Annotated in this window: 39 protein-coding genes; 17 read left to right on the top strand and 22 right to left on the bottom strand. The window is 27.6% G+C overall.

Going from position 1 to position 52,348, the window contains the following annotated elements:
- Positions 1 to 107: 107 nt before the first annotated feature.
- The 10 genes from CJJ23_RS02980 to CJJ23_RS02935 form a co-directional block, all read right to left on the bottom strand.
- Complete coding sequence (locus CJJ23_RS02980) at positions 108 to 1,349, bottom strand: hemolysin family protein (RefSeq protein ID WP_095334882.1); 1,242 nt, start codon at positions 1,347 to 1,349, stop codon at positions 108 to 110.
- Positions 1,349 to 2,785 carry a replicative DNA helicase gene (locus CJJ23_RS02975; RefSeq protein WP_180738015.1) on the bottom strand — a complete coding sequence of 479 codons (1,437 nt, stop codon included), beginning with the start codon at positions 2,783 to 2,785 and terminating at the stop codon, positions 1,349 to 1,351. The genes CJJ23_RS02980 and CJJ23_RS02975 overlap by 1 nt, the downstream gene beginning before the upstream one ends.
- Entirely contained in the window at positions 2,775 to 3,230 is a 456-nt protein-coding gene (rplI, locus tag CJJ23_RS02970; RefSeq protein ID WP_095334880.1) for a 50S ribosomal protein L9, read from the bottom strand. The genes CJJ23_RS02975 and rplI overlap by 11 nt, the downstream gene beginning before the upstream one ends.
- Positions 3,211 to 5,208, bottom strand: coding sequence for a DHH family phosphoesterase (locus CJJ23_RS02965; RefSeq protein WP_143823622.1), 1,998 nt, complete (start codon positions 5,206 to 5,208; stop codon positions 3,211 to 3,213). Before CJJ23_RS02965 ends, rplI begins: the two co-directional genes overlap by 20 nt.
- A 135-nt stretch (positions 5,209 to 5,343) precedes the next feature.
- A complete protein-coding gene (mgtE, locus tag CJJ23_RS02960) occupies positions 5,344 to 6,891 on the bottom strand; it encodes a magnesium transporter (protein ID WP_095334878.1) in 1,548 nt (515 codons plus the stop codon).
- 12 nt (positions 6,892 to 6,903) lie between these two features.
- Positions 6,904 to 8,448: a magnesium transporter gene (mgtE, locus tag CJJ23_RS02955; protein ID WP_095334877.1), complete on the bottom strand. Its 1,545-nt coding sequence runs from the start codon at positions 8,446 to 8,448 to the stop codon at positions 6,904 to 6,906.
- Positions 8,449 to 8,458: 10 nt separating this feature from the next.
- Positions 8,459 to 9,046, bottom strand: a complete 588-nt coding sequence (locus CJJ23_RS02950) for a diadenylate cyclase (protein ID WP_095334876.1) — start codon at positions 9,044 to 9,046, stop codon at positions 8,459 to 8,461.
- A gap of 3 nt (positions 9,047 to 9,049) precedes the next feature.
- The gene (locus CJJ23_RS02945; RefSeq protein WP_095334875.1) at positions 9,050 to 10,432 is read right to left on the bottom strand and encodes a hypothetical protein; all 1,383 of its coding nucleotides are present in this window, start codon (positions 10,430 to 10,432) and stop codon (positions 9,050 to 9,052) included.
- 221 nt (positions 10,433 to 10,653) lie between these two features.
- On the bottom strand, positions 10,654 to 11,853 hold the full coding sequence (locus tag CJJ23_RS02940; protein ID WP_095334874.1) for a YitT family protein: 1,200 nt from the start codon (positions 11,851 to 11,853) through the stop codon (positions 10,654 to 10,656).
- Positions 11,854 to 11,888: 35 nt separating this feature from the next.
- On the bottom strand, positions 11,889 to 13,082 hold the full coding sequence (locus CJJ23_RS02935) for a YitT family protein (RefSeq protein ID WP_095334873.1): 1,194 nt from the start codon (positions 13,080 to 13,082) through the stop codon (positions 11,889 to 11,891).
- An 88-nt stretch (positions 13,083 to 13,170) separates the two neighbouring features.
- On the opposite strand from CJJ23_RS02935, the gene CJJ23_RS02930 reads away from it, so the two are divergent.
- Positions 13,171 to 14,043: a hypothetical protein gene (locus CJJ23_RS02930; protein ID WP_143823621.1), complete on the top strand. Its 873-nt coding sequence runs from the start codon at positions 13,171 to 13,173 to the stop codon at positions 14,041 to 14,043.
- 167 nt (positions 14,044 to 14,210) lie between these two features.
- The gene (locus tag CJJ23_RS02925; protein ID WP_095334871.1) at positions 14,211 to 15,587 is read left to right on the top strand and encodes a dihydrolipoyl dehydrogenase family protein; all 1,377 of its coding nucleotides are present in this window, start codon (positions 14,211 to 14,213) and stop codon (positions 15,585 to 15,587) included.
- A 46-nt stretch (positions 15,588 to 15,633) separates the two neighbouring features.
- Here CJJ23_RS02925 and CJJ23_RS02920 read toward each other — a convergent pair whose 3' ends face one another.
- The 4 genes from CJJ23_RS02920 to CJJ23_RS02905 all read right to left on the bottom strand — a co-directional run bounded on the left by CJJ23_RS02920 (position 15,634) and on the right by CJJ23_RS02905 (position 19,670).
- Positions 15,634 to 16,716: a hypothetical protein gene (locus tag CJJ23_RS02920; protein ID WP_095334870.1), complete on the bottom strand. Its 1,083-nt coding sequence runs from the start codon at positions 16,714 to 16,716 to the stop codon at positions 15,634 to 15,636.
- Positions 16,688 to 17,563, bottom strand: coding sequence for a S8 family serine peptidase (locus CJJ23_RS02915; protein WP_095334869.1), 876 nt, complete (start codon positions 17,561 to 17,563; stop codon positions 16,688 to 16,690). The genes CJJ23_RS02920 and CJJ23_RS02915 overlap by 29 nt, the downstream gene beginning before the upstream one ends.
- A 210-nt stretch (positions 17,564 to 17,773) precedes the next feature.
- Positions 17,774 to 18,733 carry a hypothetical protein gene (locus tag CJJ23_RS02910; protein ID WP_095334868.1) on the bottom strand — a complete coding sequence of 320 codons (960 nt, stop codon included), beginning with the start codon at positions 18,731 to 18,733 and terminating at the stop codon, positions 17,774 to 17,776.
- Between the two features lie 325 nt (positions 18,734 to 19,058).
- Complete coding sequence (locus CJJ23_RS02905) at positions 19,059 to 19,670, bottom strand: NAD(P)H-dependent oxidoreductase (RefSeq protein ID WP_095334867.1); 612 nt, start codon at positions 19,668 to 19,670, stop codon at positions 19,059 to 19,061.
- 168 nt (positions 19,671 to 19,838) lie between these two features.
- Here CJJ23_RS02905 and CJJ23_RS02900 point away from each other — a divergent pair, with 168 nt between their 5' ends.
- A complete protein-coding gene (locus CJJ23_RS02900; RefSeq protein WP_095334866.1) occupies positions 19,839 to 21,434 on the top strand; it encodes an APC family permease in 1,596 nt (531 codons plus the stop codon).
- Here the strand turns inward: CJJ23_RS02900 and CJJ23_RS02895 are convergent.
- Together CJJ23_RS02895 and CJJ23_RS02890 are read right to left on the bottom strand one after the other, a co-directional pair.
- On the bottom strand, positions 21,424 to 21,921 hold the full coding sequence (locus CJJ23_RS02895) for an MPN499 family protein (protein WP_095334865.1): 498 nt from the start codon (positions 21,919 to 21,921) through the stop codon (positions 21,424 to 21,426). The genes CJJ23_RS02900 and CJJ23_RS02895 overlap by 11 nt on opposite strands.
- A gap of 49 nt (positions 21,922 to 21,970) precedes the next feature.
- A complete protein-coding gene (locus CJJ23_RS02890; RefSeq protein WP_143823620.1) occupies positions 21,971 to 22,693 on the bottom strand; it encodes a nuclease-related domain-containing protein in 723 nt (240 codons plus the stop codon).
- Positions 22,694 to 22,972: 279 nt separating this feature from the next.
- Between CJJ23_RS02890 and CJJ23_RS02885 the strand changes: the two genes are divergently transcribed.
- From CJJ23_RS02885 to CJJ23_RS05185, 4 genes are all read left to right on the top strand, one after another.
- Positions 22,973 to 23,872 carry an ECF transporter S component gene (locus tag CJJ23_RS02885; RefSeq protein WP_095334863.1) on the top strand — a complete coding sequence of 300 codons (900 nt, stop codon included), beginning with the start codon at positions 22,973 to 22,975 and terminating at the stop codon, positions 23,870 to 23,872.
- A 152-nt stretch (positions 23,873 to 24,024) separates the two neighbouring features.
- The gene (locus tag CJJ23_RS05195) at positions 24,025 to 24,444 is read left to right on the top strand and encodes a DNA cytosine methyltransferase (RefSeq protein WP_214608192.1); all 420 of its coding nucleotides are present in this window, start codon (positions 24,025 to 24,027) and stop codon (positions 24,442 to 24,444) included.
- A gap of 86 nt (positions 24,445 to 24,530) precedes the next feature.
- Positions 24,531 to 24,677, top strand: a complete 147-nt coding sequence (locus CJJ23_RS05190; RefSeq protein ID WP_234805550.1) for a hypothetical protein — start codon at positions 24,531 to 24,533, stop codon at positions 24,675 to 24,677.
- 9 nt (positions 24,678 to 24,686) lie between these two features.
- Positions 24,687 to 24,866: a DNA cytosine methyltransferase gene (locus tag CJJ23_RS05185; RefSeq protein WP_095334860.1), complete on the top strand. Its 180-nt coding sequence runs from the start codon at positions 24,687 to 24,689 to the stop codon at positions 24,864 to 24,866.
- A 156-nt stretch (positions 24,867 to 25,022) separates the two neighbouring features.
- Here CJJ23_RS05185 and CJJ23_RS02865 read toward each other — a convergent pair whose 3' ends face one another.
- The 5 genes from CJJ23_RS02865 to nrdF all read right to left on the bottom strand — a co-directional run bounded on the left by CJJ23_RS02865 (position 25,023) and on the right by nrdF (position 34,148).
- Entirely contained in the window at positions 25,023 to 29,063 is a 4,041-nt protein-coding gene (locus CJJ23_RS02865; protein ID WP_095334859.1) for an Eco57I restriction-modification methylase domain-containing protein, read from the bottom strand.
- Positions 29,064 to 29,084: 21 nt separating this feature from the next.
- Positions 29,085 to 30,077, bottom strand: a complete 993-nt coding sequence (locus CJJ23_RS02860; protein ID WP_214608191.1) for a hypothetical protein — start codon at positions 30,075 to 30,077, stop codon at positions 29,085 to 29,087.
- A 323-nt stretch (positions 30,078 to 30,400) separates the two neighbouring features.
- Positions 30,401 to 32,563, bottom strand: a complete 2,163-nt coding sequence (nrdE, locus tag CJJ23_RS02855; protein ID WP_095334858.1) for a class 1b ribonucleoside-diphosphate reductase subunit alpha — start codon at positions 32,561 to 32,563, stop codon at positions 30,401 to 30,403.
- A gap of 58 nt (positions 32,564 to 32,621) precedes the next feature.
- Positions 32,622 to 33,080, bottom strand: coding sequence for a class Ib ribonucleoside-diphosphate reductase assembly flavoprotein NrdI (nrdI, locus tag CJJ23_RS02850; protein ID WP_408633937.1), 459 nt, complete (start codon positions 33,078 to 33,080; stop codon positions 32,622 to 32,624).
- Positions 33,081 to 33,095: 15 nt separating this feature from the next.
- A complete protein-coding gene (gene nrdF, locus CJJ23_RS02845; RefSeq protein WP_095334857.1) occupies positions 33,096 to 34,148 on the bottom strand; it encodes a class 1b ribonucleoside-diphosphate reductase subunit beta in 1,053 nt (350 codons plus the stop codon).
- A 632-nt stretch (positions 34,149 to 34,780) separates the two neighbouring features.
- On the opposite strand from nrdF, the gene CJJ23_RS02840 reads away from it, so the two are divergent.
- From CJJ23_RS02840 to CJJ23_RS02795, 10 genes are all read left to right on the top strand, one after another.
- Positions 34,781 to 38,686: a pullulanase-associated domain-containing protein gene (locus CJJ23_RS02840; RefSeq protein ID WP_095334856.1), complete on the top strand. Its 3,906-nt coding sequence runs from the start codon at positions 34,781 to 34,783 to the stop codon at positions 38,684 to 38,686.
- A gap of 199 nt (positions 38,687 to 38,885) precedes the next feature.
- The gene (locus tag CJJ23_RS02835) at positions 38,886 to 40,376 is read left to right on the top strand and encodes a hypothetical protein (RefSeq protein WP_095334855.1); all 1,491 of its coding nucleotides are present in this window, start codon (positions 38,886 to 38,888) and stop codon (positions 40,374 to 40,376) included.
- Positions 40,377 to 40,380: 4 nt separating this feature from the next.
- Positions 40,381 to 40,866, top strand: a complete 486-nt coding sequence (locus CJJ23_RS02830; RefSeq protein ID WP_095334854.1) for a hypothetical protein — start codon at positions 40,381 to 40,383, stop codon at positions 40,864 to 40,866.
- Complete coding sequence (locus CJJ23_RS02825; protein ID WP_095334853.1) at positions 40,866 to 41,432, top strand: hypothetical protein; 567 nt, start codon at positions 40,866 to 40,868, stop codon at positions 41,430 to 41,432. The genes CJJ23_RS02830 and CJJ23_RS02825 overlap by 1 nt, the downstream gene beginning before the upstream one ends.
- Positions 41,433 to 41,434: 2 nt before the next feature.
- Positions 41,435 to 44,047 (top strand): ABC transporter permease subunit, encoded by a 2,613-nt coding sequence (locus tag CJJ23_RS02820; RefSeq protein WP_095334852.1) that lies wholly within the window; start codon positions 41,435 to 41,437, stop codon positions 44,045 to 44,047.
- 2 nt (positions 44,048 to 44,049) lie between these two features.
- Positions 44,050 to 45,729, top strand: a complete 1,680-nt coding sequence (locus tag CJJ23_RS02815) for a sugar ABC transporter permease (RefSeq protein WP_095334851.1) — start codon at positions 44,050 to 44,052, stop codon at positions 45,727 to 45,729.
- A complete protein-coding gene (locus CJJ23_RS02810; RefSeq protein ID WP_095334850.1) occupies positions 45,729 to 46,817 on the top strand; it encodes an ABC transporter ATP-binding protein in 1,089 nt (362 codons plus the stop codon). The genes CJJ23_RS02815 and CJJ23_RS02810 overlap by 1 nt, the downstream gene beginning before the upstream one ends.
- A gap of 59 nt (positions 46,818 to 46,876) precedes the next feature.
- Entirely contained in the window at positions 46,877 to 48,511 is a 1,635-nt protein-coding gene (locus CJJ23_RS02805; protein WP_095334849.1) for an alpha-amylase family glycosyl hydrolase, read from the top strand.
- Positions 48,498 to 49,193, top strand: coding sequence for a beta-phosphoglucomutase (gene pgmB / locus CJJ23_RS02800; protein WP_180738014.1), 696 nt, complete (start codon positions 48,498 to 48,500; stop codon positions 49,191 to 49,193). The genes CJJ23_RS02805 and pgmB overlap by 14 nt, the downstream gene beginning before the upstream one ends.
- A gap of 4 nt (positions 49,194 to 49,197) precedes the next feature.
- Positions 49,198 to 51,540, top strand: a complete 2,343-nt coding sequence (locus tag CJJ23_RS02795; RefSeq protein WP_095334847.1) for a glycosyl hydrolase family 65 protein — start codon at positions 49,198 to 49,200, stop codon at positions 51,538 to 51,540.
- A 382-nt stretch (positions 51,541 to 51,922) separates the two neighbouring features.
- Here the strand turns inward: CJJ23_RS02795 and CJJ23_RS02790 are convergent, their stop codons facing one another.
- Complete coding sequence (locus CJJ23_RS02790) at positions 51,923 to 52,180, bottom strand: hypothetical protein (RefSeq protein WP_095334846.1); 258 nt, start codon at positions 52,178 to 52,180, stop codon at positions 51,923 to 51,925.
- Positions 52,181 to 52,348: the final 168 nt, after the last annotated feature.

The raw sequence follows: 52,348 nt of genomic DNA, 5'->3' as shown, positions 1-52,348 counted from the left end.
AATAATAAAAATGAACTTTCGAATGAAAGTCCATTAAAATAAAAATGTAAGAGTTGCAGTTATTAGAACACTCTAGGCTCCTATTTTATAAAAAATAGGAGTTTGTCTTATTTAATAATTAATTCAAAGTAAAAATCTTTTTTTTCTTCGCTATATTCTAGCACCTCAAAACTATAATTTTCTTCAATCACCATGATGTCACCTACTTCAATAGTTTCTTTATCTCAATACTTTTTAATTAAACTTAAAACTGTTTGATCTTCAGAATGTTCAATCTCCATACCACTAGCTTCAATTAAATCAACTACCTTGCTATTACCTCAAACACAATATTTTTCTAAAGAAACTTCCATGATCTGTTCATCTTCATCATGTTCATCATAGATTTCACCAACTAGTTCTTCAATAATATCTTCCATAGTTAAGATACCAACTATTTCATCATTTAGCCTACCTCTAGTAACTGCAGCCATATGTGACTTTTTACTTCTTAAAATTTCTAAGGCATTGTTTAAGGAAATGTTTAAAGGAATTAAAGGCATTACTCTCATAAAACGAGAAATAACTTCTTCATTTTCTTCACCTAAAATATCGCTGACATGAATCATACCAACAATATTTTTGTGTTCATTAATTAAAGGAATTCTTGAATAAGATGTTTCTTTAAAAACTTTAATTGCATCTTTTACTTTGGTATTAATTTCTAAAGTATAAACATCTTTTAATCTAACATAATGCGATAACACTTTTTCTTTATCTAAGTCAAAAGCGTTTTTAACTAGCTCAGTTTCAGCGTGTGTTATAACACCTTCTTGATTAGCTAATTCAACATAGTTTTTTAAATCTATTTCCTTATTAGTAATATTTTTTTTCTTTTTAAATAACTTAGAAATACCTGTAAATGGATAGAAAATATAAATTACTATATCTATCAAATAGACGACTGTTTTTAAATAAATTAAGGAGTGTTTTTTAGCAGTTATTTTAGGAACTATCTCACCAAAAATAACTATTAAGGGGGTTAAAACAATCAATGAAATTAAAGTTGAATAAAATTCAACGCTTTCGTTCGATATATAAGTTCTAATGAATTCACCAAAGAAAATACCTGTTACTAAGGTCGTTAAAATATTGACAATATTATTTGCAATTAATAATGTCATTAATAATTGATCAAAATGAGCAAGTTGTCTTTTTACCACTTTTGCTCATTTTTTATTTCTTTTTATTTCACCTTCTAAAGCAGCAATATTGACTGAAGAATAAGCCATTTCTGAACCAGAAAAAAATGCTGATAAAATAATTAAGACAACAGTTATTGGAATTAAAACTCAAATTAATACTGACATTATCTTGTCTCGTATTTCTTGTAATTATCGCCGTAACTATCGTTAGCAGTTAAAAAATTACTATGTGATAAATCAAATAATAAATTAATAGTTCCTGTAGCTCCTGAACGGTTTTTTACAACTGATAATTCAACAACTGAATAGTTGCTATTATGCATCTCTTCTTTATCAGATGGTTTGCGATTATAGTAATCATCACGATACATCATCATGATAATGTCAGCATCTTGTTCAATGGCTCCTGAATCTCTTAAGTCAGACATAACTGGTCTTTTATCAGCACGCGATTCTACGTTACGAGAAAGTTGTGCTAGAGCAATAATTGGGATTGATAATTCTCTTGCTAGCGACTTTAACATGTTTGAAATTTTAGAAACTTCAAGTTGGCGATTATCACCACCATAATTTTTTAATGACATCAATTGAAGATAGTCAATCATTACTAAATCAACAGTATTTTTATAGTATTCTTGGCGAATAATTGACTGAATATTTATAAAATCAGAACTGTGATTAGAAGCGATATTTAGTTTATATTTTCTAAAATTATTAACTGCAATTGAAATTTTAGTCAGATTTTCTGAAGATAGATCCTTAGGATTTCTTAGCAATTTAGGGTTAATAGTAGTTTGTTTTGAAATTAATCTTTCTACAAGTTGGGAACTATCCATTTCAAGTGAAAAGTACAGAACAGTTTTGTTTTCTTTAGCTGCATTTAAAGCAAAATTCAAGCTAAGAGCAGTCTTTCCCATAGAAGGTCTTGCAGCTAAAATAATTAGGTTTCCTTTTTGCCATCCATCAGTTAAATTATCTAATTCTTCATAACCAGTTGCAATTCCTGCAATATCATCATAACTGTTTCTACGATGATGAATTGACTCTAAATAATCAGCAGCTAAATCTTCTAGTTGATCAAATTCATTAAAAGAATTTAAGTCTGAAATATTAGTCAAATCATGGTTGATTCGACTAATAATTAAATTAGAATTATCTTCAATTATTGTTTCCCTAATAAGACGTGAATTTTTATCTAAAGATAAAAGAATTTTTCTGATATTACTTTTTTCAATGACGGTTTTAAAGTCTTCAAAAAAACGATCTGAACCGTTATATTTGATTAATAATTCATTGACATATTCTTCATTAAAATCTTTAACATTTCTAATTCTAGGGTTTTGGTTTAAAAGATTTCTTACTTCGCTTTTTAAAACATCAAATGTTAAATTTTTAACATTATCTAGTTGTTCATCAAATTTTGTTATTTGTAAATAAGAGTCTATGATAGTAAAAAAGATGCGATGATTTTCAAGATAAAAATCATCTGCTTTTAAACGATGTCTGATATTTTTAGCTAGGTCGTTTTTGAAAACTAAAGAAGCAATTATATTCAACTCGGATATAGGATCACTAATGTTTTTTTCTAAATTACTTTCCATCATCTTCTTTAATCACAACTTCTAAACGAGCTTCAACATCACCAAATAATTTAGCTTGTACATAGTGGGGTCCGACTGTTTTTAAAAATACTTTTTCAAAAGTATGTTTTTCTAAATGGAAACCATGATCTGCTAAAGATTTCATGATTTGTTTTGCTGTTATTGAATGATGTGTTTCACCTGTTTCAACATGAGCAACTTTTAATTTATAAACTAATTCAACTTTTTCAAGTTCTGCTTTTAGCTTTTGAGAATCAAGAACTTTTTGTTTATGATCTTCAATTTCTTTAATTAGTTGTTGCTCTAATTTTCTTTGATTTTCTTTTGTGTAAGGAACTGCTAATTTATTTTTAAATAAAAAATTTTGAGCATATCCAGGACTAACCTCGACAATACTTTTTGCTTTTCCTAAATCTTTATGGTCTTTAGTTAATATTACTTTCATTGTATTTCACACTCACAATCGCTTGAACGATATTATCGACAAACTTTTCTATTTCTTCGTTACTTACAGCTGCTGCAGCTGCATAATGTCCACCACCACCGACTGCTTCGGCAATGATTTGGACATTAGTTTTAATACCTCGGGCACTCATTTTATAAAGTGCAGGGTTAGAATGAGGAATTTTAGCAATTACAAAAACTGCTTTTCTTCCTGAAATTCTTAGCATCTCATCGGCAGCAATTGAGACGATATCTTCAGGCACTTCATTAGAAGTATAACTGATAAAAAATCCTGTTTTAATTTCTTTAATATCATCAACAAGTTTTTTAATAATTTTATTATTTTCTTCACTAACTTTTAATAATTCAACAGCTTCAATGGCTGAGGCACCTCTAAATTCTAATAAAGCAGCGGCATTAAAAGTAGGTCCTGAAGTTGATTTTTGGAATTGATTTGTATCCATATAAATTCCATTTAATAACATTTGCGAAACAACTGCATCGTGTTTTAATTCGTGTTTAATAAAACTAATAACTTCAGTTGTAATTTCACTAGCACTTGAGGCTGTTGTTTCAATGTATTGGTTTTGTAGTGGACAAAACTGTACATTTTCACTAACTCGGTGATGATCTAGAACAAAAATGTTTTCTGGTTTTACCTTATTAAAGGCATTTTCGTTTTCAATTCTTTTTGCTTCTGCAGTATCAACTATTATTACTAAAGTATTTTCATCACTCATTTGTGAAGCTGTTGAAGGCTTAATAAATAGGTTTTCAGGTTTACCTAAATATTTAGCAATTGCTTTTTTGGTTGTGTTATCAAAAGTTACATTTTGAATATAAGCTTCTTTACCAAATTGTTTTGCTAGCCAAACCATGGCATAGGCAGAACCAAAAGCATCTAAGTCGGCTAATTTATGTCCATAAACAATTACTTTATTAATACTTTTTGAAGTTAATTTATGTTCTAATAAGCGAGCAACTTCTTTAATCATAGTTCGTGAATAATTAACTGAAATTTCACTTTTTGATCCAAAAAAAATTGGTTTTTGATCTTTTTGATAGATAGTTACTTGATCCCCACCACGACTTTGACTTTGGCGCAACGCTGATTTAGAAACTTCAAAAAGTTCACTAATTTTGTACATCCCACGGGCAATCCCCATTGAGATTGTTAAACGTACATTACTTTTTAACTTTGAATTATTTTCAAGTTGTTCAATAAAATTAAATTCACTTTTAATCAGTTTTTCAATAGTTTCATTATTAGTTATAATAATGAATTTACCTTTTACATATTGGCGATAGGCAATATTATATTCTTTAACAAGGTTTTCTAATAAATCAACAATTGTTGCTTCAATATTAAAAATTTCTTCTTCAGAAAGTACTGATTGATAAAGTTGATAGTTATCAATTTCAATTTCACCAACTGCGATTTTTTCATCACGGTAATTAGTAATAATTGATTCTCTAACTGTAACATCTTCAATCGTAACCATGTTGTAATTATTATATCTTTTTAATAAATAAATAACTGTTACACCATTTTTTTCACGCTTGATTAAGATATCATCTTCATCATCATATACTAGCTGATCTTTAACTTCAGGAAAAACCTGAGCAAGTTTACGATCGATTAAATTTGAACCTAGTTCGTTATTTAAATATTCTGATGATCAAACAATCTTGGATAAAGGATTTAAGATTAATACTCCGATTTTATGTTGAGCAATCACTTTATCTAAATATTGGTAAAAACTACGGTTAATAAAGTAATTCTTTTTAGTTAGATAACGAATTAAAAAATATGAAAAAGCCATTACTGAAACTGCTGTTAAAATCAATGCTAAAGCACCAATTGCCACCAAGTTTGGTTGTAATTGGTCTTTAGTTATTTCAATAATTAGCCAAGCAATGAATGCTCCGAGCATCGCTGTTGCAAAGACTGAAAACCCGATAATGTAGAATTTTTTCATTTTTTTATTATATAAAATAATTTGCTTTAAGCCACTAAATTTTCCATTAAAGTCGAAAAAAATCTGAGTTTTGCTAACTTTTAAAATAAAAAAATCTAAATTAGCGACTAATTTAGATTTAATAATCAATTTTATTTAAATTAAAGGCAGAATTACTAAAGAATTTATAATTAAAAATAATGAAATTGTAATTCCAAAAAAGATTGCTGTTGATAGTCCATCACTTAAAGTTGCAAGAATTGGTGAAGAAGCAGCAGCTGGATCTCTTTTTAGTTTCAACATTAATAAAGGAATAAATGTTCCCAAAAATTTAGCCATAATTAAAACTAAAAATAAAGCAGTTGAACTAGCAAAAATTAAAATTAATGCTGAAGCAGGATTAGTTAATAAAAATTGGCTTGCTAGAAAATAAATAGATAAACGCACAGCGTTAATAACAAAGACTATTGCCCCAATAATGACAGCGACGAAAAATTCTTTTTTATAAATTTTTCAGAGTTTGACCTTTTTAAATTCACCTAAAGCATAAGCTCTAGTGATGGTTGCAATTGATTGACTTCCTGCATTTCCTGCAGCATCAGTTAAAACTGGAACAAGACCTGATAAGATTAATGAACTAACTCATAAGTTAATTGTTTGTGAAGAAATATCGACAAAAACTTGAATTAGAATTTGTGAAAATGTTGAACCAATCAATAATAATGCTAATCAAAAAAATCGGCTTTTGACAATATCAATAATTTTAGTTTTTAAATAAGGTTTTGAAGCATCTTCAACTTTAATCCCTACTGCTTGATAAATATCTTCAGTTGCTAATTCACGAGCAACGTCAAACATATTTTCACTATCGATAATTCCTACCAGTTGTTTTTCTTTATTAATAACAGGCAAAGCAGACATATTTTGTTGTCCATATAATTGCACTGCTTTTTCTAAACTATCAGTATCATAAACACCTTCAACAACAAATAATAAATCACTGATTAAAGTATTTTTATTATTGTCTTCATCAAAGATCATATCTTCTAAAGTAACTGCACCAACTAGTTCTTTATTTTCATTAACAACGAAAAAATAATGTCCAATTTCTTTATCGCCTATATAATCTTTTTTAATTTTATCTAGGGCGTTTGCAATTGTATCACTATCATAAAGAATTGAAATTTCAACTTGCATAATGCTACCTGCTTGTTCATCTTCATATTTTAAAATTTTGGCAACATTTTCTGCTTTTTCAGTGTTTTCTAAACGCTTTAAAATAATGTTTTTTCTTTGAACATCTTCTTCAAAAAAATCAAGCAAATTAGTGATCTTAATTGCAGTCATTGCTTTCAATAAATTAAGTGAAAATTCTTCACTAAAATCAAAGAATAATTCTGCTTGAATTGACTCATCAAGTTGTTCAAAAATATCGGCTGCTAAATTAATTTTTATGATTCTTAAAAAAGTAATTTGTACACTCTTATTTAAACTTAAAAAGGCGTCTTCAATTGCAGCATCTGAAAGTTGCTCAATTAATAAATTTAATTGATTTTTATTTTGTCTTTTTATAAAAATTATGAACAGTTTTGCTAGTTCATCTTTTTCTAAATTGATTCATGATTCATCAAATAAATTGGTTTTATTTAAATCAAGAACTTTTGTATTTATTTTTTTTGTTTCAATATCTTTTATATTTTGCATGATGACTCCTTTCTAATTATTAATGATTGTAAATTGCACTGCTGCAGAATCAAGTGCTAAAAATAATCCTATAATTAAAGCATAAAAAATTGTAATTGAAATTGTATCTAAAATTGTTGTAATTAAAGGTGCTGATAAAACTGCTGGATCTTTTTTGAAAAAGATGGCTACTAAAGTTAATCATGTTCCTAAAAATTTAGATAAAACTAAAATTAAAAATAAGACTAATGAAGAAACAAAAATAATTACTAATGTGTTGTTTCTAGAAGTAACAAAATCGCCCGAAATTGCGAAGTAAATGGATAATCTAATAATATTTACAACAAATAATAAAGCACCGATTATGAGCCCTATTTTGACTTCTCTAGCAACTATTTTTTTACCTTTGATTCCTTTTAATTCGCCTAATGCAGCAGCCCTTGAAATAGTAACGGAGGATTGGCTTCCAGCATTACCAGCGGCACCACTTAAAATTGGTAATAAAGAAGTAAGAATTGAAATTGAAACTCAGCTTCCTAATTTTTGATCAACAACATTTGAAAAAACTTCAATAATAATTTGACTAAAAGTTGCAACTATTAAAAGCAAGACAATTCAAAATAATCTACTTTTAACAATACTTTTTACAGGTGCTGAAACATATTCAAAAGTTTCGACATCTTCAACTTTAACACTAGCACGTGAATAAATATCTTCACTAGCTTGCAATTCAATTTCATCAAACATACTTTCACTTGTTAAGATTCCTGATAAATAATTAAAGTTATTTACAACAGGAATTACAGACATATTTTGCTTTGCAAAAAGGTTTTGACTTTCTTGAATTGAATCAGAAGTTTTTGCTGCATAAACTTGAAATTTATGATCTTTAACTAAGTCATTTCTAGGATTAAAAATTAAGTCTTCTAAAGTGATTGCACCACTAAGTTTTCCTTTGTCATCTGTGACAAAAAAGTAGTGTCTTAAATCCTTATTTTTACCATAAGCATTTTTGATTTTTCTCAAGGCATCTTTTAAAGAAATATTTGACTCAATTGAGACAATATCAACAGCCATAATACTTCCAACTTGATCATCTTCAAATTTTAAAATTTCATTAATTTTTTTACGCTTTTCTTCATCTTTAACTTTAGCTAAAATACCTGCGGTCATTTCTGAAGGCAGTTCTTCAATCAAGTCAGAAATTTCATCACTTTTTAATTCATTAATAATTTCTGAAGATAAATCATCTGCAAAATTTGTTAAGAGTTGTGCTTGCACATCTATATCTAAATTTTGAAATATTTCAGCTGCTTGTTTTGTTAATAAGAATCTAAAAAAAAGCACCTGAATAATGGGTTTCATTATTAGGATGCTTTCATTTATTTTACTTAAAGGCGTATTATTCACTAATTCTCTGAGATCATTAAAATTTCTCGTTCTTACTAGTTTTGAAAAAGATTCAGCAAGTAAGGTTGAAGCATCGCTTTGTTGCTCATCGGAACCTAATGAAGTCAAGGGAATATTTGTTCCAATATTTTCATCATTGTTATTAAAATCATCTTGAAAATATTGCATTTTTACACCCCTATTCTTTTAGTAATTTTACTAATGATTCTTGGAAATTGTCAATATTTGTTTTATTAAAAATTCCATTTTTAGTAATGGTTATGTCACCTGTTTCTTCTGATACAACAATTGTTGTTGCATCAGATAATTCACTAATACCCATTGCAGCACGGTGGCGAGCACCATAACTGTTATCAACAGATTTACGAGTAATTTTATAATATGTGGCAGCATAAAGAATCTTGCTGTCACGAATTATGATAGCACCATCATGTAGTGGGCTATTTTTTTGGAAAAGAGCAATTATTAAACTGCTACTGATGTTGGCATCAATGATGACACCATCTGTTCTTAAGTTATCAATTTGATCATGGTTTTCAATCGTGATGATTGCTCCAGTTTTAGTTTTAGCTAATTGAATAACTGCTTCTTTAACTTGGTGAATTAAACGAATTTTACTACTCTTTCCTAGTTTAGAATAGCGACTTCGTTTAAACATTAAACGATATAACATTTGCCCATAAGGTGTTAATGTTAATACTAAAACAATGGTTAATAAAGCAAGAATAACACTTCCAAATATGATTACAAGTGTTTCTGTAGGCATATACTAAGCTAAAAATCCTGAAGATAAACCAATTGCTAATACGATTAATAATGCAATTAAAGAAAGTAAGAAGACTGTTTTAGCAATCATGTATCATGTTTTAGTTTTTAAACCTCAAATTTTTTGGTTTCCTTCATCAGGTCTAGCTAAAACTACTTCTTCAGGTTTTGCATTATTTTCTTTTAATTGTTGTAATTCATTGTTTGAAATCAATTCACGAGTGTTTTCTACTCTAACGTAATTTCTTTCATTAATGATTTTCTTTTGATGTCTTGCACGCTGAATAATTTCATCATCGTCTGGAAATTCCTGTTCAACTTCATCGATAATGATTAGAGCAGTTTGATCATCAACTGTAATTAATGATTCACTTTTATCAAGGCGATCCTTGATTGCTCTTCTTCTTTCTAATTCTCTTAAAGTTGCTTCTGCACGAAGTAATCTTTGCATTTGTTCATCATCAATAGTTGTTGTTGAAGAGTGATCTTGAGGCTCGTGATGTTCAATTAAAATTTCACGAGTTGCTCTTAATTCTTCTAATTCAGATTTAGTATTTTCATGTGCTTGAACTTCTGATTCTAAACGTGATAAATCTAAAATTTGTGTTTGGCGAATTTCTTCGACTTGTCTTTCAGCCTGCATTCTTGATAAACGTTCACGTGCTAATTTTTCTTCTAATTCACTAACTTTTTCTTTTTCATCATTTAATAAAACAGTTGCTAATGAATCTTCGACTTTAACAATTTTTTCTTTAACTACTTCAACTTCTTGAGTTAAAATTCAAGGTTGCTCTTTTGATTTTAAAAGAAGTTCTTGAGTTTGTTGTTTTTGTAAATCTAGTTCATTTTCAGCTAGACTTCTTCTTGCTTTTTCTTCTTGAAGTGCTTTTTCACTTTCAATTAAACGGCGTTCTAAAGTTGAAGTATGACTGTTAACGTTTTGAATTTCTTTAGTAAGTTTAGAATTTTCTTTTTCTTCTTTTTTAAGACGTTTTTCAAGTTCTGATTTTTCAGCTTCTCAAGTGCTTTCTTGAGCCTTTAATTCTTCACGCAATTTACGTTCACGTTCTTGTAGAAGTTTTTTAGCTCTTTCTTGTTCTTCTTTAGAATCATCACTATCGATTAGAATTTGATCATGACCTTTTGCTGATTTAACACTCTTAATTGTACGAACAAATTTTCCACCTTTTTGAAATCAAAGATTTGCATTCAGGTTTAGTTTTTTAAAATGCTCTACAGCATCTTTTTGATGTTCAAATTCACCTGTTGGGTTTTCATTTGCTTTCTTTAGAGTTCAGATATTTTTTCATTTAATATCTGGATTTTTACCGTCATTTTCTCTTAATGTACAGTATCATCGTTCGAATTTAATTTTTTCTGTTGCCATATTTTCCTCATTCTTAATATGTTTTGACAAGGATTGATTTCTATAGAAAAACTATAGTATTTTCCTTGCTTTTACTATAATTTTAATTTAAATAAATTAAATATAAATAAAAAAACTCATTAATTTTTTGAAAATTTATTTTTGTGTAGAAAAGTGTAGAAAAAATCTGTTTCTCAGTAAGAAACAGATAGAAATCTATATAAATTGATGAAATTTCTTTCTTAATCAACGTAGGAAGAATCAAATTTTCCGTACGTTTTCTTGACATCTAGGACACGCACTCAGATTTGAGGATCAAAGTTCTGCATGTCTCTGATTAAAGATTTAGATTCAAAGAAATACATAACTGTAGAAATTTGATAAGTAGGTAACTTTGTATAACCACTTGTATAACTTTCAATTCTGTATGAATGTCAGTAGTTAATTCTATTGAAGAAAGAAACTAGAATTTCTGGTTTATTTGTAGAAATTTCTACATTGATCTTTTTATATTTAGGATAGAAAAAGTTTAAGACAGCACTAGATATTAAGACAATCATTGCTGTTGTGAATAACTGAATCGCTAAGAAATTTCTTAACCCTACATCAATTGAATTATGTGAATCTCAACGGATTCCTGCATAGATTATAAAGTAAACTGCGACTGTAGAAAAAGATAGAAGTCTTAATAAAGAACCTATACTTTTTTGGTATTTAACTGAATAGAAATAAGAAATAATATCTGTACCTGCTGTAGAAGAACCTGCTTGTCAAAGCACTGCATAAACTACACCTGTACCTAAAGAACCAATTAATCCATAAACAACAATTGGTCAGTTATCGTTTCCTTGTGCAGTTTCTAATGATCAAGAACCTGCTAAATCAGTGATGCGATTTATTCAATCTAGGATTGGTTCAATATTTAAAATTGAACTTCATAATACGGTTGTAATTAAATAGGTTCAATTCAAAATAATAAATGTAGGCTTAATTTTCTTATGGAAAATAATCATCAGTGGCATATTGCTGATTAAGAAAAGTAAGCCGTAAAACGGTTTTAAAACTGGAAAAATAAACATCAATAAAGTTGGTATTCCTGCAACACCTGATGGAATAGTTTCAGCCCTTGTGATAAAGGCGATGATGATAAAATTTAAAACTAAAGAAGCAATAAAGATTTTAAAAATACTTCATCTTTTAATTGCGACAATATCATATCAAGGTAATTTTTCTATATCACTTGAAGAATATGAGCCTGTGTATCAATCAGTATTTGCTTCAGGTCTTAATAATTTTGAAAGTCTGATTCTCTTTTTTTGTTCAATGCTACTTTCAGTTTTATAGTGTGTTGTAACTTGATGTAAATCAATTAATTCACAACTATATTTTTCACCTGTGTTTAGGATTTTATCATCGTTTGGTATCGGATTTTTTTCACTCATTTTTAACTCTAAATAAATTTAGCACAAATTTATTTTTAATCAACAAAATTGGAATTGAATTTTCCAAGTGTTCTTTTAACATCAACCATTTTAATTCAAACTTCAGGACTAAAGTTTTGAATATCAGGAACTAAAAAGTTTGCTTCAAAATAATACATAACGGTTGTTATCTGGTAATTCTTTTGATGGTTTCTGCCACTTTTATAAGTTTCAATTCGATAAGGATGTCAATAATTAATCTTATTAAAAAAGATCTCAATTAAGTTGGGATTATCTGTAGAAATTTCGACATTAATTTTTTTGTACTTTGGATAAAGTATATTTAAAACAAAAGTAGAAATAAAAACAATGGCAAAAGTTGTAATGATTTGAAGCACAAAAAAGTCTCTAAGATAAACAGGCTCAGGTGCATTATTTGTTAAGTTTCATCTTACTGAAGCATAAATAATAAAATAAAGTACAACAGTTGAAAGTGAAAAAACACGCATAATTGAACCCACAGATTTTTTATATTTAACTGAAATATAATAACTAACTAACTCAGTTCCTGCAGTTGAAGCGCCTGCTTTTCATAAAATTGCATAAGAAATACCCATCAAAATGCCACCTAAAATTCCATAGATTAAAATCGGTCAAGAATTTGTATAACTAGCTGTTACAACATTAATACTTCAATCATTTGCAAAGTCTGTGATGTTTAATAAAAAGTTTAAAACTGGAGTAATATTTAAAACACTACTTCATAAAACTGAAAATAATAAATAAGTTCAATTTAAAAGTGTGAAAGAAAGCTTGACCTTCTTATGAAAATAAATCATTAATGGAGCATTAACTAGTAAGAACAAAATTCCAAAATATGGTTGTAGTTCTGGAACTAAAAACATAATTAAAGTTGGAATCCCGGTTACTCCTGAAGGTAATGCTTGCGCCCTAGTTATAAAAGCAATAATAATAACGTTTAATAAAAAGGCTGCAAAAAAGATCTTTAAAACGTTTCACTTCTTAATTGCCAGAATCATATATCAAGGTAATTTCTCAATTTCACTTGAAGAAAAACCTTGCGAATAATAAATTGAAGTATTTTTCTTATGTAAAGACATTTTTAACCTAGTAAAAAAGTTTGGTTTCTTATTTGAAGAAACCTCTTTTTTACTAATTAATTCAAATTCTTTATAAGGGCTGTAATTGTCTCAATTCAGCTCTTTTTCTTGTTTTTTTTCTTTAGACATAAAAATTCACCTTATATTATTATTACACTATTTAAATAAGCCTGAAAATTTTTTCACTTTTTTCTGTTTCATGATTAAAATAATCATAATGAAAAAAATAATCATTTACATTGATTTTGAATCAATTTCCACTCCATTTAATTCAGGACTAAGACCTTTTAATAAAGATAATTGATTGCCATTTGCTTATAGCATGGGTACTTATGTGAATTCAAAAACTAAAGGTGAAAAAGAATGAAAAATAATTACAACGATGATTGACTTTTCCAGATTATCTGATCAAAATTCAATAATTCGTGAAGTTAGAAGATGCTTGATTAACGATTTAAAAAAATGATTCGGTAGAGTTGATGAAGAACTTTTATTTTTTAAAGGCTTTGCTCCACAACTTGAAAAGAAAATTTTGGCTCAAGTCATGCCTTTATCAAGTATTGAATCAGTTTTTGAATTTGATAATATTAAGCTTTCTTTATTAACTAAAGAAAGCAATCGAGCTAGTTATTTTCCTTATTTAAAATCACTAGTTAAAGAAAAATTTAATGAAAAAACTATTAAATCAATTCGCCTTAATCAAGATGGTGCTTTAGCAGCTTATGCAGGGGCTTTGCTTTATTCACAAAGCCGTAATATTTTTAATCGTTTTTACATGGAATTTGATCATGAAAAATTACTTGAGGAATTTTTAACTTATTCTGAAGAAGATGTGCAACGCATGCGCTACATTGTTGATAATTTTGAAAAAGTAAGTGAGCGTGCACAACGCATTTTAAAAATTAGAACTTATCGTGAAGATCATCGTGCACAGGCAAAAAGACTAGAAAACTTACTTGAACATCTAAAATCTTATAACTTCCCAGTTGATATTACAATTGCTGAATTATATGAAATTATTGAAAGTGATATTGCTGTAAAACGTTCTTTAGTTGATAAACTAGCAACTAAAATTGAAGAAATTGTCTAGTCTTTAGCAAAAAAAAAGTAATTATTTCAAATTACTTTTAAAACCCTGAAAAAGTGAAAAAAACGGCTTTTTAGTGCTCTGATTGTGCAAAAAGTCGTTTTTTTATTAGTTTTCTTTAAAAGTGCTATTATTTTTTTATATCTATTTTGATTATTGAAAGAGGAAAAATGAAAAAATTCGACGTTGTCGTAATTGGTGCAGGTCCTGGAGGATATACTCTAGCTGCACAACTATCAAGCAATGGTAAAAAAGTTGCTTTGATTGAAAGAAACAAGTTAGGTGGAACTTGTGTTAATATTGGGTGTATTCCAACAAAATCACTAATAACTTCTGCTCGTAGTGTTTTAAGCATGAAAAAAGCTGCAGATTATGGTGTTAAAGTTGCTGACTTTAAAGTACTACTTGCTAAAATCGCTCAAAACGCAGCAGATGTTTCTGCAAAATTAAACGGAGCAATAGCGGGTGCTTTAGAAGGTGCAAAAGTTAAAGTTTTTCAAGGTAAAACTGCTAAATTTTTAGATGATAAAACTATTGATCTAGAAGGTGAAAAAATCACTGCTGAAAAATTTGTAATTGCAACAGGTTCTAGATCTAGACAATTTAAAATTACTAATTCAGCTAAAGCTGCAGGTACAGGAAGATTGATTCACTCAACAAGCGCAATTGCTTTAACTGAATTACCTGAAAAACTAGTAATCATTGGTACAGGTGTAGTTGCTCTAGAATTTGCTTTCTACTTTAGTACTTTAGGTTCAAAAGTTATTTTACTTGAATATGGACCTAAAGCAATGCCTGCATATGATCGTGATTTAGCAAATGAAATTGAAAAAATGCTAAAACAAAATCACGTAGAAATTTTTACAGATGTAAGATTCAAAGAATTTGATGATGAATTAGATTTAGTAATTGAACATGGAGGTAAAACTTTAAAAGTTAAAGCAGATAAATACTTTGCAGCAGTAGGTCGTTATGCTAATAGCGAATTAGCAAATGGCGTTGTTGATATTGATGAAAGAGGAAATATTGTAGTTGATGAATTCTTAAGAACTTCAAAACCACATATTTATGCTATGGGAGATGTTACTGGTAAGAAAATGCTTTCATCAGTTTCATATAAACATGGTGACCAAGTTTTCCAACATATTATGGGATTAGATGTTGATAAAGTAAATGTTGATCATATTCCTTCAAGTCTATATTTAAGTTTAGATGTGGCAAGCGTTGGTAGAAACGAACAACAACTTGAAAAAGATGGTGTTAAATTTGAAAAAATTGTTGTTTCATCAGGACAATTACCTAGACTACATGCTGAACAAAACACTAGTTTTGGATTTATTAAATTATTAGTAGATCCTAAAGAAGATCGTTTATTAGGAGCACACTTAATTTTAAAAGATGCTTCATTATTAATCAATACTTTAGCATTAGCAGTAAGTGGAAAAATTAAATTACATGATTTATTTACAATAGGTCATACTCATCCAACTGTTTCTGAAGGTATTTACTACGCTCTTCGTGGACATTACTTAAAAAATAATTTTTAAGTAATCACAATATGAAAATTAAGTGCTGGTTAGGCACTTAATTTTTTTAGTTTTTTGGTCATTCATGAAGAAATTTTCAATCGTTGAAATCAAATTCTGATAGTTTATTTTTTTCAACCGGAATCATAAATGAAGTTAATCTGTCAGGAACGCCCATCCGTATCATGGGTGATGAACCATGAAAATCGCCAATTTCACTTGTTGGCACTCAACCTCATTCTAGATTAATAGTTTTATTATTAATATCTACATTATATTTAGATATTTCAACACCACCATTTAATTTAGATTCACCTTGAATACTACTATAAAAAATCTGTGAGGCAACATCTTTAATAAATAAGTATACATACTTGTCAAAATCTAATTTACTTTTGATATTTTCATAATTAAATTTTGATGATCAAGGCAGATATTCTTTTTCCAAATTTTCAGGTTTTATTTTCTCATGTCTTAAATCATTTAATTTGTTCAAATAATTTTTATAAAGAGTTTTACCTTCTTCATCCAATCTTAAAGAAGCTTTTAAATCATCTTTGTTTTTGACTATACTAACTGATTTTTCATAAGTTGAATCATACTTTTGCATCTCATCATCTACAAAATAAAGATTTGCATTAAAGTTATTAGATGATTTTGGAAAGCTTCTAGTGTAGGTTTGTTCTTTTTTATAATCCCATTTAAACTTGGGTATAAAATACGTATGATGGTCATTAGGATCATAGTGTTTTTTAACTCAGTATTTATAAATATCTTTTGAATCTAATCCTTTCTCTTCTTGAAATTTTTTCATATCTGCATGATATTCTTCATTTGTTTTCAAGATTACTTCACCATTACCTTTTATTATTGGGTAATTATCAGCTTTGAATTTTGTGATACCTCCATTTAGCATTATTCAATTACTAAATGTAAAATTTGAATATCCATACATATTAAATTGAAGATAAGGTTTATTATCAGATGTTTGTTTCTCGTAGACAGAAGCATCTTTTTCAAGTTGTTTAACTTTAAAATCGCTAGAACTGCATGATGCTAGTGCTATTACTCCTGAAGTAGCAATAAAAGTTGTTAAGAGAATTAATAACTTCTTAATTCTTTTAGATTTTTGAATATGTAAATGCAACATCTAAATCACTCCTTCTATTTTCATCACCTAGGCTAAGATTAAAATAGTATCATCCTCTTTTTTCTAGATTGATTTCTATAGTTTTAGTGTTTGTTTTTTGCTCTTCATAGTATTTATTACGATAATTTTTTGCTGGAATTTTTTTTCCTTCCCAATCAGTTTGTATTTCAAAATCAACAGGAACTGGCCCAATATGTTCATATTTAGTTTCGCCTGAAAATAAACCAGTTCGAACTCATCGGGTTTCAAAAGAATCTTTATTTTCTCATGTTATGTTGATTCTATATTTCCCTGGTTCATAAAAAAATTCAGCCATTTTATAGGGATTATTATACGTGTTATCCCTATGGATTTTTTCGTATCTAATATGTTTTAATGATTCTCTTACTTTATCAAATTTAACTGAACCAAAACCTTTTTGCTCATCATAGATATTGTCATTTACATTTGATTTTCAATCTGCGAAAGATTGAGGGTTTCTTGAACCTGCTATTAAGGCACTTTTCATAATAAGTGAGTCTGAGCCTTTATCAAAATAAGAACTGTAATTTGTTTTTAGAATTGATGCTATTGCTGTAATAGTTGGAGCAGATAAACTTGTGCCATTTCAAACATCTAAATTATTATTAGTTTCTTTTGTTTCATAATTAGATCAAAATGAATCTATTGCTGAAACAGAAATATAATTTTCAAGCATCGAATATTCACTATAATATTGAGAATTATTTAAGTTCTGATCATCCAAAGCACCAACTATAATTGAATTATATGATAGACTGTAAGAATCAAGTCATTTTGCAATCTCCTGTGGTGTTCTGTATTTGATAATTTTTCCATGAATATCCAATAATGGTCTTGTTCCATCATTACCAGCTGCCTTAATAAATATAACTTCTGGATTTGCCAGAATAAAATTATCAAGTCATGCTGAGTTATCGTTGTACAGAGTCTTAATATTTTCTTCATCTACATCTGAAGAACCTCAACTATTGTTAATAATTTTAACACCTCTAGAAACTAGATCATTAATAGCTCCATGAACTCCACTTCATTCGAGCTAACTACTGCTATATAATTTTATATATGGATTTAACCCTTGATTACCAATTATAACCTCAGAAACAACATTAGCGTGTTCACTAATTGATCCACTTCCCACAACCACATCATTTGAATTATAAATTCTAGAATTTTTGTTAATAACTCCATTTCATTCTAAAACTCCGACTTTTACTCTAGGGTGCATGTATCAATTATCTCGAGCTTTTATTCTCTCTTTTTTTAAAATATCTTTTGTGAATCCTGCTTCCTCGTATCGTGTTTTATTTACTTGGTTATATTTATTTCAAACGTTTTCCTCATCTATATTGGGTCTAGTGATAGGTCTATAATTTGAGGAACCAGTATCTTGTGATGATGTATCTGTTGGATGGTCAAAATAACCATTATCCATAACTGAACTCATGTTTCTTTTTTTTCATTCTTTTATAGTTGAATGTGTCTCATAAACATTTACTTGAAGCAATATTTCTTGTTCAATTTTAAAATCAATTAAACTAGTAAATAATTTCTTCAGGTCATTTAAGTCATTATATGCAATAGAAAATGATAACCCATATTCGGCATATGAATATTCATAATTATCTTTAATAAGATTTACAAGTTTTTCAATATAATGATTAATAATATCTTTAGGTGTGCTTGCTTTAAAGACAATTTCCATTCTATTCACACCATTAATCACCATCATTTTTTCTTTTTTAACTAAACTGTTTGATGAAAATTGTTGGTACCCTTTGTAATTAACAGGCAAACCAGTAACCATCTTTTCAATTGATTCAGCATTTAGAATTTTTTCTAAAATTAAGTCATTTTCAGATTTAATTTCATTTTTTATTTCAGCGTTTTCGTTATTATTGATCGCTGATATAGCAGCAAAACTAGATAAGATAGTAATTCCTGTTATTAATGAACCAAACAAAAGTTTGATTTTATTTTTTAATTTATAATTTTTCATAGTAACTCCAAATTTTTTAATATTTAATGAAGTTGTGCTAAAAGAAGTATATTAAGAAATTGACGAACACAACAAAATTTCTATACTAATCCTCCTTACTTGCAAAAATTTTACTTTATCTAAAAAAAAATAAATTTTTTATTATTACTAAATTATTTGAACAAATTAAATCCTCAAAATATGGTATAATATAACTCTATAAAATGCTTGTGTAAATTTTGAACCAGATTCTAGTAAATTTAAAATAAAATAGACTTATTTAAAAGCCTATCTATAAATATTTTTCTTTGTATTTGATCTTTTGATCATTTCTTTTTAGATGTTTTTAAAACTTAATAGCTGCATCTGCGATACGATTTTCATAAGGTTTAATTTTTTGGTCTCTAGTCAGTTTTTTTTCAGGTGAACCTCCAACGTCCATGCCTTCTAATAATGTAACTGAAACATCAAAACCTATAAATTCAAGAGGAATTTTTACTGAATCGATCATATGTTTTTTAATATCTTCTTCAGGAATTGAACCCATTGTAATTAAAACATGAGCTTTTTTACCAACGAATTTTCCTGCTGAAACTGTTTTTTGTTGCACAGCATCAAAAACCATGTTAAAGGTTTTACGAGCAATAGTAATGCGATTAATTAAAGAAATAAAAACAGGTGAAGGTTTAAAGTTAATTGTACTTGTTGCAAAAACAATCTTGTCGTGTTTATTAAAAATTTCAATATATTTATCAGCAACGCCATCACCATAATAATCTAAAAAGTTTTGAGATGTTAGATTTTTTTCTAAAGCAACATCTTCATTTAAATCCATCACAGTAATTTCATCTTCAGGATTTGTGTGTTTGTAATTAGTTATAAAATCATCAAGTGCTAATGTTGAAGCACTTGTAGTTTTTCTAATTGGACTTGTGTATAAGACTAGTAATTTATTCATAAGATTATTATGCTACTTTTATGACAAATTTTCCACTAAAATTAAAAAATATGAAAAAAGGGCTTAAAACTGCAAAAAAATATCTTTTTGATAAATATTCAAAATTTTTTGAATTCTTGTGGTAAATAAGCAAAAGAAAAAATATTTTTTCTATACAATAAGAACTAAATGAATAATTTATTTAAAAAAATTAAACAAAAAAATACTGTTGAAAAAGATCTAAAAAAGAAGAAAATTTCTTTTATCAGCACTATTTTTATCGTTATCGGTTCTTGTATTGGTGCAGGAATATTTTTCAAATCTCAATCAATCTTAAATAATTCATCGGGTTCATTAGTATTAGCAATTTTTTCTTGAGTTTTAGCTGCTTTTACAGTTATAGCAATGTCATTTGCTTTAATTGAGGTTGCTTCATCAGGAGTAAATAGTAACTTATCAATTGTTGCTTGAAATAAATCTTTTAATTCTAATTTCATTTATAAAACAAGTAAAAACTTCATTGTTTTTATTTATTTACCGTTAACAATGTTTGTAATGCCGATTTATTTTTTTCAGAGTTTGCAAGATTCTTATCAAATGTTTTCAGGTGCACAAACAGCAAATTTAACTGATAATTTAGACTGATTAATAGCAATTGCAGTAACAGTTTTTTTAACTTTTTATTTCTTAGTTTTTTCAGGTTTATTTGCAAAAATCGGAAACTTGCAAAACAAAATTATTTTTATATTTAAGTTTATTCCACTTGTTTTAGCAATTTTAATGGGTTATATTTTACTTTCTTCAGGAGCACAATCTAGTGCTCAAGTTAATGTTAATTTTACTAATATAAAAGAATTTGTCGCACAAGGAAATCTATTAAGTAATTTACCTGGTCTAGGTATTTTTGTGGCTTTATCAGCAATCTTTTTTGCCTATGATGGTTTCTATGTTTCAGCAGGAATTCAAAGTGAAGTTGAAAAACCTAAAAAGACACCTTTTGCAATTTTAATAGGGTTAATTGTGATTACAGTTATTTATCTCTTAATTGCAATTTCTATGTCAATTGTAGGTGATGGAACTGTTACAGGATTTTTAGATGTAGCCATTTCTATAGGCTGAAATGTTGAAGTTATTAGAATTATTTTAGGTATCACTAATGTTTTAATTGCAATTGGTGTTTTAGGAATTTTAAATGGTTTTTCAATGTGATTTCCCCGTGTTATGGAGGATTTAGTTAAAAATGATGAGTTCTATTTCAATGATTATTGAAAGAAAAAAATGAAATCAGATAAGCCAATTGTAGGGGTTATTTTAGCTTTACTTTTATCGGTTCCAATTATTATTGTTTTTTCAATTATAGGTACTTTTGCATATCATTCTAATGGATTAGAAGTCTATGGTCAAAACATTTCTAAGCTATATAGTTTTACAGATTTAATGTCTTCTTGAACATCAGTAATAGTTTTTTTATTTATTGTTTTTGCAATTTATGGAGCCTTAAAGAATCGTAAAACTCAACATATAAAAGTTGAACAATTTAAATATTTTAAACTCTTTGCATATATCTCAATTATTCTTGTTGGGATCTCAATGTTAGTGACTGTTGTCGTTGCTTTTTTTGATTTATCTTTAATTCCAGCAATTGCAAGGGAAAATTTAACTAATGAAATTTTAACTTCAAGAATAGCTTCTGTTATTGTTTTAATTCTTTTTATAGTTATATCAATTGCTCCAATTTATATAGAAAAAAGATTTAAGAAAAACACCACACATGTTATAAACTAAACATGTTTCCTGGTGTTTCATTTCTTTCAAAAATTTCAAAACCTTTTTTCCTAAATTTAATTTTTATTTCATAAACATTAGGATTAAGACTTTGCTCTAAAATTAATAAATCTTCAAAATACTCTAAATTAGCAAATGGTAAAATGCCTGCACTAATTAATTTTATTGCTGTTTTATCTCAGATGATAGTTATATTTTTTGTAACCTTATCTTCATGATTTAATTCATCTAAATTTTTTAAAATTTCATTTGTGATCTGAAATTTAAAATTATTAATTTTTTGCAAGATATTAAAATCAAAAAAATCTTTATCACCATTTGTATAAATTAATCATGAAAATCTAGTTAGATCTAAATCTTTTGACATTTGTTCTAAAGTGCCGTATTTTGCGTGTATTTCATCATCTTTTCGATCAATATTTAACCTATAAAATCCAGGAACTATTTGATAAAAAGATTTTCATTTTCTTATTTTAATTTTAATCATGTTTTACTTCTTTTAATTAATTTCATACTTAATAAATTTAATTAAAATATTATATTTGTTTTTGTCTTGTATAACTTGAATGAATTTTTTTATCTTCTTTTTTATTGGATTTATGTTTATTTAATAAATCACTTATATAAGTCATTTCTGAATTATTTAATTTTATATTTAAGAAGTTATCCATCTCATCAAGAATGTTAGTTAGATTTTTTTCATTAGTTACAACAACATGACTTGGTTGATCTATTATTTTTACATCTTCAGCTTTTGAATCAAAAACAATTACTGAAAGCATAGGTAATTTGACATTTAACATTTTAAGAATATGTTCAATATGTTTATCATTTTGAATAATAGGATTTTTAATATCATGAATTTTATTACCAATTTGTTTAGTTCAAATGGGCTCATCTGCTTTACCTGTAATTTTTCCGTTTATCGATTTAAGTTCCAAAACTAAAATTGCTCTAGCAGTTATTAAAATTCCATCTACTTCAAAATATTTGTCATCATCATAAGAATAAATTGATGCAGGATGAAATAATTTATTTTTATCTCCAACTCAAGTTGTAATTAATTTTTCAACTCTTTTTTCAAAAGCATATCCTATTTTTTTTGTTTTACTTTTTCTTAATCTTGCACTTAATCAAAAAGCAAAAATAATTATAAAGATAACTAATAATGAACCTAAACCAAGTCCAATTCCTAAAATATAATTAAACATTTTCTTATTATACTTTCTCAAGCGATTTATCTTAATTTTTTTATGCATTAAATTTTAATTTTTTATAGATTTCAAGCTTCAAAAGTGCCGAAATTAGTAAAAAATAAGTATCAGGTGCAAAAAAGATAAATTTTTAATGTTTTTGTTCAAACTTCAATAATTATTTTATAATCATAACGTGCAGATATGCCAAACTATTCTAGTTTAAGTGTTATTCTGCCAATCTAACGCTTAAACAAAGAAAAAACCTTGCTTTTCTAAAGCGAGGTTTTTAAATATTTTTTTTATTTCTGTAAGATATTTAAAACACCTTTTAAGGAGTATCTTATGAATAATTCAACTTCAACAAAAAATCAATGGCTCGATAAGCAAACTCTAAAAGATTTTTTTAAGAATCAAATCAGATTTACAACTTTTGATGTAGCTTTAGCAGGAATCTTAATGGCAATTGCTATCATTGTCAATTACATTACTAATCTAAGCTTAACTGGAGTTTTAAATATTGATGCAGAAGTAATCTTTAGTATTTTTTTTGGAATTATTTTTGGTCCTTTAAAAGGTTCTTTTTTATCAGTTGTTTTAGATCACTTAAACTTATTAGTCAGAGGTCGTATTGGCTTTTGAATGTGAGAATACGCAATCATTGCCTTGTTATTACCAATGATTGCTTGATTCTTTTTTAATATTAGAAAAATTAAAAGTAACTTAAAAGCATATCTACCAGTTTTAATTGTGATTGTTACAATAATAATGGCTTACAGCTTATTTTTTAATCTGGCAAATCCTTTTTCTACTCAAAGAGTAGATGGGTTTAATCAACGCTTTTCTTATACAGGTGCTGTAATTGCTATTACAGTTGCTACTGCCTTAATTTTGATAGCAACTTTCCATGTTGGTGAAAGATATTTAATTACTAAAAAAGCAATGTATATTGATGTTTTAATCATTGTTTCCTTAGTTGTTTTTGTACAGGTTTTATTTAGATGATTATGAGGACCTTTTGCCTTTATAAATTACTTACATCGTTTTACACGTAATGTAAATAATCGCACATACGAAAATTCATATACTTTTTATATGATTCCAATTGTAATCAAAACCATGATTACAATTCCTTTATTTAGTTTTGTTTTAGCTGCTTCTGTGCCTAGTTTAATTTATTTTGAACATAAGTACAAAATAAAAAATAAAATGGCTTTAAAAGCAATTTTTAGAAGAAATAGATAGTTCAGTAATAGTTAAAACAAGTATAATAGTTTAGTTAATATTATTGAAAAAGTAAATTTTTTTAAGTGAGGTGTTTATTTTGTTTACCTACATTGATTTATTTGCTGGTATTGGTGGCTTTCATATTGCTATGGATGATTTGGGAGGAAAATGTGTTTTTTGCTTCTGAATGAGACCAAAACTGCAGAATTACTTATGAAACTAATTTTAGAAAAACTAATCAAGAACTTTTTGAAAATGAAAATCAAACATATTTTGCAGGAGATATAACTAAAGTTGATCCTAATTCAATTCCTGATCACGATGTATTATGTGCAGGTTTTCCTTGTCAACCTTTTTCACAAGCTGGTCTTAAAAAAGGTTTTGAAGATACAAGAAGTACTTTATTTTTTAATATTACAAATATAATAAAAATAAAAAAACCGAGAGTAGTTTTTTTAGAAAATGTTCGTGGTTTACTTAAACATGATAATGGCAAAACTTTCGAAATTATTAAAAATACAATGACCGAAGTAGGTTATTCTTTTCACTATAAAATAGTGAAAGCTAGTGATTTTAATTCTCACAACTAAGACCTAGACTTTATATGATTTGTTTTAGAAACGATATAGACGATAGTAATTTTAATTTTCCAGAACCTATTCCATTGGAAAAAGATATGAGTTGAGTTTTCGATGGTGCTTCAGTAAATAAAAAAATTGGCTTTACCTTAAGAGTAGGGGGAAAATCTTCTGAAATAACTGACAGAAGAAATTGAGATGGCTATATTGTAGATGGAAAAGAAAGAAGAATAAGACCTAAATAAGGGGAGAGAATGCAAGGATTCCCTGAGAATTTTGAATTTCCTGTATCAAAAACAGCAGCCATGAAACAGTTAGGAAATTCAGTCGCAATACATGCAGTTAAAGCAGTTGGTAAAGAAATGATTAAAGTTCTAAAAGATGCAATTCAAAAATATTATAATAATCAGAATCAAATTTTCAGTCTTGAATAATCATTCAAAATTTGATTAAAATATTAAATTAAAAGGTATATTAAAAATGAATGCACTCTTAATTAAGTCTGCATTCATTTCTTTATTATCTCATCATAGCAAATGGAAAAATTTAAATTTCATTCTTTTAATAATTATCAGAATAATTTAAATTTATTATTTAGTTTTATTTTCCGGTCAAACACTAGATTCAATTATTTCTATTTCATTTTGTGTCAAACCAAACTTTTTGTATAATTTTTGGTCATTTCAGTTTTCTCTAAAATTAACTAATGGTATTAATTTAAATTCTTTTCTAGTCATATTTTGGGTGTTTTTTATTTGACCTAAAAGAAAATGGAAAAATTTTGTATTTATATAAGATGCAAGATTATCTGCTTGCTTTTCATTATTAAATTCACCTAACACTAAGTATGTTTCGGTTGCTACTGAATTATTATTAATAACCTTCGGAATGATTTTATCAGTAGAAATATTACCTACACCACTTGCTTTAGAGATAATTACTTTTCATTTGTAAGCTATTTCTATGTTTCGTTTAATACTGTGTTTTGATATATAACCTGTATATGGTTTACTATCTCTTCATCCATATATCTTTATAGTGTGTGTGTGTGTGTGTGTGTCGACGTAGTCGCTAAAATTTGATTCAATTCCAAATGGTTTACGAACTGAAACTATAGATTCAAACGTTTTGAAATCATCTCTAGTAACTATTTTTTTAACAATACCAACACCTTTTGAATCCCTTATATGCAAGTCTAAATCAAGTTCATCCATTTTTCTCTTTGAATGAGATACTTCCCCATCTTTATAGAAGTAATAATCAATTTTATCTGCATAATCAGGGCTTGCTAAAAAGTAACAAACACCACCTTTGATTTCAACATTTGCAAAACAATCTGTTGTTTCAAAATGATCGTGAATAGTTATGAAACTTTTTTTAGAGAACATTTGCCTTCTAAAATCATCAAGACCTTTACCACCTGTCATTCATCTTGATGGAATAATCATAGAAACATAATTTGGGTTCATTCTCAATGATGCTAAATAAAATAAATGATAAATAGTAGTAACAGTGTCTTTATCTGTGTTTACTTGCCTTATTATATGATAAGGAGGATTACCAACGATTGCATTAAATTTCATTTTATCATTTCCTTCTTTATTTCAAAATACTTTTTTATTTAACTCATTTGCAAGGTTATTTATTTCATTTTTATCTTTCATTCTTTTAATGATATCCTCAACAACTTGAGCATTAATTTTTTTGTTTCTATAACCAACTAAAGTTCTTTTTGTTATAGATTTTGCCATAGGTGTTTTACAAATAGCATAAATGTTTTTCTCCACAATATCATCTCATATTAAAAGTTTTTGTTCTTGAGATGTTTCTTTATTACCTAAATTTGATAACCTATACATATAAAAAGAATAAGCAAGATATAAAGGATAAAGCCCTGTTTTAGAATTTATATCAAGTACTTGTCTATTTTCAGTGTGAAAAATATAATCTGTAATATCACGCTTTTTAATTAATAATGGTGTAGTAAGAGTATTATTAAAATATTGGTCATAAAAATTATAACCACCAATAGTTCTAGACATATGCATATTAACAACTCTTCATGGTGTTAACACAGTTTCTTTGTCAGGATTTTTAAATGTAGCAAATAATTCAGATATTTTTTTAACCCTTTCTAATGGTTCTAATTCATCAGCAATTTTAGTTTCTATCCTTATTTTCTTGACAGCAGAGGAAAAAACATATGCATCATAATATTTTGAAAATTCTTTAAACATTTCCTTTGTTACACGATTGGGCATAAATTCTTCTCAAGACACATCATCAACTAAATCAGGAAATTTTTCAATTGTAATATCATCTTCAATTGGTATTTCTGCTCCGAAAACCATCAATGGTATTCTTACAGATATTCCTCTTAAAATTGAAATAGCTTTTCTGCGTTTTTCATATGCATCATTAAGTTTTTTTAATTCTTCTTTTTCTGCATCAGTTAAGTCTTTTTTTCGCTTATTTCTAAGTTTTTTAATTCTTTCTAACTCTTCTTTATTTAGACCCTGATTATTAATAATTACATCTTTGTTATCATTTTTCTTTGAAGAATTACCAACAATTTTTTGCAACTCTTTGAACTTTTCATACTCAATATTATCCAGTTTTAATAATTGGTCATTATATAATTTTTTGTTATCAAAACCGCTTCTAACTACTTGTTCAGCATAAACTTTTTTTAATGCTTGATACATATTTGATTCATTATATTTTGTCATTGAACTACCATCAATAGCTATAAAAGGAACAAAATTTAAGAATTTTCCCTTTTTAATATCAAGTGTAGTTTCATCATCATTTATTGATAATGAATTTTCAAATCATTCAGCATATAATTTCAACGCTCTATCTGGTGCAAAATCAAAAACATAACAATTAGTTTTGAGTTTTCCTTCAATTTCACCTGGAGATTGGACTCTAAAAATAGTTTGTAAATACTGTATTGCACTTGTGGAATATTTTCCATATAACATCAATACGGCTGTTCATTCAGGAATTGTCACGCCTGTTGTTAATCTACCACAAGATAAAGTGATTGTTCCAGCACTTTTTTTACTTTTTTTAATTGCCTTCTTTACCTCGTTGAGTGCTTCGCTTGTATTAATTTCTTCATCCCCATCACCTGCAACATTAACAATCTCAAACTGTCCGAATATTTCGTGTTCCTTTAACAATTTTGATAATGCTTTTGCTTCTTTAACTCCTGGAAGCATTCACAAGGTGTGCTTAAACATCTCCTGATATTTCTTGGTTGAAAATGGATAGTTACTTTCTTTGCTTGTTTTAGAAATTAAATTTAAGAAACTTTTGATATCTTTTTCATATACAAAATCACCTTCCATTTGATGGTCGGGAATTTTCTTATTGTCTTTATTTACATCACCAGTTCATGTTCTAAAAAATTCAGAGAAATTAAAAGCTTTGTCTTCTCATGCAATAAATTTAGTAAAAATTTTATCTAAACTATAAGTATAAATATTTAGTTTTGGCAAATCTCAATATGGATTATGATCACCAAAATTATTTATTATTCAGTTACTTTTAGCTTCTTGCTCCATGATGTAATCTCATGTAAAAATTTCATCTTTTGTATAATTATCTATGATTCCGAAAGCAGTACCTGATAATTCAAGTTTTTTGATATAAGGATTATTTTTTTCAATTAATTCTATGACATCTTTTCCTTTTGATGATCTAATGCCCTCATGTGCTTCATCAATAATCAAAAAATCCCAGTTACTTTCAAAAATTGCATCATTTTTTTCATGTTTTCCACCAGCACCTTTTGAACCACGTAAGTCTTGCATTGATGAAAAATAAATAAATTTTTTATTAGATGAATTTAATTCATCAAAAGTTTTTCCTTCTTCTTTAGATCCATATTCATAATCATTATTTCTGTTAAAAACTTTACTGAAATCATCTTTTCATCCGCTTTTTACAACTGGTCTATGACTAATTATGATAGTTCTTGAAAAAGAAAGTTTTTTTACAACCTCAAGTGCTGAAACAGTTTTACCAAAGCGCATTTTTGCATTTCAAAGCATTCTAGCTTTTAAACCACTTTCAATACTTTTTTTAAATCTTTTAACAGTCGTTTCAATTGCCTCTAACTGTTCTGGTCTAAAATCTATAGGGTCTCAATAGTTCGTGCACACTTCTTTATTGTCTAGCGATGATTTTCGTTCCTTAACAGTTTTAATAGCCTTTATAGCTATTTCTAATTTACATTCAAATCATTCTTTGGATTTATTATTATAAAATCCTTTTTTATTTATTCCTGATCTTAACAAGACTTTGTGAACGTCATGGTCTCTAAATATAAAATTTTTAAGTTCCTTGTCTTTGATATCTGCTTTATCAATATCATTATAAACAGCAATTTCAGTATGAAGTAATTCATATTTAATTCCTGCAGTTAATGTATATTGATCAATTCTCTTTTTTGCAGCATAGTTCAAATCGGCACAATTTTCGTTTAATTGTGAATAGTGTTTATCTGTTTTGATAGTTGTTTCACCTATTTTAAGTGCACCTTTATGTGCTTTGTCATTTATTCTAAAAATATAAATCAAGTTATACTCAGATACATTTTCAAATTTGTTATTGATAAATTCCATATTTTCCTTTTGATATGTGTTTTACTCTTTATCCAGTAAATCAATAAATCTAATTATTTTATTTAATCTTCAATCTTTAATTTTTGCATATTGACCTTTATGTTTATGAGAATCATTTCTCATACAACCTAAGCAAAAAATAATTTCTTCAACTGGATCCCCAAAAAGTGAATCTTGTATTATTTTATTTCTATTACATGAAAATGGCACAACGTATTTCAAACCGTCCATTTGAAAAATATTTCAACTAATAATTTTTGCCGCTTTTTTTAAACTAGCAAGGGTAGGTTTTTTTGAAAATTTCTCAATATAGAATTCGACAAATGTTTGAAGCAAATTATTTCTAGCAAGCAATACATTATCACCTTGAAAATCAAAGCCATATGTTCTTTTTAGTGCTAAAAACGAATATTTTAAAAAGTCTTTATCTGTATCTACATTTTCAAAAATAACTCTCAATTTTCTATCTAATAATCCAATACGATCTAATGGTTTAATTATTTCACCAGTGACTGAATCGTATCTACTTGTTAAATAAGGTGCTTCACCACAGGTAATTTCTAATCTTTCTAGATCAATATATTCTTTTCAATTTTTATTTTTAAAATCTACTTTTTTGGTTTTAGTTCAACCATTTTCAGTTTCATGATTAAAAGAATTTTTATATCCAAAAAACTCATTATCAATTAAATTATTTTGTTTATTACAAATTCATGATGGTGTAAATACTTCGGCCATCTGCTTAGTTCTATTATTTTTAATTTCTTTATTTTTATAAACTCTTGGTTGAATAATTTCTTTAGACCCCACAATTAATAACTCAGGTCTAATCTCTGATTCTTCATTATATTTTCATCCATATTTTTCATAATTTTTATTTGCTCAAATAATATTTTTTTTAGTTGTATGATCTATTAAGAGTATTTCATTTAATGAATTTTTTTTCATTTGGCTTTTTTTAACTACTGATTTATTTTTTAAATTTTTAGATGCTTTCATTTCCAAAGTGTACATAAAATTACTCCCATCAATTATTTTTAAAATATTTAAAAGCTAAAAAATCTTGATTTTTTTACTTTTAAATTATTAGTAAAAATTATTTCTTACACCTAAGCTTTATAAGGCTTATTTCAAAAATAAGTTACATTGTTTTTATAAAATTATTAGCTTAATTTTCTTTAAAAATTATAGCAATTTTATTTCTTTTTTCTTCTTCTAAATACTTCTTTTGTACATAGGCAATTAAGTAATTTAATAGGAAAATAATTAAAAAATGTCTTCCCTAAAAAGAGAAAACATTAATAATTAATCGTTTAAATTTTGCCTTTTATTTAGTCTTAAATTACACAAGATTCACAGTCGATATTTTCCATGTAATCGATTACTTCCTGGCGAATTCTTACATAATAAATTGACTTACATTTTTTCTTAAATGCCCGAATATAGGCTTTATTAAGATCTCTTGTAGTAGTTTTATCTGCATCAACAAATAGTGTTAAACTGATTGCTTGATCAACATGTTTTTGAGCTTCTGCTGCTAAATCAATAATAGGATCTGGTCCTAATTCATAAGCTCCATCTTGATAGTATTTTAAATTGTCATCATCAATTTTATAAGCAGGTACATAAACTCTACCAACTTTACCTTCTTTTCTTACTTCAACAGGTGAAACTATTGGTTGTAATGATGCTGTACATGAAGATAAATATGAAATAGATCCTGTAGGTGCAATTGCCATTAAATGTGAATTTGCTAGCCCATGTTTTTTAATTTTTTCAACTAGATCAATTCAGTCTTGTTGTGAAGGAATTGCCACATTATACTTAGCAAAAATTTCTTTAATTTTTTCAGTTTTAGGTAAGTATTCATCTTTAGCAACTTTAGTGTATTTTTCAAAATATGATCCATCTGCGTATTTAGAATTTTTAAAATGTTTATAAACACGTTTTTCATTAATCGCTAAATTATTTGAAGCACGAAAAGCGTGATATGCAGTTGTATAAAAATAAATATTTGTAAAGTCTAAAGCTTCAGGAGAATTATAATAAATTTCATTTGTTGCTAAAAACCCATGCATGTTCATTGCTCCTAAACCTAGAGCATTATTGTTTGAATTTCCTTTTTCAACTGAAGGTGCTGATGAAACATTTGCTAAACGTGAAATAACATCTAAAGCAATAATTGAATCTTCAATCATTTCACCAAATTCAGCACCTGCTTCCATAGCACGAGCGATATTAATTGAACCTAAATTACATGCAATATCTTCTCCTACTTTTGTATAGCTTAAATCTTCACTATATTCACTTGCTGAAGAAGATTGCACAATTTCTGAACATAAATTTGACATGACAACACGCCCTGGATTAGGGTTTGCAGCATTAACTGTATCATCAAATAATAAGTAAGGATAACCTGATTCAAAGTGTAATTGAGCAATAGTTTGAAATAGTTTACGTGCATTAATATAAGTTTTATTAATTTTAGGATTTTTAACTAAATTTTCATATTCATCAGTTACTGAAATATCGTTTAATGTTTTTCCATATACTTTGAAAACATCGTAAGGAGAAAATAAAGCCATGTCTTTATTTTCAGCAGCTAATTTGAAAGTAACATCAGGAACAACAATTCCTAATGATAAAGATTTGATACGAATTTTTTCATCAGCATTTTCTTTTTTAGTATCTAAAAAAGCCATGATATCAGGGTGGTGTGCATGTAAATAAACAGCACCTGCGCCTTGTCTTTGTCCTAGTTGATTAGCGTAAGAAAAAGAATCTTCAAGTAATTTCATAACAGGTAAAACACCAGTTGCTTGTCCTTGAATATTTTTAATAGGAGCTCCTGCTTCACGTACATTTGAAAGTGATAAAGCAACCCCTCCACCACGTTTTGATAACTGTAATGAAGTTGAAATACCACGAGCAATTGATTCCATATTATCTTCAACTCTTAGTAAAAAACAAGAAACGTATTCTCCACGTTGTTTTTTACCTGCATTTAAAAATGTTGGAGTTGCAGGTTGATATCTTTGAGTCATCATTTGTTTAATCATTACTTTTGCACGCTCAAATTTACCTTCACCAAAAAGTAAGGCATTCATTAAAACACGGTCTTCATAAGTTTCTAAATATTGAGAGTTATCAAAAGTTTTTAAAGCATATGAAGTGTAGAATTTTAAAGCACCCATGAATGACATAAATTCAAATTTAAATGAATATGCATATTCATGTAGTTCTCTAAGTTGATCCATTGTGTATTGGTTAATAACTTGTGCATCGTAATATTCATTTTCAATTAATCACTCAATGCGGTGTTGAAAATTATCAAATTCTTTTGTTCTAGGTAATACATGTGAATGCATGTATTCTAAAACTGCACTTTGATCAGCATGGAAATTATTTTTTCCATTGATCACCATTCTTGCTAAAGCATTTAAAACGATATATTCATCGTTTGCATCATTTAACATGTCAATTTCTTTGGTTTCACTCATGGTGGTTTCTCTTTTCTTATTAAAATAGTTTAGTTTTATAAGTTAATGTTTTTTTGAATTATTTAATTCAAAAATCATTTAGGATTTTGCTAATTTGAGCAGTATCATCTGCTGTTCCTAGCAGTTCAAATTGATAAAGCAATGGAATATTTAATTTCTTTGAAATAATTGGTCCAGCTAAAGCAAAGGTGTCACCAAAATTGGTGTTTCCTGAAGCAATTACTGCTTTACAAAATGAACGATTTTGGGGATTATTTAAAAAGTTAATAACTTGTTTAGGAACGGCTCCGTTTTTAAATTCCCCTCCACCAGCATATGTTGGTGTAATTAAAACATAGTCTTGTTCAACTATTAAAGGTGCATCAGTTAATTCGGTAGGAATTCTCTTATTATCAATTCCTAGTTTTTGAATAAAGCGATGAGTATTATTTGAAATTGATGAAAAATAAACAACTAGCATTGGACCTTTTGGTCTTTTAGTTTCATCAATTGTTACATGTGATAAGTCTTTCATGATCTTCCTTTTTGTTAATTAAAATTCTCAATCATCATCATCTGTTTCTTCGATAGTTCCCATTACATATGAAGAACCATTTCCTGAAAAGAAATCATGATTTTCATCAGCACGAGCTGATAATTGTGCAAGTACTTCAGGAGAAATACGTGTTTCTTCTGCACTAAAAGGTGAATCATAACCTAGGTTTTGTAAAAATTTACCAGCATTATATAAACTAAAAGCAATTGCTTCATCAGCCATTGATTTACCATCTGCTGTTTCAAAACCTGTATATAAGTCTTTTAAGTAGTCTTTTTCAAGATCAATTAATTCATACATTAAGTCAAAAACAAACTTTTTCATTTCTGTTTGTTCTTGAAGTGGCAGTTTTTCAACTTTACGTTGATATTTATAACCACTGTAGTAATTATGAATAACTTTATCTCTTAAAATTAAACGAATAATGTCACTAGTATTTGGTAACTTGCCTCTTGCTGATAAATAAAATGGTAAGTAAAAGCCACCATATAATAAAAATCCAGGCATTAAAGCAGCAGCAACTTTTGATTTTAAAGGATCATCATTATGATAATAAGGAATTAAAACACGTGCTCTAGCTTGCAGTTTTTCATTATTAATAACTCATTCATGGGCTTCTTCAATCATTTCTGAAGTACAAAAAGTTGAAAAAATTGTTCCATAACTACGAGCATGCACACCAACCATAAAAGCAAAGTTAGCATAAATAACTTGCTCATGATCAGTTTGTGAATTAGGAATTTGTGCCACATCACAAACTGTTGCTTGAATGGTGTCTAATAAAGTTAAACCTGTAAAAGTATTAGTGATTAATTGTTGTCACTTATCATCAAGTGTTTTTCAACTTTTTAAGTCATTTGATACTGGAATTTTCTCAGGAATTCAGAAATTTTGACAAATTCTTGTTCAAACTTCTAAGTCTTTTGGATCGTTTAACACGTTTCAGTTAACTGAACGCATTTTTCCTTGAAAATTGTTTTGATAGTAGCCAATTGGTGAAACAGATTCACTGTAATATTGATTCTTTTCACGTATTTTTTTCTCTTCCATTTTTAAAAACCTCTCATAAATATATTTGTCTGTTTTTGTTAGACAAAAACAACAAATAGCGTTTAATAAAAGGCTACTTTTTAATCATCTCTCTCTAGCAAAAACTGCTTATATGTTTTTTATAACATATAGTTATTAGATTATGCAACAAATTAATTAAAAATGATTAAAAAATATTTATAAATATTTTTAGATATTTAGATCTGGATATCTTATTTTCATATTTAAATTGTTAATATATTATAAAAACAATATTTTTATAATAATAAGTATTAAAATTATTGTTTTAACAAATTTTATTGTATGTTTATAAGTTGTCGATAACTTTGTCAATAACAAAAGCAAAATACTCTCTTTTGAGTTGCTTTTCTTATTAAAAAGAATACCAATATTTTTGAATAAATAGCTAAAAAAACGAAAATATTTTGGCGTTAATTTAAAGTACCATATATGGAATTGAAAAAGTAACATTTGCACTAAAAATAAGCAAGTTTTAATCGAAATTTACTAACTTTCATGCTCTAATTATTGTTATAAAAAATTTTGTGGAAAATAAAGTGAAACATTCACTTGATTTTAATAAAAAATTGCTTAAAAATCCAAAAAATTGCTTATCAACATACAATTAAACTATGCGAAAAAATCCTAAAATTAAAAAATCGCTATTTTTACTAACTGGCGCTACATTTATTGCATCAGTAACCTCTTTAATAGCGTGTTCACCCAATAATTCAGGTGAACTTTCAGAACAAGCTAAACTAGATAAAGAATCTGAAAAAATTAAAACAGAAATTACTCTTTCTGTTTTATTCAATGATTGACAACCACAAGAAATTAGCTTTATCAGAGATATTGAAAAGTTACTTGACTTTAAAAATTACAATTCTGATAATTCAGATGTCTTAACTAAAGCACTAAATAATGGTTATAGTTTAAGCATTGAAAGTTTTACTCCAAATAAAAGTGAAAATTCCGATTCAATTGATTTAATATTTTTATTAAAAAGTGAAAATCTTACTAAAAAAATTGCTTCAACTATCAAAGGTTTTGCTAAAAATGAAATTGAAAAACCACTTATTAAGCAAGCAATAAGTGATGTTGAAATTAATAAAATTAATAAAATAATTACTGCTAAAGATGACAACACTTATCGACCAAAAGACATTCTTTCAACATTAGGTATTTTAAAATTATTGAACAAAAACACCCTTAATAATGAAGGTAAAAATGGTGCAATTTTTAAAGAAAAATTAAGTGAAGGACTTAATTTTAAAGTTAAAGCATTTACTAAAAATTTAGAAAATAATAAAACTGAATTAGAATTTATAATCACGCTTTATGGTGAAACTTTTATTGAAAAAGATCTTACACTTAAAATAATTAAACTAAAAGCTAACACCGATTCAGAAGTTATTCCATCTAAAAAATTAGTCATTCATTATAAACCTTCAAGTAATACCAAAATTAAAGGTTGAGGTTTACATTTATGAAATAATGATGGTTCTAATAAAGCAATTGAAACTGAAACTAGTTGACAAAATCCGATTTTATTTTCAGAAGTTGCTGATGAAAATGGTTTTTATAAAGCAGAAGTAGATATTATTAATTTAGCAAAAGGACTAAATTATATTTTACATAATGGTGATGAAAAAGATGGAGGTGATCGCTCATTACCTTTATCTGCAGATTATAGTGAATTTTGAATTTTAGCAAATAGTGAAACTGTCTATAGTGATTTACCAGTTGCTTCAATTGATGCTAAATACGCTTTAAGAGTTAACCCTGAACGGATTTTAATTGAATTTAATAATGACTTAAAAATTCTAAGATCAGCAATCACTATTAAAAATTTAAATAATCAAACTTTTATCGATCGTTTTCGTTTAAAGCAAAATAAAGAATTAGTAACTTTAGAATTTATGGACATGCCTCCTAGAGTTTCTGATAAGTTAATGATTAGATATAATAATGAAGATCTAGTTTTAACTATCGTTTCTAAACCTTATATAAATGATTCAAAAATGCATTATGAAGGTACTTTAGGTGCTAATTTATTAAGTAACAATAGCTGAGAAGTTAAATTATATGCACCTACTTCAAGCAAAGCAGAAATCATTCTTTTTGATAAAGATCAAAAAGAAATTAAAAGATTAAAAATGACTAAAGAAGATAACGATCTAGTTTTTGCAATTAATCTAGATAAAGCAAATACTAATTTAGAAAGTTTAGATGGACTTTTTTATCAGTTTATTTTAGATAATAATAGAGTCGTTTTAGATCCTTATGCAAAATCAATGGCAAGTTTTAATCCTGCAGCTGAAGATAAAGTTGGTAAAGCTGCTTTTGTTGATTTAACAAGTGAAAAAGCAGGAGTTAAACCAAAAGCCTTAGGAGTTGACATTGAATCTTTAAAAGGTAATGTTAATAAGATGGTGGCTTATGAAATTCATGTTAGAGATTTTACAATTAATAGTGATGTTGCTGATAAAGGAACTTTTAAAGGTTTTGCTAATTGAGATAAAGGCATTAAACACCTTCAAGACTTAGGAATTACGCACGTACAATTAATGCCAATTCAAAACTATTATACAGTTGATGAAAATAATAAAACTTATAATGATAATCAGGTTGATAGCAAAGCAAATTACAACTGAGGTTATGATCCTCATAACTATTTTTCTATTGAAGGCTGATTAGCAAGTGATGCAAATGATCCTTATGCAAGAATCAAAGAATTTAGAGAATTAGTTAATAAGTTGCATAAAAATAACATTGGTGTCATAGTAGATGTTGTTTATAATCACTTATTTAAAAATAGTATTTTAGAAGATATTGTCGAAAATCTTTATTTTCGTTTCAAAGGTAAATCTACTCCAGTAGGTGAACCTGCTGTTGCTAGTGAAAGTTTTATGATGCAACGCCTTATTTTAGAATCATTAAAATTTTTTCATGAAGAAATGGGAGTTGATGGTTTTCGTTTTGATTTACTAGGTTTTATCGATAGTACAACCATTTTAAAGGCTCGAGAATTAATGCCTAAAGCGATTTTATATGGTGAAGCGTGAAATTTTACAGACCTAGATAGTGGGCTTAGTCCTGTCAAAGGAGTTGCTAGTTTTAATGAACATAAGGTTAAAGATCTTGCTTATTTTAATGATGCAATGCGTAGATCTTCAAAAGGTGATACAGGCGAAGGTCAAGCTTTTGATCTAGGTTATTTAAATGGTAATAACCAAAATGCAGGATTACTTAGAGCAGCTTTAATAGGTGGAATTAAAAACTTTAAACAAAGTGAAGAAAAAGATGGCTTATTATTTTCTCAAATTGATAATAGTGAAAATAATTTGTTTGCAGATACTGCAACTGAATCATTAAATTATTTAGCCATTCATGATGGTTTTAGTTTATGAGATAAGATCAATTTAGCAACAGCTAAATTAGCAGATAAATCTGATTCAGAAAATATACAATATAAGATTAACTTGTTAAAACAAGCATACACCTTATTATTTACAAGTCAAGGTAGAATAGTGATTCAAGGTGGTGATGAAATGGGTCGCACTAAGCCACTTGCTAAAAATGATGCAAATTTACATAGAAGTGCAACAAGTGATAACTTAATAGTTTTAGATGATGTAAAAGATGCTTATGAAAATAAATACGCAGAAAATTCATATCATTCTTCAGACTATACTAACAGCATTAGATGAAATCGTTTAGAAGATACTTTTGCAAATGGTGAATTTAAAAAGTTAAAAGATTATGTTAAGGGGTTAATAACTTTAAGAAAAAGTTTTGCTTCTTTTAGTCTAACTAAAGTTGAAGATATTAATCAGCATCTTACTTTTTTTGGTGAAACCAAAACTAATAGTGCAAGTTTATATAAAAATTTTTTAGATCCTAAATTAGGTGAATTAAAAATTAAATTTATTAATGCTGATCAAAATGCTAGAAATAAAAAATGATATCTAGCAGGTGAAATTTCGACTAGTGCTAATAATCAAAATCTAACTAAGTTTGTTGAAATAGATCAAGATGGTAATGGCACATTAATTCTAAATAAAAATGATTTAGAATTAATTCATAAAAATCGTGCTCAATGAGGCGAAAGTAATAGTTTCAACTTTAAGTTAGTAAGTGAAAATGATTCTTGAGCTTCACCATCAAAAGCTTATGAAGGTTTAGGTAATTCATCAATACCATTAGCAAGTATTAACGAAAGTAAAGAAGCAATTATCGACTTAGCAAAAACTAATTTTCAAGCAACTAGAAATAATCAAGTTAATGAAAATAAGGCAGTTGATATTATTCAATATCATCTAACTAATATTGATCCCAAAAGTAATATTTTAGAAGTTATTGTTGCTTCAAACCCTAGTGATCAAGACATTGAATTAGCCAAAGCACTTGATGCTAGTTGAGCAGTTATAGTTGATAATAATAGCGCAGGAATTACTAAAATCGATGGTTATGATTTTAGTAAAAATAAAGCAATGATCAAATCAAAAGCAACTATGGTTTTTGCAAAATTTAAATAGCTTTAGTCAGTACAAATCCTAAAAATGGCTTCCAAAACTTTTGTTTATTGAAAAACGTGGTAAATAATCTGCAAAAAAATGAATTTTTTTCTATTTTCAGGTTACTTTTAGCCAAAAATATAAATTAGGATTAAAATAATAGATGTGGCTCTTTAGAGAGTCAAATATTCTAATCAAAATAAAGAAAAGAGAAAATTATATGAAATTAAGTAAAAAATTAATTCTTAGTTCATCAGCTTTTGCTGCCTTAGCAGCAGGTGCATTAGCTGTTGCATGTAGCACAAATCCAGGAACAGGAGATGCCCCTGAAGTGACTGGTACTTTAAAAGAAAAAGCAGAAAAAACACTTTCAAATTGATCAGGTACTTTAAAAGTTGCCTATGAAGAATCTTGAAAAAAAGCTCTAGATAAAGCTATTACACTGCTTCCTGAAAACATGCGAAATAGAGTTGAACTTGTTAAAGTTGCAAATGGTGGTGCTATTGAGTATGTTAATACTACAGTTACCAATCAAGGCGCAACTGCAGCAGATTTATTCCCTGTACAACTTGATAAATTTCAAGATCTAATAAACAAGCAACTAGTTGCCGCCGTTGATGAAAGTTCACTTACTGATTATGGAGATAATAAAAAACTTGTTAAAATTGAAAATACATATTATGGATTTCCATTAAATGTTGAATCAGTTATTGCTTTTTATAACAAAGATGTTTATCCAAATGGTCCAGGTGACATAACAACAGAATTTAAAGATCCTGTGGGCAAAAAATTTGCTTTTCAAGCAGGAAATTTATGACATGGTTCAACCTTTTTAAATGGTTTATTTGCAGACCAGAAAAATGGTAATTTAGAGGAAGCTAAAAACATGTGAGTGACATATAACGGTACAACTAAAACTGCACCCTTCCTAACAGATGAACAATCTAAGCAAACACTAAAAGAACTTTGAACTTATGTTAATGCTCTAAGAACTAGTACAAATGAAAATTATAAGATTGTTGCTAATTCTTCAGCCAATAGAGAAAAAACTATTAGATCGGGAATTGCAGATCAAAGTATTTCATTGACAATCGAAGGTCCTTGAATTCTTTCGGATTTAGTTGCTTCTGTTCTTAAAAATAATAAATCTACACCAGAGAAAGCAACTGAAATTTTAAGTAAAATTTCTGCTTCAGTACTTCCAAAATACGGAACAAGACAACTTCGACACTTTATTGGTGGATGAGCTTATTCATTAAATAAAGCATCATTAGCATCATTTTCAAAAGAAGCAAAAGCAATTGATGGAAAAGCGCATTTTGCTAATTATTTTGCCAATGTATTAACTTCAAAAGATCTGGCAACAGAGTGGATGACTGAAGCTGGTAAAATGTCAGCAGCAACTGGAGCGGTTGTTAATATGGATGTTAAAACTTTAGAGTTTAACGATCCTACCAATGATAAAGCGCCAAAAATTAAAACTACTGAGTATATTGGAACAACTGGATTCGCAGAAGCAGTAAATAACTTATATAAAGCAGTTATAGATTCTGTATCAAAACAATCTTCATTAAATCTTGAACAACCCAAATGACCTGGTAAACAGTACTGAGAACCTTATGATGCTTTAGGTTTAACCACTGCAACATATACTACTGCTGATGCATTTTTAGAAGCGTTTACTAAAAACATTGAACTACAACTAAAATAGTAAAATGAAATTTGATTTTAATCAAAGCACAAAAGTTGCCATTGAAAAATGGCTCTTTTTTACAATATTAGGGGTAATTTTAGCAATCATTAGTTTGTATGTTATTAATGTTTTAGTAAGCCTTTATGATCAGCAAGCACTAACAGATTTTGCTAGTTCACAAAACATTATTTCTGAAGATGAAGCATGAGTAAAATTTAGGCAAATACTAATAATTAAAATAGTTATTAATTCAATTGTTTATATATTTTATGCAATCTTAAATTATTTTGCATGAAAGAGTATTAAAGTAGGATATATCTATGTCTTATTTTGATCATTTGTAAATATTGCTTCTATATTATCTGTTTGATTAACACCATCAAGTCCAATTTGATTATCAGTTTTAATTACAATTTTTAATGTTGTTTTACTTGCATTATTATTTTATATTTTTGTATTACTCAAACAAAATCGTTTCTACGTTAATAACCAAAGAAGGTGAGCATAATGCCTGCAATTAAATTAATTTTAGAGTGCGAAATTAATAATAAAAAATATGATATTTCTAATGGTACATTTAATGAAATTGAAACACTTAATAATTATTTTCAACAACTTAAAGATAGTGAATGAAAAAAATATATAGAGATTAATGATGAATTAAAAATTTTAATAAATTCATTTTATAAAGGTCTTGAAAATCGTTCACCAATTAATTTAAATGATGAAGAAAAAAATAAATTAAATATTTATTTAGCACTCTCATCTTTAATAAAAGAAGATGAATTCAAATTAATAAACAACGCTTTTTTAAATAAAGAAAAAATTGAAAATTTATTAATTTATATAGAGCCAATTATTGATAACAAAAATGAAGATTTAATAAATTCAATTGAGTTAGTAATTGAAACAAGTAAAACTAAATATTGTAGAAACGATGATATTAGCAAAAAATTAATCATTAATTTATCTTCAAGTGATATTCAAAATATTCCCAACGGTGAGTTTAATTTTATTGAATGTCCTTTTCATAAGCACAAATTAAAAACACTAAAAATTTCGGAGGTTACATAATTATGTCAACATTAAAATTAAATTATGTTCAAGATTCTAGAATCATAAAGATGGTTGATAATAGTAATTTATCAGTTATTCAAAAGTCCGTAAAATCCGAATATAAAAGTAAAAAAAGATATTTAAAAGTTTTGTTAAAAGAACAAAAATATAATGCTTTTCAAAATTCAAAAAGTGTTAAACTAGAATTACATGCTTTAAAAAGAATTTATAAAAAAGAAGTTAAAAATATAATTGATTTATATCAAAATAAAATTGACACTATCAAAAGAAAAGCACAAATTATAAATGGTAAAAGTTTAGATTCATTAATTTATGAATTAGAAAGTAAATTAATATTTTTAAAATCTAAAAATAATACAAGTCAAATTAGCACCATCTCAAATGATTTAAATAATTTGAAAAGTCAAAAAAAGAATTTTGTTTATTCTGAAAAAGATCAAAATCTAATTAATGAATTAACTAATGAAAAAAATAAGAAATTAGAACGTTTAAAAAACAAATATTTTCTAGATCAAAATAGTAAAAAAGTAACACTTACAAAACAGTATGCTGAATTATTAGATCAAGATAAAAATAAATATAAAAAAATTTATGAAGCTTATAAAAGCAAAAATAAAAATTATCTTGATTTAAAAAATAGCAAATTAAAAAAATCAAAAATTGATTATAAAGATGCTATTAAGAATTTGAAAAAAGAAAATATTAGTATTAATTCTTACAATGAAGCAGTAGCAAAAGTTGAAGAATCTTCTTATAATAATATAAATAAATTTTTAACTTTACCTGAAGATAAATTTAAAAATCATAATCTCTATAAAAGTATTTTGGTTCTCCAAAATAAATTAAAATCAATTTCAAAAAAACAAAATTTTGAAGCGGCAAGTAATTATGTTTTACTAACTCATAAAATTGTTGCTTACAGAAAAATTATGGAATCAGATTTAGAATTTGATAACAAAATTATTGATTTACAAAATCAAATAAAAACAATTGGTGCAAAAAATCAAAATAGTATCAAAGATAAACAAGTTGATATCAAAGCAAAATATTTAGAAAAAATTAAAATTCACAAAAGCAAAGTTTTGACAATGACAAAACAAGCTTATAAAAATGAATTAGCTGAACTTAAATTTAAAAGAAAATTAGAATTAAGAGAAGCTAAAATCAGTGATGCATTTTATTCTAAATCTGAACAACTACGTTTTCTAAAAATAGATAAAAGAAAACAAAAAGAAAAGATTCTTAAAGTCATGTTTACAACTGTGGATGATGAAATTAAGAAAATTCCTACAAAGGCATTTAAGGGTCAAAGATGAATGGCAATGCTATTATCTATTTTATTTCCTGGTTTAGGACAAATTCTAAATAAAGAATATACAAAAGGATTAATCTTTTTCATCGGTGCTGTTTTTATTTATGCAATAGCACTACCAACATTTTTTGGAGCCTATGGCTCAAATGATGGAAATGGTATTTTTGGATTATTCGATTTATCACCCGTTAAATTTAATCACCCTATTTTAGGAACGGTTTATGCAGATGCTAGGTATCGAATTGTTGAAGGTGTAATAGCGTTAATCTTATTAACCTTTTCACTAATCATTTGAATCTCAACATCTCATAACGCTTATCGTAGTGGATTTTATAGAGAATTTGGATATCGCCCTGCAAATGTGCGTGATATGAAGAAATTTTTAATGGGTACAGGCTTACCAATTTTAATTTCTCTACCTGCTTTAGTGACAATTTCTTTTATAGTTATTTTACCTTTAGCAACAACTATTTTGATCGCTTTCACTAACTATAGTGTAACATCACAGCCTCCTGGTAATCCTTTATCATGAAATGGCTTTGATAACTTTGTAGAAGTATTTACAGGTGGCTATTCAGAATCTTTTGCATATGTTTCAGGCTGAACGGTAATATGAACATTCTCAGTTACTGCACTAACAGTTGTAATTGGAACAGTGATTGCTTTAATTTTAGATAATCCTAGAATTAAAGGTAAAAAGTTCTTTTCAATGGTTTACATTTTACCTTGAGCAGTACCTGCTTTTGCAACAATTTTATTTTTCTCAGCAGCTTTTTTAGGTGCTAGAACAGGAAATGCTTACTACAACCAATTCTTTAATACAGATATTAATTTTTCTCAAGATGCACAATTATCAAGACTAATTTTAGTCTTAATTCAAACCTGATTAGGCTCTTCATATGTTTTCATGTTAGTCACAGGAATTAAAAAAGGAATTTCATCAGATTTATATGAAGCAGCAGAAATTGATGGTTCATCAAAAATTAATACATTCTTAAGAATTACAGCACCTCTTATCTTGCAACAAGTTGCACCATTATTAATTGGACAATTTATTTTCAACTTTAATAACTTTGGAATTATTTACCTTTTTGGTGCTGGTGGTGTAGGACCAGCAGGGCTTCCGGGGAATCCTGGACCTACAGATATTATTATTTCTTTAATCTTTAATTTAACAACTTCTTCTGATAACCAAATTGGTTTAGCTTCAGCTTTCACTATTATTATGTCAATTTTTATAGTAGGAATTTCAGCAGTTTTATTTTTAAGATCAAGAGCATTTAGAAAGGATACAGTGTAATTATGAGTCTAACCCAAGATGTTTTAAAACATAATTTTAAAAGAACATTAAATTCGCTAAATCCTTTAGCAAATTCTTATGCTCGCTCTTTTAGAATTGAAGTTAAAAAAGAAATAGTTGATAGATTAAATTTAGTGCTGCGTAATGCACGTGCTAAACATTTAATCAGCAATAATGATTTTTTTCAAATTGTGCAATATTTAAAACATAATGATTTAAAAAATTCAGCAACAATTTTATCTCAGCAACTAGCAATTAAAAAAGATGAAGATACCATTAATCAAATTGTTCTAGTTAAGTTACTTAGCTTATTTACAAGTTTTTCACCTATTAGTTTTAGCTCAGCAAAAGCTAATTTAAAAGTTGTTGAAAAAATTAAAAAAGTAATTACTTATCATGTTGAAACTAATTTAGTTTCCTATAAAAATGTGATTAATAAATTTTTATTAAGCACTGAAAAAGCGCAAGAAGAAAAACAAATAATTTTAAATTATGATTTAGATATTGTCAGAAATTATTTTTATAACAATAAGATTAATGCTGCTAAATTGATCGAGAAAAATTTAAATGGCTTTAAATCTTTTCCTGAAGAGATCTTCGTTAATTTAGCTAAGTTTGAAATTCTATTTCATGAGCAAACTATTTACTTAAATAAAAAAAGTAAATACTCTCTTAGTCAGTTTTTATCTTACGATGAAATCTCAAAAGAAACAGTTAGACATTATGAATTAATTAAAGAACAAAGTAATTTAATTAAAGGTTTTAATGTTTCAGAATTTGCAACGCATATTAATGAAACAAGTAAATTTATCAGATTATCTGACTTACCACCTTTAACGATTTCACAAATTATTGGGATGTTTTTTTCTTACATAATCCTATTATTTTGAGCAGTCGCAGTTTTACTGCCGCTTGTACAAATGATTGTAATGTCATTTGATGGTAGTGGTGGGCAGTATTTAGGAACAACTTCAGGCTTTGCAGCTGAAAGTGCAGTTTTCCACTATCAGCAATTATTTAATGGTCAAACAGATTTTCTTTATTGACTAGGTAATTCTGTTTTAGTCGCAAGTTTAACGATGATTTTAACAGTTATTTTTACATTGTTACTCGCCTATGCTTTTAGTAGGTTTCACTTTAAAGGTCGCCGTTCATCAATTATTACAGTTATGCTTTTACAAATGGTGCCTTCAATCGCTGCATTAACTGCCTTTTTAGTTTTATATCAACTAGCATCGATACCTGTCTGAGTTTTTCTAATCATTATTTATACAGGTGGTGGTTTAACAGGTAACACTTTTATTTTAAAAGGCTATCTAGATTCAATTCCAGTTGATTTAGATGAAGCTGCTAGAATTGATGGAGCAAATACTTTTAAAGTTTTTACAACCATCATTTTACCACTAGCAAAACCAATGGTAGCAATTGTTGCATTATGATCATTTATAGGTCCTTTTGGTGATGTTATTTTACCTAGATTATTAGTTCCTGCAACTGTCGATGGAAGTAAAGACTTAACAATGGCAGCAGGACTAAGAACACTAATATCAGGTACAGGTTCAACTGTTAGACAATATGTTTTCTTGGCAGGAGCAATTGTCACAGGAATACCTTTAACTATTTTATTCGTTGTTGCTCAACGATTCTTAGTTAGTGGCTTAACAAAAGGAGCAGTTAAATAATGAAAATTGAATTTAGAAATGTCGCCAAAAAATATGCAGGGCGTGAAAACTATACACTGCAGGATATTAACTTTGTCATTAACGATAAAGAATTTATCGCCTTACTAGGTCCTTCAGGCTCAGGAAAATCAACACTTCTTAGAATGTTAGCAGGGCTTAATTCAATTACCAAAGGCGACTTACTTTTTGATAATGTGCGTGTCAATGGTTTATCTTCAAAAGATCGTGATATAGCGATGGTTTTTCAATCCTACGCTTTATATCCCCATATGAATGTTTATAACAATATCGCATATGGACTTAAAGTTAGAAATGAACCACGTGACTTAATTAATCGCCGTGTTAATGATGTTGCGAGCATCTTAAAAATTGATCAATATCTATCAAATAAACCTAGTGATATTTCAGGAGGTCAGCGCCAACGTGTTGCTCTAGGAAGAGCTATTGCTCGTAAGCCATCTTTATTTTTAATGGATGAACCATTATCTAATTTAGATGCTAAGTTACGAGAAAATATGCGTAGTGAAATTGTAAAAATTCATAAGTTATTAGAAACAACAACTGTCTATGTAACACATGATCAACTTGAAGCTATGACTATGAGCGATCGCATTGTTTTAATGGATAATTCAATTATCCAACAAATTGGAAAACCACGTGAATTATATGATAATCCTAGCAATTTATTCGTTGCTAAGTTTATTGGTAACCCGACTATGAACGTTGTCAAAGTAAATTATACTGATGGATATATCTCTAAAGATAACTGATTAAAAATGAAAGTTTCTGATACTGATAAAGTTAAACTTAAACCTTATGAAGGACAAGAAGTTTACTTTGGAATTCGCAGTGAAAATATCAGCGTTTATAAAAAAGATGAAAATGCAGCACATGTTAAGTGTGAATTGATTCTTTATGAAATCTTAGGTAAAGAAGAACAAGGGCAATTCGCTGCTAGTTCAGAAACCTTCTTTATAGTCACCATGCCACCTGGGCAAAACTTAGAATTAAATAAAAAATATTTACTTTCTTTTAACAAAGAAAAGGCATATTTTTTTGACACCAAAACTGAAAAGAGAATTAATTAAAAATTATTTTAAATTTATTTTAAAATAATTTTATTTTATAAATTAAAGGATGTATAAACATGCAAACTATTAGAACATGGAAAAATAAAGTAATCTATCAGATCTTCCCTAGATCATTTAAAGATTCAAATAATGATGGGCAAGGGGATTTAAAAGGAATCACTTCAAAATTAGATTATTTGCAAGAACTAGGAATTGATGCAATCTGGCTTAATCCTATTTATGAAACAGAATTTGCTGATGCAGGTTATGATGTTTTAGATTACTTTAAAGTGTGACAAACTTTTGGAACAATTGAAGATTTTAAAGAACTATCTTATGAAGCTAAAAAACGTAATATCGAAATTATTATGGATTTAGTTTTAAATCATGTTTCTAATAAACACAAATGATTTTTAAAAGCACTAGAAGGCCCAAATAGTGAAGAATTTAACTATTTTATTTGAAGCAAAAAAGCTGATCAATCAGAATCAATTTTTGGAGGTTCAGCTTGAGAATATGTTGAGCAAGTTGATCAATATTACTATCATTTATTTGCAAAAGAACAAGTAGATTTAAATTGAGAAAATCCTAATGTCGTTAAATCAATGGCAAAAGTTATTGACTTTTGATATCAACTTGGAGTTAAAGGATTTCGTTTAGATGCTATCCAACACGTGCATAAGGAATTACTAAAAAGTGGTACAGTACACAGTTTTGGATCAAAAATGGTTGAATACTTGCAAAACCTAATTAAAGAAATTAAGAAAAATAAAAACGATGTTTTTCTTATTGGTGAAGCAAGTGGCATCACTCCTTCAAAATTAATTAAGTATGCAAATGATAAAACTAAAATTGCAGATACATTCTACAATTTTAGTTGATGGTGAATTGGTTGGGGTAAAGAAACAGGTCGTAATGGTTATGATCCTGATTGAAAAGTTGAAGATTTTGCAAGTAAAAATGCAATGCGTTATCAAAATAGTAAATTAATTTCAGGTGGACAATTTATCAACTTTTTAACTAATCATGACACTAGTCGTGCTGTTTCACGTTACATTAAAGATCAAGCATATTGAGATACAGGCGCGAAGTCGCTAGCATTATTCACGCTAGTACAAAAAGGAATTCCTTCAATTAACTATGGAGAAGAAATTGCTTTATCAAATGCTAACTTTAAAGACCGTTCAGAATTTAGAGATGTTGATGCCTTAAACTCATTTAAAATTTATGTAGATCAAAAAAATATTTACACAGAAGAGCAAATGAGAGAGTATCATAATATTAACGGTAGAGATCATTCACGGTTGATTATGTCATGAGATGATTCTCAATATCATGGTTTTTCAAACCATGAACCGTGAATCAAATTTTCCGAAAATGTCGGTAAAACCAATGTTTTAGAACAAAAAAGAGACCCAAATTCGATTTTAAATTTTTATAAGCAACTTATTAAATTAAGAAAAACATCATTAAAAAAATATTTAATTGATGGTGAAAGTAAAATGAAAATAGATCAAAACAATCTAATTTCAATTACTCGTAAAGCAAATGATGGCTCAATAATTCGTGCATATATAAATTTAAATAATTACGAAATTAATTTAAAATTTAATAAGAAGAAAATTATATTAAATTCTTCTAAAGAAATTTTCGAAAACAAATTAGATAAATATCAATCAATATTAGTGAGGGTTAAAGATGAGAAAAATTAAAGGGTTAATTTTTGATTTAGATGGGGTGATAACGGAAACTTCAAGTTTACACTACCGTGCTTGATCATGAACGCTAGCGCGTTATGGAATAATGTATACAGAAGAAGATAATGCAAGATTAAAAGGTTTATCAAGAGCAGATACTTTAACTGCTATTTTAAAACTGAAAGCATTATCTAATGAATTTAGTGAAGAAGAATTCAAAAGAATCTTAAAAGAAAAAAATGAATACTATGTAAATTTATTAAAATCTGAACTGAAGAAAAAAGATATCTTACCAGGAATGGAAGATTTAATCAAAAAAGCAAAAAGAATGGGCTTGAGAATGGCAATCACATCAAGTTCAAAAAATGCAGTACGCATTTTAGATTCATTAGGACTACTATTTTATTTTGATTTTACAGTAGATCCTATGTTAGTTAAAAAGGGTAAACCTGCACCAGATATTTTCTTAAATGGTGTTAAAGGTTTAGGTCTTCAAAAACCACAAGTAATTGGTTTTGAAGATGCTCTTGAAGGTGTTAAAGGCTTAAAAGCTGCAGGACTTTTCACAGTCGGAATAACTCATGGAGTTGAAGCTGATTGAGAAAATTATTGTAATGTGATCGTACAAGATACAACTGAATTAAACTTAGAAGAAATCATTAAACTAGCAGAAAAGAGAGATACACCTTCAAAGTAAATATATGAATAAAGTCGAACTTAAATATGATGTTGATAATCTTGAAATTACTCAACATGGCTATGAAAATAAGCTAGCCAAAAAAACTGAATCAATTTTTAATCAAGGTAATAGCTACATCGGCATTAGAGCAGTTGATGAAGAATATAATTACTTACATAAAGAAGATTTTTTCTTAGCAGGTTTTTATAATAAAGGTGATGATAATGAAGAATCTGAATTAGCTAATCTAGCTAACTCAATTCAAAATGAAATTTATATTGATGGCGATTTTTTAGTTTTTACTAATCAAGATGAATATAGTAAAACCTTAGAATTAAAATCAGGACAAATTAAAAGAATCGTTACTTTTAGCCGTAATCAAAAGAAATACCGTTTTAGTTACTATAAAAATGTTTCGCAAAGTGTTAAACATTTATTTGCTCAAAAATTTGTTTTTGAGCAACTTGAAGGAGAAGATTCAGAAATTATTATCATGCCTCATATTAACGGCTCAAGTAATAATAATGGAGTCATGCACTTCAAAGAAGGTATTAAAAAACTATATAATGAAAATTTAGTGCAATATCAATATCAAAGCACTAAGTCAAAGCAACATGTCATTCAAAACTTACAAGTTAGAGTGCTTAACGATAACAAAGAACATCCTTATAAAGATAATGATGACTTTGTCCTTTTCATGAAACGCCGTAACATTGGTTTCAAAGTTAGATTTATTTTAAAATCTAACACAAGTGCAGTAATTGAAAAATTAATGAGCGTTAATTCATCACAAGATGAATTACCTAAATCATTAAATATTAAAGATGTTATTAAAAAATCTTATGACCTTGCCGAAGTTTTGAAAAAAACTTCTTATGAGCAAATTCAAAATGAAAATTTAGTAACTTGAGAAACTATTTTTAGACAGTGAGAAGTTGATATCATTGGAGAAAGTTATAATGCTAAATATGATCGTTTAGCACTATATTATTCAATTAATCAAATGAATACATTTATCCCTAAATATAGCGACCATTATGGTATTGCAGCTAAAGGTTTATCGGGTGAAGGTTATCAGGGACACAATTATTGAGATAGTGAATTATTTATTTTACCTAACTTAATTTTTACAGATCCTGCTCGTGCAAGGCAATATTTAAAATATCGTTATTTAGGTTTAAATGGCGCTCGTAGAAAAGCACAAGAGAAAAAACATCTTGGTGCCCAATATCCATGAGAAACTTCACTTCCACACGAAGGTGAAGTTACTCCTTATTGAGGTCAACCTGATATCAAAACTGGTAAACAGGTGCCAATTGCTTCACGTGCTCAAGAAATTCACGTTTCTGCAGATGTGGCTTACGCAGTTGAGCAATATTATCGAGTTACTGATGATCAAGAATTCATGAACGAATATGGTTATGAAATGATTATCGATACAGCGATTTGATGAAGCCAGCGTGCTGAATATAACCCCAAATTAGATATCTACGTAATCACAGATGTTATGGGCCCAAATGAATATAAAGGTAATATCGATAATAATGCCTATATTAACAGAATGGCTAAATTTAATCTAGATCTTGCAATTGAATATATCAAGGATCTAGAAGCAAATAGCAGTGAATTATTAGTCAAAATCAACAACAAAATTCCTTACCCATATAAACTGGAAGACTTAGAAAATGTTGCTAATAAATTAAAGCAACAAAGTCTAACTAGCGATGGTATTTTGCCAGAAAATGACACCTATTTAAACCTGGAAAAGAAAAATATTTCAGGCTTTAAATTACGTGGTGATGCAGGTAAAAAATTATTTAATACAGCTGAAGGGATTAGTAAATTAAGTGGACAATTAACTAAACAAGCTGATGTAGTTTTATTAAATTGATTATTTAAAGATAATTTAACAGTCAAAGATTTACAAAAAAATTGAGACTTTTATGAAAATTCGACTACACATGATTCATCGCTTTCACCATCAACCTATGCAATTAGTGCAATTGAATATCGCCATCGCTTAGACTATGCATATAACTTATTTAAATACGCTATTAACATTGATTTAGGTTCTAACTTTCATTCAAGTGATACTGGAATCCATTCAGGTGCCTTAGCTGCAACATTTCAAATGATCGTTTTTGGTTATGGTGGTTTAAAATATTATAACCGTAAGTTATATTTAAACCCTTTACTAGCCTCAGATTGAGATGGTTTAAATTACAGCATCAAATATAAAAATAGTAATTTAAATATTAAAATTAATAAGAAACACTTTACAGTTGAAGCCGATAAAGAAGTTGAACTAATTATTTATAATCAACCTTACAAAATTCAAAAATTACAAACTTTTGAAATTAAGTAATCCACTTCAAAATAAAAACTTTAAAGAAAATTTACGAACCATTTTGGTTCGTTTTTTTATGACTTTTCATTATTTTAAAAGCTTTTTTTATTATTTAAATAGTTTGTTTTACAAAAAGTTTAGCAAAACAATGACTTAATCTTGTACATATATTATGAAAATAAAAAAAATAGAGCATCTAGATTGCTCTATTTTGTAATTGTGCGATGTGACCGATGCGTATGGGTTATATGTGTAGATTAGAAACCCTACATCACACATAAATATTATGCAGTATTTTTAAGTTAAAAGTTGAAAAAATATTTTTTTCATATTTTTTGCACAAATTTGAATTTAATAAAGAATTTTTTGCGTTATTTATATATATGTAGTATAAATTACACTACTTTTTCTTAATTAATTCAAGAATTTCTTTTAGCTGTTCAACAATTTCTTCGTTTTGCTTTTTTAACCCTTCGTTTTGAACTTCTAGTTTTTCTACTTTAGAATAAAGATCTTTGTTTTGTTCTTTTACCTCTTTAACTTGAGTTTCAAGACTTTCTACTTTAGAATAAAGATCTTTATTTTGTTCTTTTACTTCCTTAACTTGTGCTTCTAGATTTTCAACTTTAGAATAAAGGTCTTTATTTTGTTCTTTCACTTAATTAACCTGAACTTCAAGATTATCTACTTTAGTTTCAAGATTATCAAATTTGATTTCAAGATTTTCAACTTTAGTTGCTAATGTTTCTACTTTAGAGTTGATCGCTACATTTTGAACATTTATCTTATTAATCTGCGATCCAAGAGATTTAATAATGCTATCTGC

The sequence above is a fragment of the Mycoplasmopsis agassizii genome (assembly GCF_002276225.1).
Taxonomy (GTDB): domain Bacteria; phylum Bacillota_I; class Bacilli_A; order Mycoplasmatales; family Metamycoplasmataceae; genus Mycoplasmopsis_B; species Mycoplasmopsis_B agassizii_A.
Note: the sequence above shows the minus strand (reverse complement) of the source record. Positions and strands in the feature narration are given on the sequence as shown.